Genomic DNA, 57,671 nt, shown 5'->3' on the forward strand with positions numbered 1-57,671 from the left:
CCTTAGATCATCGCCCTTCGAGCAGTCAGACCCAAGACTCCAACCACATGTGCCAGAGCCAGAACGTGTAGGGCACAGTCTTACCAGTCCATATCGGTGACCACAGCAAGGCGAACGTTGCCGCAGTCACTAGGAGGCTGCCAATAAGAGCGACGCCTTCGGAGCGTACCCGCCATGTCGGAACGCCGGTCCAGGTGGACGGCAGGTGAATGCGGCCCGGACGCAAACCGAAACCGAAGAAGGACGCCACCGGGCCCCGGGGCCACGGGCGCCCCGGGCCGACACGCCCCTCGGCCAGCAACTGCGCCTCACGCCGGGCCAGCACCGAGCCGGGCACGGGCCTGAGCAAGCCTGCAACCGAGCCGACGGACAGGACCAGGATCAGCACCACACACGGAACGAAGGCCACGGTGTAGAAGGTGAAGATGGTCCGCTTGGAGTAGATGAACCACGGCAGGTACAGGCCGACGTAGCCGATCAGGGGGACCCAGATGCGCCAGTCTCGATTGCGGGCGCCGAGCACCACGACGGCGAATGGCAGTGCCAGCACCGCGCCCCACCAGATGGGGATGTTGCCGATCGAGGTGATGGCCTGGATGCAACGGTCTGAGCCGCAGTCCGCACCAGACATCTCCTGCTCACTGAGCCAGTAGAACGACGTCGGCCGCAACTGCAAGAGCCAGCCGATCGGTTTGGACATGTATGGATGCTCGCTGTCCAGTTGGACGTGGAAGTTGTACATCGACAGGTGATACTCAAGCAGGCTGTTGAGTGCATCCGGCAACCACCCGCGCGCTACAGACCCCTGCTCGGCCCGCTGCACCTGCGCCCAATCCCGGTAGGCGCCGTCGTGCAGGAACCACGATCCCCAGCCGGCGACCAGGTACACGACGAAGGCCACCGGCACCAGACGAATGAAGTCACCCACGCCCCGCGCGACAAGACCCTCCAGGAACCAGGCCCTAGCCTGCACCCGCCGCAGCGCCTGGGTATCCCACGCGACCACGAGGACTCCAACCGCCGCCAACAGGTAGGCTCCCGACCACTTGATTGAGCAGGTCAGGCCCAACATGAGCCCGGTCGCCAGTAGCCACGGACGCAAATGCGCTCGGGGCGCTCTAAAATCCGGGAGTGTGCCCGCGAGGTCCGCAGCCAGCCGCGCCCGCGACCACTCGCGATCACGAACCAGGCAGTACAGCGCGGCGGTGGCGAACAGGCCGATGAAAATGTCCAGCAGACCGATGCGGGACTCGGTTATCCCGACGCCGTCGATGGCCAGTAGTAGGCCTGCCAAGCCCGCCAGCAGCGGAGAACGAGTCAGTCGCAGCGTCAGGCGCGCCAATATGATTACCGTCAGTATGCCCGCCAGCGCAGGCATGAAACGCCACCCGAAAGGCGAATCCGCCCCGAATATCTGCATTCCCAGGCCGATCAGCCACTTCCCCAGCTGCGGGTGGACCACATAGCTTGGTTCCGTTGTCAATGCGGAGAAGTCTCCGCGGGCGAACAGCTCATTGGCGTCGTCAGACCACGTCGACTCGTACCCGTTGTGCCACAGCGCATAACCGTCCTTGACGTAGTAAATCTCGTCAAACATGAGCTGATGCGGGTGTCCCAGCCCAACCAGCCGGGTGAACGCAGCCACTACACCCGCCACAACCGTGGCTATCCAGCCATTCACTCGCACCTGCCGAGGCAAGGGCGCGCCCTCGACCGGCTCCAGGCCCAGCAGGGAGCGCAGCTGATCCTCGCTGCGCGGTGCTGCCGGATCGGCGTCAATACCCAGGACAGCAGGGGGATAGGCGCTTAGCGGGGCGCCACTGGCGCAGGCGCCCGCGTCGGACGCCGCAGAATCGTCTACCGGGGCGCCGTCGGCTGGCTGGGTCTGCAGCCCCGACTCGGCCGCCTGGGAAGACGCGCCAGGGTGAGCGAGCATGCTGGGATCATCCGGTGAAGCAGCACAGGGTGAAGTCACGTCTGCGAGTCTATGGCGGCCCGTCATACTGAGGCCATGAATAACGACATGAGCGACGCCACCCCGCCCGCCGGGGTTGCGAACGCCGCGCCACCCGCGCAGGCGGACCCAGAACCGCCGGACCGCGCCGCACCGCAGCCGGGAGTCATTACTCTGGCCGCCACCCCGATCGGAAACGTGGCCGACGCCTCTGCCCGCCTGCGCGCCGCCCTGGAGCAGGCCGAGGTGGTGGCCGCAGAGGACACACGCCGCCTATTCGCCCTCGCTCACCGCATGGGAGCACGTGTCACCGGGCGGGTATTGGCATTCCACGAGCACAATGAGGCGGACAGAATCCCGGAACTGCTGGAGGCCGCCCGCGCGGGGCAATCGGTGCTAGTCGTGTCCGACGCTGGCATGCCCGGGATCTCCGACCCGGGTTTCCGGCTCGTTGTGGCTGCCGCCGGTGCCGACGTACCTGTGACCGTGGCGCCAGGGCCGTCCGCAGTGCTCGCCGCCCTGGTGCTGTCCGGTCTTGCCAGCGACCGCTTCACCTTTGAGGGATTCCTTCCGCGCAAGGCCGGTGACAGGCGCCGAGCCCTGGCTGAACTCGCCGATCAGCCGCGCACCATGGTGTTCCTGGAATCGCCTCGCCGAACTCACGAGACGCTGCTCGCCATGGCGGAGGCCTTCGGCGCGGACCGGCGAGCCGCCTTGTGCCGCGAGCTGACCAAGACGCATGAGGAGGTGCGGCGGGCAAGCCTGGGTGAATTGGCGGACGCCACCGCCGCGGGTGTGCTAGGAGAAGTCGTGCTGGTAGTCGCGGGCGCGCCGCCACGCCGGGTTGACGTGGCAACCGCTGCCGCCCAGGCGCTGCGCCTCGCCGCAGGAGGCATGCGGCTCAAGGCAGCGGCCGCCCAGGTGGCCTCCCAGGCGGGCGCTCGCCCGAACGAGGTCTACCGGGCCGCCCTCGCAGCGCGCGCCGCAGGAACGGGCCCCGCGGCCGAAGCCTGATCAGGCGCTTAAGGAGCGACAACTGGGCGGAGGAGGCCGCCCGGAGTGCCAGGTGTCAGGAGCCCTGCTCGCCATCGGGTGGAGTGAGGGGACGGTAAACCACTTGCTGGGGTGCGAAGCCGTAACTGTTGGGCGCCGGCGGGTTCGCGGCAGGCGGCGCCGGCGTAGCTGGAGGCGGCATGGTTGCCGACGGGGCACTAGGCGGCTGTGGCGATGCGTATGCGCCCGGGGCCGGTGCCGTCGCGTCCGGGTGAACGGCGCCGGCGTCCGGGGGAAAGGCCGTGAATGCCGGCGCGCCCGCATGGCCTGGCGCGAAGAGCCGGGAAACGACCATGCGTGAGCGCTTGCGCCTGCGCAGTATCAGCCAGACTGCTCCGCCCGTCGTGATGGCAGCCCCCGCCAAGGCGAAGGGGATGGAGGCGAGTGCGAGCCGGGCGCTGCTATCCCATTCCGGGGAGACGTTGGAGACGTTGATGGTGATTGTGGCATCGCCGTTGCAGGCAACCGTGTAAGTACCGGCGTCGGTGGAGCGGAAACCCAGCACCTGCGGCGGCTGTCCGCTCTTGTGATCGGGCTGATAAACATCCAGGACCGTATCTGCGGGGTCGCTGACCGTACAGGTGGTATTGGCATCTTCCGAATAGAAGCCGTACTCGGTGTCCGCGAGCAGGATCAGCGCGGTCGGTGTGCCGTCATCCTCCACGTCTACCGCGTTCTTCTCCAGCACGCTCGGCGCCGTCTGCACCGCGGTGACGAATAAACCGATCCCCACGAGCAGCGTGACCACGCCCGCGATCGTCAGGATACGCGGCACCTTCAGGGACGGTAGGCCATCTGAGTCCACCCCCCGGGGCGGCTGCGGTGAGCCACCGCCAACCGGGCCGGGCTGATTCCACACCGTCACGTCTGCCACCTCGGATTCATGTTGCGGTCACGGCGCTGCTTCGCCTACGAATTCTACGTTTGACTGCAGCCTACTGCCCCTGGCGACTCAGAATCCGGGACGCCCGGAGAAGGGCGCGGAGGACTGGGCCTGTAGCGCCCGCTTATTGTGCGCGCTGCGGGCAACCAGCCAGATGACCCCGGCGATGGTCAGGGGCAGGCCAGCGACGAGCAGGCCCACAACCAGGAAGATGCTGAACACGCTGTGCATGATGGCCTGAGCGTCGATGAGCTCACCGAAGTAAACGTCCTCTCCGGGGACGTCAGTCGTGCACGTGACCGTGTAGTCGCCGGACACGCCTGCCTCAACAACCCCGAACAGTCGCCGCTCATTGACAGTGACGTTAGACGACGGCCCGCTCACCTCCGCCTCCGTGCCGTCCGCGGCGGTCACGGTGCACTGCGAGTCCCCGTTACCGTACAGGCCGTACACAGCCGTAGGCTCGAGCTGCACCGCGGTCGATCCATTGGCGGAAATCGGCTGCAGGCCGCCCACGGTTCGGGCCGCCATACCCGTGAACACCACGATGAGCACAACTGCGGCCACAATCAGCAGCACGCCGGACAGCAGCAGGATCAGTGGTCCCTTACGTCCCTTCGCGGCCGGTGCGGCAGGGCCGTAAGGGCTGGTAGGGCCTGCGCCCTGGGGCGCGTGCGCGTAGGGGGAGCCGGGAGAAGGGGGATTGGCCATGGGGTACTCCGGTGCGGTAGGGGTTGGTGGCGTCGGTCGCCGTGTCATCACGCTCACGATACGTGCCGTGTCGCCCGCGGGGCCTCCGTGAGCGACGCGAGACGTTGTCGGGAAGCAGGTCGACGTTGGCGCGCCGACTAATCCCGGACGACTTCCCGGGTGGTTGCGGCGGGGCCGCGCCGGTTCAGCCTGACGCGCCTATTGCCGATAAAGTGCCAAAGACCCCCCGAGCGTAGCCAGCGGCAGTCCGATGAGGCCCATACAGGTGGCGGCGATCACTCCCCACCAACCGCAGTCGACGATCCGGAGGTCGGTCAGGCGCCCCACCGATATCCTCCGCCCGGAGCACGTGAAGGTGTGATCGCCGGTCGCCTCGACCTCGATCACTCCGAGAATCCGATGATCGGCCACTGGCGTCTCCTCCGACGGCGGAAGGACCGCGACTTCCTCCCCGTCCGGCCCGGTGACGGTGCAGTCGGCGGTTCCGGTATCCCACAGTCCATATGTTGTCTGGCCGTCAAGGCGCACAGTGGTCTCGCCAGCCGAATCCAGCTCCAGCACCCGCAGGTCCCTGATGGGGTGTTTCATGGGCAGGCAGATGACCAGCGCGGCCAGCGCCACCAGGCACAGGACTACGCCGATGCGCAACAGGACTCGCGGTGCTCCTAACGCGGGCGGTCGGGGCATCGCGATCTCCTCCAAGGTCGATGACGCACACCTGGCGTGCTCGTCGCCGCCACCATAGGGGTGCCGGAGCCGCAAACACAGGGGGAGAACAACCCGGGGCGCCCCCGGCCGCCAGAACGGATAGGCTGCCCCCATGAGCCGTATCCTCTCCGCCGTCGCCTGGCCCTATGCCAACGGTCCCCGCCACATCGGACACGTCGCCGGATTCGGCGTCCCCTCCGACGTCTTCTCCCGCTACATGCGCATGGCCGGCCACGACGTCCTCATGGTTTCCGGCACTGACGAGCACGGCACCCCCATCCTGGTGGCCGCCGACGAGGAGGGCATCAGCCCGCGCGAGCTCGCCGACCGCAACAACCGGCTCATCGTTGAGGACCTGGTGGCCCTGGGCCTGTCCTACGACCTGTTCACCCGCACCACCGCCGGCAACCACTACCGGGTGGTGCAGGACATGTTCCGCACCGTGCGAGACAACGGCTACATGGTCGAGCAGGTCACCCGCTCCGCCATCTCCCCCTCCACCGGCCGCACCCTGCCCGACCGCTACATCGAGGGCACCTGCCCGATCTGTGGCTCGGCCGGAGCCCGCGGCGACCAGTGCGACACCTGCGGCAACCAGCTCGACCCCACCGACCTGATCGACCCCCACTCCCGCATCAACGGGGAGACCCCCGAGTTCGTGGAGTCCTCCCACTGGTTCCTGGACCTGCCCGCCCTGGCCGACGCGCTGGGTGTCTGGCTGGACGAGCGGGAGGCCTCCGGCGCCTGGCGGCCCAACGTCATCCGCTTCTCCAAGAACATCCTGGCGGAGATCCGGCCGCGCGCCATGACCCGCGACATCGACTGGGGCATCCCCATCCCCGGCTGGGAGGACCAGCCCAACAAGCGCCTGTACGTGTGGTTCGACGCCGTCATCGGCTACCTGTCGGCCTCCATCGAGTGGGCGCGCCGCAGCGGCGACCCCGACGCCTGGCGCCAGTGGTGGAACGACCCGCAGGCCCTGTCCTACTACTTCATGGGCAAGGACAACATCGTCTTCCACTCCCAGATCTGGCCCGCCGAACTGCTCGGCTACAACGGCCAGGGCGATCGCGGTGGCGAGAGCGGTGACATGGGCGTGCTGAACCTGCCCACCGAGGTTGTCTCCAGTGAGTTCCTCACCATGGAGGGCCGCAAGTTCTCCTCCTCCCACGGCATCGTCATCTACGTGCGCGACTTCCTGGCCCGCTACCAGGCCGACGCCCTGCGCTACTTCATCTGCGCCGCCGGCCCCGAGACCGCCGACGCTGACTTCACCTGGGCGGAGTTCGTACGCCGCACCAACGGCGAGCTGGTGGCCGGCTGGGGCAACCTGGTCAACCGCACCGCCGCCATGATCCACAAGCGCTTCGGCGCCATCCCCGCGCCCGGCGAGCTGGAGGACGTGGACCGGGCCCTGCTGGACGTCGTCGACGCCGGTTTCGCCACCGTCGGCGACCTGATCCGCCACCACCGGCAGAAGGCCGCGCTCGCGGAGGCCATGCGGCTGGTGGGTGAGGCGAACAAGTACATTGCCGACACCGAGCCCTTCAAGCTCAAGGGGGAGGAGGGCAGCCCCGCCCATCGGCGCCTGGCCACCGTGCTGCACACGCTCGCCCAGGTGGTAACGGACCTGAACCTCATGCTCTCCCCGTTCCTGCCGCACGCCGCCAACGACGTCGACCGCGTCATGGGCGGCGACGGCGACCTCGCCCCCATGCCCCGGATCGAGGAGGTGGACGAGCTCGACCAGCAGGTACTGCCCGAGGCCTTCGCCGGGCGGACCGGCTACCCGATCATCACCGGCGACTACGGCGGCGTGCCCACGTGGGAGCGCCACGCCGTGGTGGTCGGCACTCCGATCGCCAAGCCGAGGCCCGTCTTCGTCAAGCTCGACGAGGGCATCGTGGAGGAGGAGCTGGCCCGCTACGCCAACTCCCAGCCCGACGACGTCACCGGCGCATGAGCCGCAAGCACCGCGACCGCTCCTGGCCGCCCGCCGACGCCGTCACACCCCTGGCGGCACCCGTCACCGATAACCACACCCACCTGCCGGTTCCCGGAGAGGTCGCCGCCGGGCCCGGTGCCGACGCGCCGCTGGACGCCGCCGAACTGGTAGCCCGGGCGGCCGCAGTCGGAGTCACCGGCATCATCACCTCCGCATGCGAAACGCCCACCTGGACGCCGAGCCTCGCCCTGGCGCGCGAGCTTCCCGGCGTACGGGTCGCCCTGGCCGTCCACCCCAACGAGGCCGTCGCCCACGCCGGGGTGCGGGAGATCGGCCCCGACGGCCTGGAGCCCGTGCACCGGCCCCACCACGACGAGCCCCTCGATGAGGCCATGAGCCGACTGGAGGCGTTGGTACGCGGCAACCGGGACGCCGTCGTCGCCGTCGGGGAGACCGGCATGGACCTGTTCCGCACCGGCCCGCGCGGCGCCGCCGTCCAGCGTGACGCCTTCCGCGACCACATCGCCCTGGCGAAGGAGCTGGACCTGCCGCTGCAGATCCACGACCGCGACGCCCACGCCGAATGCGTCGAGATTCTTGAGGCCGACGGCGCCCCCGAGCGCACGGTCTTCCACTGCTTCAGCGGGGGAGTGGCCCTGGCCGAGGCCTGCGCCGAGCACGGCTGGTACGCCTCCGTGGCCGGGCCCATCACCTACCCGGCTAACGACGAGCTGCGTTCGGCCATCGCGGCCGTGCCCGACGAGCTGCTGCTGGTGGAGACCGACGCCCCCTACCTGCCTCCGGGGCGCTGGCGCGGCCGCCCCAACGGCTCCTACCTGATGCCCGACACGGTGCGTTTTCTCGCACAATTGCGCGGCATGAGCGAGGCGGATATGGGCGTGGTGCTGGAGCGCAACACCGCTCAGGTCTACGGCACATGGCTGTGAAATGGGTCAGGTTATGTTGCTGAGGTGACGCGTAGTCGGTTAGCGTGATCAGCAGTTGTCAACCGTTAGGAAGAATTCCCGTGGGTCGTCACTCCCAGAGCAGTTCCTTGAGCACAACCCTGGTTGAGCTCGGAGCCCTAGCCTCGAAGAGCCTCACTAGCACTACTGAAGCGCATGGCCGCCGCCGCGCCGCAGGTCCGGCGAAGACCTCCGTATCCCCGGTGATGTACCGCGCGGGCGGGGTGGCCGCAGCCTTCTCACTGGCGGTTTCAGGCGGCGCCTACGCCGCTACTCAGTTCGGCGAGTCGGACATCGCCCCCCTCACCGAGTCCCAGGCGCGCATGCAGGCGTTCTCAGCCTCGGGCCAGGACGTGGCCGAGGGCCTGGTAGTTGGCGGTGACGTGGCCGAGGTCTCATCGCTCACCGAGGACGTGACCGACGAGTTCGAGCAGGTGGAGAAGGAGACCGACTCCCTCGCCGAGGGTGAGACCGAGGTGGAGACCGAGGGAGTCAACGGGGTCACCCGGGTGGTGTACCGGGTGACAAGCGTGGGCGGCAAGGAGATCGCCCGCGAGGTGGTCTCCCGTGCGGTGGTCAGCGAGCGGGTTGACGAGGTGGTGCTGGTCGGCACCGGCAGCGCCGACACGACCGACTCCTCAAGCTCGGAGGGCACTTCCAGCACCACCACCACCGCAACGGCCTCCGGTGACGGCACCACAGCCGCCTCGGCGCAGTCCATCGCCAAGTCGATGATGTCCTCCTACGGCTGGGACGACTCCCAGTTCAGTTGCCTGGTCAGCCTGTGGAACCGCGAGTCCGGCTGGAACTACCAGGCCCAGAACCCCTCCTCCGGCGCCTACGGCATTCCGCAGTCGCTACCGGGCTCCAAGATGAGCTCGGTGGCCTCCGACTGGGCCACCAACCCCACCACTCAGATCACCTGGGGGCTGGGCTACATCTCCGAGCGCTACGGCAGCCCCTGCTCCGCCTGGGCGCACTCGGAGTCCACCGGCTGGTACTGACCGCCACAGCCGCGGCTGCGTACCGGCCTCGGCGGGTGCACCCGCGGGAACTGCTGCGCGGCGCACGCGCCCCTCACACCCCCTGCCGTGAGCGGCACCATGCAGGAATGCAGGCCACGCCTCACATGCCGCGCGACCCCGCTACACGTCGCCGCGGCGCCCGGCAAGTCCATGCGGTTCCGCCCGGGCCGCCCCGGAGCGGCGTGGGGCATACGCCAACTCGTGACCTATGTCATTGCCGGGCCTTGTGGGCTTCGCTAGCGTGAAGTCCGGTAGGCACCGAGATCACGAGATCAGTGGTTCGGTGGCTGCCGCCACCGAGAAAGGACCCCATGACACCCGTCAAAGATCTGCTCAAACCCGGCCTGCTACGTGCCGGAGGCGTGGCCGCGGCCCTGGCCCTGTCCGTCTCGGGTGGTGCCTACGCCGCAGTGCAGGCCACCGCCCCGGGCGGTGACGTCGAGACCCTGCCGGAGACCGTCGTCGTGGCCTCGGCGGCAAGCGCGGACATCACCGCCGGGGACGTCGCTGCGGGAGAGGGCACGGACCTGGTGGTCGGCGGTGACCAGACCACGGTCTCCGCGGTCGCCGAGGACGTGACGGAGGAGTTCGGACGGGTAGAGCAGCAGACCGACTCCCTGCCCGAGGGCGAGACGAAGGTGGAGACCAAGGGTGTGGCCGGAGTCACGCGAGTGGTCTACCAGGTAACGAGCGTGGACGGCAAGGAGATCGCGCGTGAGGTGGTCTCCCGGGCGGTCGTAACCGAACGGGTCGACGAGGTCGTGCTGGTAGGCACCGGCAGCGTCGCGGATGACGCCGCCACCGCATCCACCGACGCCGCCACGGAATCCACCGGCGGCTCCAGCGGGGGCGGCGCCACGGCATCGGGCTCGGGATCCTCCGGCGGCTCCACCGGAAGCAGTTCCTCCGCGGGCTCCTCCGCCGGTGACGACTCGGTATGGGCGGCCCTGGCCCAGTGCGAGTCCGGCGGTAACCCCACCACCAACACCGGGAACGGCTTCTACGGCCTGTACCAGTTCTCCCTGCCCACCTGGCGGGCCATGGGCGGGACCGGCTACCCGCATGAGGCCGACGCCGCCACCCAGACCGCCATGGCCAAGAAGCTCCAGGCCCAGGCAGGCTGGGGGCAGTGGCCGCACTGCGCCGCCCAGCTCGGCCTACTCTGACCGGAGCCGACGCACCGCGCGGTAGCGCCGCCTGCCACCTGATACATCCCCCGCCGCCGCAGGGTGCTGGTTGGTCGCGGCGTCCCCGCCGCCGCAGGGTGCTGGTTGGTCGCGGCGTCCCCGCCGCCGCAGGGTGCTGGTTGGTCGCGGCGTCCCCGCCGCCGCTCCTGACATAGGCTGGGCCCGTGCCCACGCCCGACACCAGCGAGCCCGCCCCCGGACTGCTCGGCCCCGCCGACATCCGGCGCCTCGCCGCAGCGCTGGAATTACGACCAGCTAAGTCCCGCGGGCAGAACTTCGTTCACGACGCCGGCACAGTGCGCCGCATCGTGCGCCTGGCCGGGGTCCAACCGGGGGAGACCGTACTGGAGGTCGGTCCCGGGCTCGGCTCCCTGACACTGGCACTACTTGAGACGGGTGCGCGAGTAATCGCCGTCGAGGTCGACCCCGTACTGGCCCGCGCCCTGCCGCTCACCGTTGCGAGCCGCTTGCCAGCCGCCGCGGATCGCCTGGTCGTACTCGCCGCCGACGCCCTGACCATCAGCAGCCCCGAGACGCTGCCGCTACCGGATGGCGCCGCCCCACCCACCCGGCTGGTCGCCAATCTGCCCTACAACGTGGCCGTCCCCGTACTGCTCACCGTGCTGGCGGCCCTACCAGGCCTGCGCACCGCCACCGTCATGGTGCAGGCGGAGGTCGCCGACCGGCTCGCCGCCGCCCCGGGCTCACGCACCTACGGGGTGCCCAGCGTCAAGGCCGCCTGGTACGGCACCGTGCGCCGGGACGCCCGCATCGGTCGCAGCGTCTTCTGGCCCGTCCCCAACGTCGACTCCGCGGTCGTCACCCTCACCCGCCGCGAGCCCCCGGCCACCACCGCCACCCGCGCACAGGTATTCGCCGTCATCGACGCTGCCTTCGCCCAGAGGCGCAAAACCCTCCGCAAGGCCCTGGCGCCCCTGGCGGGCGGCCCCGAGCAGGTGGAGGCGGCCGCCCGCGCAGTCGGCATCGACCCGTCTACCCGCGGAGAACAACTCGACGTCACCGCATTCGCCGCCCTCGCCCAGGCCCTCGCCGAAACCGGGATGCCAGCGTCGGACCCAGAGCCCCTAATCGCCCCTCAGCGGCCGCCGCGCGGCACAGCAAACACCGGGAGCCAGACATGAGCCCTGACATGCACCCAGGTACTAACTCAGGCATGAGTTCAGGCATGAGTTCAGGCATGAGTTCAGGCATGAGTTCACTGCATGCCGTCCCCGGAGCCGGCGGGACCCCGCGCCCACCCCGTTCCGGTTCATCCACCCAGGTGCGAGTGGAGGCACCCGGAAAGGTCAACCTGTTCCTGTCCGTCGGCGCACCTGCCGCCGACGGCTACCATCCCCTGACCACCGTCTTCCAGGCCGTACGGCTGATCGAGACCGTCACCGCCCGTCGGCAGGCCGCTGATCTGCACGGCGCCATCACCCTCACCCTGGAAGAGCCCTACGCCGGTGTGCCGACTAACGCCGCCAACCTGGCCGTGCGTGCCGCCACCCTGCTGGCCCAGACCACCGGAGTGGGCGACGGCGTCGACCTGCTGCTGCGCAAGCGCGTCCCCGCGGCCGGCGGCATGGCGGGAGGCTCCGCCGACGCCGCCGCCGCCCTGCTGGCCTGCAACGCGCTGTGGGGCACCGGTCTGAGCCAGGCGGAGCTGGCGGGCCTCGCGGCCGAACTGGGGGCGGACGTGCCCTTCCCGCTGGTGGGTGCCACCGCCGTCGGGCATGGCCGGGGCGACCGGCTAACCCCGCTAATGGCGCGCGGCACCTACCACTGGGTGTTCGCAACGTCCGCGCAGGGCCTGTCCACCCCCGCCGTCTTCCGCCGCTTCGACGAACTCGTCCCGGGCGCCACGGCTCCCGCCGACGTGCCGGCGGCCCTGACCGCGGCTCTGCGCGACGGCGACCCGTTCTCCCTGGCGGACGCACTGCACAACGACTTGCAGGCGGCCGCGCTAGACCTGCGCCCGCAACTGGCGGATATCATCGCGGCGGCCGAGTCCGCCGGCGCCCTGCGCGCCATCGTCTCCGGATCCGGCCCTACGATCGCCGCGCTGGCACCCGATCCTGCCGCGGCCATGCGCGTAGCCAACGCCCTGACCGCGTCCGGACTGGTCGCCCAGGCCCTGCGCGTGGACGCCCCCGTAGCCGGGGCCCGGGTGGTGGGCTGATGGCGCATCTGCTCGGCGTCGAGTCCGTCCGCGTCACAGTCGGTCCCCGCATACTGCTCGACGCAGTCAGCCTGGGGATCGAGGACGGGGAGCGCATCGGCGTGCTCGGCCCCAACGGCGCCGGCAAATCCACCCTGCTAGCGCTCCTGGCGGGCGCCCGCACCCCAGACGCCGGTCGCGTCACGCGCGCAGGGGATATGCGAGCCGTCATGCTCACCCAGGCCGATCGATTCGCGCCCGGCGCCACCGTGCGCAGTGCCGTACACGGTGAGGCTCCCGAGCACCAGTGGGCCTCCGACCCGGCGGTGCGCGACATCCACGCCGGGCTGCTGGCCGACCTCGACCTGGACGCCCCGGTCGCATCCCTCTCCGGCGGGCAGCGCCGCCGCGTGGCCCTGGCGGCAACCCTGACCGCCGACGCCGAGCTGGTCATCCTCGACGAGCCCACCAACCACCTGGATGTGGAGGGCGTGGACTGGCTCGCCCGCCACTTGTCCGCCCGCTTCTCCCGCCGGCGCGACGCAGGCGCCCTGGTTACCGTCACCCACGACCGCTGGTTCCTGGACGCCGTGTGCAACCACGTGTGGGAGGTGGTACCCGGCGTCGACCCCGGCGGCAGCCGCCCCCAGGTACCCGGGCGGGTGGAGACCTACGACGGCGGTTACGCCGCCTACGTGCTGGCCCGTGCCGAGCGCGCCCGCCAGGCCGCGGCCGCCGCGGAGAAGCGGGAGAACCTGCTGCGCAAGGAACTGGCCTGGCTGCGGCGCGGCGCCCCCGCCCGCACCTCTAAGCCGCGTTTCCGTATCGACGCCGCCGAGGCCCTCATCGCCGATGTGCCACCGCCGCGCGATACCGTGGAACTGACCGCGATGGCCACCGCCCGGCTGGGCAAGAAGGTCATCGAGCTGGAGGACGTGAGCGTGGAGTTCACGGATGCCACCGCGCCCGATGGCAGGCGAAAGGTGCTCAGTGGCGTGACCTGGCGGTTGGCCCCGGGTGAGCGCGTCGGCGTCGTCGGTGTAAACGGTGCCGGCAAGACTACGCTGCTACGGCTGCTGGAGGGCACGCAGGCCCCCACCCGGGGCCGGGTGGTGCGGGGCAAGACGGTGGCGGTCGCCACCCTGTCACAGACCACCCATGAGCTCGATCCGCTGGCCGGTGCACGAGTGGTTGACGCCGTCGCCATGGTTGGCGAGCGGGTGACGGTTGGTGGGAAGGAGCTCACCGCCGCCCAGCTGGTAGAGCGCCTGGGATTCACCCGCTCACGGGCCTGGACGCGGGTGGGGGAGATCTCAGGTGGTGAACGGCGCCGCCTGCAGCTGCTGCGGCTGCTGATGGGGCAGCCCAACGTCCTGCTGCTGGATGAGCCCACCAACGACCTGGACACCGACACCCTCACCGCCGTGGAGGACCTGCTGGATACCTTCCCCGGCACCCTCGTGGTGGTGTCCCACGACCGCTACCTGCTGGAACGCGTCACCGACCACCAGATCGCCCTGCTCGGTGACGGGACTATTCGTGACCTGCCCGGGGGAGTGGAGCAGTACCTGCAACTGCGCCGTGAGGCGGAAGCGGATGCTGAAGCGGCAGCCCGGAGCGCCCCTCCGGCCCCGGAGCGCAATGGTGCCGCCGTGCATGCCGCCCGCAAGCAGCTGGCAAGCATCGAACGCCGACTGGACCGGACCACCTCGCACATAGACGACTTGCACCGCCGCATGGAGCAGGCCTCCGCGCAGCTGCAAGTCGACGAGCTGACCGAACTGGGGAGGCAACTGGCGCAGGCCGAGTCCGAGCAGGCCGACCTGGAGGCCCAATGGCTGCAAGCCGCTGAGGCCGCCGAGTACTGAGGCGCCGGAGGCACTCCCGGGCCGCAGCGGGCGCGCGGTCCCGGCACGAGCAGAACGCCGATACCGGCTCGGCGGCTGGAGCAAGCCGTCCGTCCGGGTCGGCTCAGCTCTCCGGTGTTCGCGGCAGGGCCTCCACGGGGGCGACTACGTGGCCAAGAGCGACCATGTCATCCAGCGCGGAGGCGACAATCTCCGGAGTGGCCTTCCAGGCCTTCATGACCAGGTCGACCGGGACCGTCGGCAGGCCCGCCATGCGCAGGACGACGACGGCACTGGGGCGATTGGTCGTGCCTGCCTCGGTGTCTTCAGAGACGGCCTGGAAGCCGGCCATTCGCGGTGCTGGCCGCAGCCGCTGGGGCTCGTGCGGACGCGGCAGCAGCTCGGCGATCAGGGCGCGCTGGGTGGCGCGACGCCCCTCCTTGGAACCGTCGTCCTGAGCGATCACCAGGCTGAGGTCGACAGCGAAGATCTGGTGCCCTCCCTCGCCTACGTGCAGCAGCCGGGCCAGGGCCGTGCCCCGTTCGGTGCGTCGCAGCTCCTCCAGGAGGTTAGCGAAGGCGGCCCGCCACTGCGGGCCGGTCATGTCTAAGAGCAGACTGCGGGTCTGCGCTTCCATACGGGCCCATCCCGGTGGGGGGAACTCAGGGATGACGACCCAGCTCCCCGGATCCGGGGTGACGGCGATCTGCATTGTGCTACTCCTTTAACAGACCTGTGCAATATAGCCGACTCCGCAAGACCTATGCTGTTGCTGTGGCCGCTTCCGCACCCTCTCCGCTTCCAGCCTCCCGGGTTAGGCGCGTGATCGCCGGCGTGGTGGATATCGCGCTCATCGCGGCTGTGGGGGTACTGGTGCCGCTGCCGCCGGCCGCTCGCCTAGCTGCGGGCACTGCCGTGGCCGGGCTGATGATCCTGGTCCAGGCGCGTACGGGCGCAAGCCCCGGGCAGGCGCTGGTCTCCGTGCGCTTGCGGCGGGCGATTCGGCCCACGGACCCGCCGGGGTGGGCCGCGGTCGAGCGCGCCTGGCTGTTCTCCCTGGCGGCGCTGCCTACCTTCGGGGTGCTCCCCGTGGTCATGGTCATGAGTACCGACGACGGCGGCTGGCGGCGCACTTGGTATGACCGCATGGCGGGCACGGTGGTCATCGCCCAGGAGCGCGACCCGAAGCCGGTGCAACTGGTCGCGGCCAACGGGCACCTGCTGACCGTTACGCAGCCGACGGTGCTGGGCCGGGCGCCGGACCCGCTTCCCGGCAGGACCAGCCGCCTACTGCCGAGCTTCCAGGACGACCCCTCGGTCTCCAAGACCCATGCGCTGCTGGAACCCGTGCGCGGCGGTATGCGCGTGACTGACCTGCACTCCACCAACGGCACGCATGCGGAGGACTCCGAGGGCATCCACCGGCTGCACCCCGGGCAGGCGCAGGTCGTGGAACGGGGGCGGCGGGTGTACTTCGGGGACACCGAGTGCGTGATTCGGTGACGGGCCTGTGCCGGGCCGCAGCATTTTCCGCATGGGCTCCGCATGAGAGCGTGGGTTCTTCCGGGTGGCCGGAGGGGCGCCTCTATCCTCCTGCGCATACGATCCTGTACACGCGACCCGGGATGCCTGAATGGGTGGTGATGAATTCCGCTGAGCAAGGCGATTGGCGGCTGCGGCCGTCTATGAGACACTGCCCAAAAGCGCGGCGATTGCTCGGCGCCGTCTAGCCACTTGTTGAAGGAGAAAACGTGACCGACAAGAGCGCCGAACGCGAGACGCTGTGGATGGAAGGGACCTGGAGTGCCGCGGTTACGCCGCGGGGAGCGCTGCTGCTGCCGCAGTCGGTGCCCGAGGAGCTGGTTGCCGGGCTGTGGCGGCTGCTGCGAGATGAAGGTGGGTCCCTAACTGCCATCCTTGACCGTCTTGTGATGGGAACTGGTGGCCACCTCTCACGCATCCCGGACTTCGGCCTGGTCATCCTGGAGAAGTCGGGTACCCACTTGGCGCTACGGGGCGCCCCCAGCCTTGAGATAGACGGTCAGGGCTTTGACGCCGCAGGCGTGGCTACGTGGATGGAGTCCTTCATCCCCGGTGAGGCGAATATCGTGCTAGCGGCACCCGAGGAGCCGGGCACGGTGGGCCGGCCCGTCGTCGACGCCGTGGTGCGGGCCTCCCGCCTGGAGCTGCGATTCCCTACCGATGCTGACACCGCCGATACCGCGGCGGCACACACCGATCACGGCAGCGCGGCACAAGCTCCCGCGGCGGAGGCGCGCGCCGATGCCACGGCGCCTGCAGCCCCACCCCGGGAGCCCGAGGAGCGCGTAGCCGCACCTGCGGCCGGGCAGGAGGCGGCGCCGAAGGCCCCCAACCCCGCCCCGGAGGCCGCGCCGGAGGCGACGGCTGAGGCTCCTGCGGGGACCGCGGCAGAGCCCGACACGGCCGAGCTCGCGCCGGTGCAGTCGGTTGACCGGGCCGACGTCCCTGGGGACCACGACGGCTGGACGGTGGCGGACCTGCCCGAGGAGCTAGTCGATGAGCTGGGCAGCATGCTGCCGGAGCCGGAGCCCCGGGAGGAGGCCCCGGCGGAGGCCGACACCGAGGTTCCCGACACTGAGGTCACACGCATGGCGCTGTCCGTCATCTGCCCCTCGGGACACGCCAACCCCACCAACTACGTGAGCTGCCGCGAGTGCGGTGCCGAGCTGACCCAGCCGGCGCGGATCATCGCCTGCCCGCCGCTGGGGCGGGTACGTGTCTCCTCCGGGGGCGAGGTCGTCCTCGACCGGCCCGTGCTGATCGGTCGCGAGCCCTCCCCGGAGCGGGTAAACGAGCTCAATGGCGCAGCACCGGCCCTGATCACTGTGCCCAGCCCGGAGCAGGTGATCTCCCGCAACCACCTGCTCATCCAGCTGGACGAGTGGTCGGTGCTGGCCCGTAGCCTGTCGTCCAGCAACGGCACGGTGCTGCGGCGCGACGGGGTCTCCCCGATGCGCATGTCCTCCACGGAGCCGGTGCTGCTGCGCAGTGGTGACATACTCGACCTGGGTGACGGGCAGTCGCTCCTGCTGGAGGACCTGCCGTGAGCACGGACCGTGAGAGCTCTCCTCCGCCGATCCCAGGATTCACCTACATGCGGGACCTGGGGGCAGGGGGCTACTCACGGGTCTATCTGTACGAGCAGCACATGCCGCAGCGGGAAGTCGCCGTCAAGATCATGAACTGCGGCGTCAGCGGCGGTCCGGCCTCACGCTTCGAGTCCGAGGCCAACCTAATGGCGCGGGTCTCCTCCCACCCGGCGATCCTCTCGATCTATGGAGCGGGCACCGCGGCGGACGGCCGCCTGTTCCTGGTGATGGAGTACTGCCCCCCGCCGCAGCTGAGCATGGTCCTGCGGCGCGGACCGCTCAGCGTTGCGGACGCCCTGAGCACCACCATTCAGATCGCCGGAGCAGTCGAGTCCGCGCACCGGGTCGGTATCGTGCACCGGGACATTAAGCCCGCCAACATCCTGTTCACCGCCTACCGCCGTCCCGTGCTGTCAGACTTCGGGATCTCCGCCATGAGCGGTCCGCGCGGCGAGGATGACGAGCTACGCGGTATGAGCGTCCCCTGGGCTCCGCCCGAGCAACTGGTCGGCTCGCACCTGGCAGACCCCGCGTCCGACATCTACTCACTGGCGGCAACCGCATACGCCATGCTCACCGGCCGCAGCCCGTTCGAGATTCCCGATGCCTCCGACTCGGTGTACGAGTTGTCCCGCCGCATCATCAAGGACCCGCTGCCGCCGTTGGGCCGCCAGGACGCACCGCCGTCCCTGTACCGCGTGCTCAGCGTCGCCATGGCCAAGGACCCCGCCCGCCGCTACCCGACGGCGCTGGCATTCGCCCGCGCGCTGCAGCAGGTGGAGGCAGAACTGGGACTGCCGATGACAGCGGTGGACCTCTTCCATGCGGCGACGGACTCGGAGGTTCCCCATGATGACGACCTGCTGGATGACACCAATGCCACCCGCCTGGGAGTGTTCGAGCCCGTGGCCGAGGCGGCCACGCACGTACCGGTAGTCGACGTCGACGCTGGGGCCGACGGGGAGCAGGACGCCGGCACCCGGCGCTCGCGGCTGCTTATCGGGGCGACGGCGGTAGCTGTCACCGCCGTCGCGGTGACAGCCGCGGTCCTGGCCTCGCGCATGGCCGAGCACAGTCGGCCGGAGGCCACCTTCGCCACGCTCGCGCCCGTCGCCAGCGCGGATCCGCTCGGGGCATCCGTGTCCCCGCCACGCGGCCTGGTCGGCGCCCTGTCTGAGGACGGGAGCACCGTCACCTTCAGCTGGGAGGCGCCCGAGGACGAGTGGGACGGCAGCTTCCTGTTCCGCGAGGACGTGGCCGGGGGCGCCGACGCCGCCATGCAGTCGACGCAGGCGACGACGGTCCAGCTGCCGGCGCGTCAGGGAAGCACGTGCATAGAGGTTTACTCCGTGCGTGCGGACGGCAGGACCTCTGCGGCCGCGGGGGCCTGCGTGGATACGAGCGCGGCGGGGGCCGCCGAGGCGGGTTAAGGCGGGGCGTCAGCCCTCGATGCGGTACGCGGCCCGACCGAGTAGCAGCACCGACCCTACCGGGGCGGGTGCCGGCACCCCGGGCTGCGTCTGCTTGATAGTGCCCTGCTGGTCTATGCGTGTGCCGTTGGTGGAGTGCAGGTCAGTGACCCACAGGCCACCGGGAACAGGTGCGACGGCGGCATGGGTCTTGGATACGGACCGGCTCGCATCGGCCAGGGACACGCGCGTCGCCTGCGGGTAGTCGGAGATATTCTGCGGATCCCGGCCCACTACCGCGGGGGCGGTCAGCAGGATCGGCGACCCGCCGTCCATGGGCACCAGCCGGATGCCCACTGTCTCCGGCTCGGGCTTGCGGTGATGGGTGTGGCTGCGGCGTCGTGTCCCCGGCGCGCTGCCGGAGGAATCGGGGGAAGAATCAGGTGCCGGGACCGGCTGGGAGGGGCCGGCCGCATGGGAGTTGTGGGCCCCGGCCGTGTCCGCAGCCGCGCCCCCGGGTGCGGTGGGAGCGTCATTGGTGGTGGAGTCCAGCGGCATCGGCACGGCGGACCAGGGCACTGAGTCGATGATTGCGGAGCGGGTGTTCAGCGCGGAGGACGCGGCCCGGGCACTGTCGACAGTGTCAACCACCTCCATGATTGGACTGCCGGAAGGCGCGAATGCCAGGCGGCCGTCGGAGAACGGACCGCGCCGGCCGGCGCGGGCGGTGCGCGAGTCCGGGGGCGTGGCCGCGGTCGGCTGGGGGGCGCGGGACGTGCGCTGCTGAATCAGCCTCACACCCGTGAGCTGGTCATGCCAGCCGCGTCCCTGCGGGTCCGCAGCAGCGGTGCGCATGAGCACGATGGCGCCGAGGCCAAGCGTCGGCACCACGCAGATGAAGGTCAGGTCGGCATGGAGGAACAGCGCCAGGCCCGCGGGGCGCCCGGTACGCTCCGAGACCAGCTGCACGCCCAGCGCGCGTCCGCCCAGGCTCCAGCCCGTCCGTCCCAGCACCACCTCGCGCACCGCCAGCACGATCACGACCGCCAGCAGTAGGGCGGCCACCCAGCCGACGCCGGCCACTAGGCGCACTAGGGCGGCGATCAGCCCGCTCATGGCCGCGCCGGCGGCCAGATCGATCAGGCCGGCCAGAACGCGTGCGCGAACCGGGGCGGGAGCGCCGGCACGGGTGGGCGCAGGCGTGGCCGTGCCGACACGACCGTAGGGGCTCCTGGTGGCGCCGGTGCCCGGCGGGGCGGGTGCCGCCGAGCCACTCCTGGCACGACGTGATGCTGAAGTAGTCGTCATCACGAGCCTGTCCTCCTCGAAGTACGTGCCCGCCGCCCACGTCCGGCGGGCCGAAACAGCGACCGCGGCGAGAGCCGGGCCAGCAGGCGGCGCCACCGGGGACGGTCGGATGCCATCACCGGAACGATGGCGTCGGCTGATTCCCAGATCTGGTTCAGATCGTACGATGATGGGTCCCCGGCGGCGAATACCTGGGCGTCGATCGCACGCGCGAAGCGGGGCAGGTCTGCCCGGGGAAAACCGGCCGCCAGCCGCGCCGCGGCCTCCCTGCGTGTCAGTCCGGCCGGGGTGCGCCTACCGAGATCAAGCGCCCGGTCAACCACCTCGTCCCAGGCCCCCAGTGCCCGCTCCACGCCGTCGCGGCGCCGGCGCCTGGCCCGTCGCAGCGCCTTGGCGGCAAGAATTGCCGCTAGTAGCAGGACGGTGCCCGCGGCGGCCCCAATAGCCGCCACGACTGCGGTGGGCAGGCCCGCGGGCCGGTCCTCCTCCGACCCGTCCCGGTTGTCGTCCTCATAGACGGGAGGCAGTTCGGCCGGGTCCTGCTGGGGCAGCGGCGGCTGCAGCACCTGCGGCTCGGGATTGGAGACCTTGCGGGCGTTTTGCTGCTGCGGCACCTGGTCGCGCTCGGGAGTGACGTCGAAGCTCACCCAGCCGACCTGCTCGAAGGCCACCTCCACCCAGGCACTGACATCCTCCCCGGTGACGTCGGTGGCGTCCCCGTCGGTAGTCGGGTCGAAGCCCATAACCACCCGGGCCGGGATGCCCAGTGAACGGCACATGAGCATCATGAGCACCGCGTACTGCTCGTCGTCGCCCACCAGGGAGTCGGCGGCGACCATGCCGGCTAGGCGGGCCGCACCGTGGCCGGGCTCTGAGGGGGTCTTGGTGCCGTCGGAGTAGTAGCCGGTGCGCAGCGCCCGCTGCAGGGCGCGGATCTGGTTGAGCGGCTCCGACTCCGAGCCGACCAGCGAGCGTGCCAGCGCCTGAACCGAGGCCGGTACGTCCTCCACGGAGCCAAGACTGACGTCCGCCAGCGACAGCTGGGTCAGGTCGGCGTCCGACGGCGTGGCGGGAACCTTGACGTCCTCAGTCAAGACGTCCTCGGCGGCCAGCCTGGCGGTGACCAGACCGGTGGAGGAGAAGGTGTCGTAGAAGAGGGAATCGCTGATAGCCTCTGCCCGTGCTCCCGCGGGCGTGATGGACAGCGTGTCCGTAACAGTAGGTACCCACGGGTAGGTGTAGCCGTCCAGGACGAATGTGACGGTTGTGGGGCCAGGCCCGCTCCCGGAAGCGGTTGTAGCAGCGCCGGAATCGGGCTCCGGCACCAGTGGCGTGCCCCGACCGATGCGCTGGAAATGGGCGCCGCGCCCAGAGGCCTGGCTGATGCGCGCAGACAGGCCGTCGTAGGAGTCGAGTGCGGCAATACGGATCCGGGCGCCGTCGGGCAGGTCGGAGACCGTCATCAGCGTGGTGGAGGCGAGTTGCGTCTCCAGGGTGCGTACCAGGGAGAGAGGAGTGGCGTATTCGGTCAGGTCTAGCGGCGGGCTGAAGGCGTCGCGTAGGACCGCGCGGGCGTGCGGGGCGGCGGGCGCGGAAATGGCGACCACGAGCGTGATGGCCGCCAGCAGCGCCCCTGCACGGGCGGCACCGCGGCGCGCCCCTGTGGTCACGCCCGCATCGGTTTCCTCCAAGACCTCGGCTACCTGGTCGTGCCGGCCCCACTGCGCCGCCAGCGCCCACAGTCCCAGCACGCCAGCAGCCAGTACCGCGCCGACCACGGCAGGCAGCGGCGTGGCCGTATCACCCCAGGCGATGGCGACCGCCGCCTCCGCCAGGACCGTGAACCCGGCCAGGTGGAGCCGTCCCGCGTAGACGGCACGGGTCGCCAGCACGCCGCAGGCCAAGCCCGTCAGCCACGGCAGGGTAGTCATCGCGGAGAAAGCAGTCAGCGGCAGGGGCAGGGTCAGCGCATCACGCCACACCGTCACCGTGGCCGCCAGGACCTCGTAAACGCCACTCAGATCGTGGGCGACATCCGGCAGCAGCCAGGGAGCCAGCAGCACGTGCACGGCCGCCGTAATGGCGAGCGTGGGCAGGGCGGACAGCCGGGCGCGGGCGCTGACCAGGCCGATCAACACGCCCAGGGCCACGGCACAGGCACCGACCGCGACACCGATTATGGAGCCGAAGGGGACGATGAAGGGGATCGTGCCGATCAGCAGGAGCACGGTGATCAGTGCCTGGTAGAGGCCTTTCTTAGCCCGCGAGGTACTCATACAGCCTCCCGCATCACCAGGGGCAGTGCCTCCAGGCGGTCGATGTCGAACGCGGTCAGCCCGCTCAGGGCATGGCGCCCCAGCGGCCGGGAGCCGCAGCGCAGTGCAATCGCCACCGTGTCCACCGGGGTGGCGGTGCGCACGCGCCCCAGCACTGAGTCATCACAACGCTGGCCGGTTACGAGCACCAGTACGGAGGCCTCGGAGTGGCGGGTGGTGGCGTGGCGGGCCAGTTCGTCGCAGCCGTACGCGCCCGGCGTCTCCTCCAGCAGGCAAGAGGCGTCTAGCATGCGCAGGCCGGTGATAGTGGGCAGTGCCCCGGCCTGGGTGAGCAGGGAGACCTCCCGGCCGTCGGCAATTGCGTTCAACGCTAGCGAGCAGGCCACGGATACGGCCGTCTCGAAGTCCTCATCGGTCTCGTAGACGTCCGGGAGCGTGTCCAGGAGCACCAGCAGGCTCGCCCGGTGCGTCTCCTCGAACTGACGGACCATTAGCCTGCCGGTGCGGGCGGTGGTGCGCCAGTGGACGTTGCGCCGGTCGTCTCCGGGCACGTAGTCGCGCAGGGCGTGGAAGGAGACGTCCGAGCTTGACAGCTCCTGGGTGACGGCACCCTCGACGTCGCGCATGATGCCGCGCAGCGTGACTCCCAGCCGGATGGTGCGGGGGTGGATGTGCACCAGCTGCGCCTCGGTGTGGTTGCGCTCGCGGCGCAGCAGCCCCACCGGGTCCGAGCGCACGGAGACGACCGGTCCTACGGTGACGACACTGCGGCGGGCCGTGGGCAGGATGAAGCCACGCTCATGCTCCGCACCCGGGCGCAGCGTGGGCACCGCGAACACCGCTCCAGCGGTGCCCACGGGCATCTCCATGCGGGTGGGCAGTAGGAGGCGTCCGGTTGGATTACGCACCGACAGGTGAACAATCGCGTTGTCACCCACGGTGACGCGCCGTTCCAGCAGGTCGTGGGAGACGGTGTGGCCCCCGCGTGGCAGCAGCCAGAGCCAGGCGGTGGCGACGACGGAGCCAAGCACCGCGGCGGCCGCCCACGCCTCCTGCCAGCCCAGCCGGAACCCGCCGGCGGCGGCCAGGACCAGCAGCATCACGCAGGCCCAGCCCGTGCGCGTCACCACCCCCGCGCCGCGAGTCACTGCCACAACTGCTTGGTGACCGGGCAGTTCAGCGGTTACGGAACGCAGGCGCGTAGCTGCACGGCGGCAGGCCCGCAGCGCGGTCTGGAGGACGGACACGGCGGGTGATGCCTGCGAGGTCGGGGCCGAGCTGGTCATGGGGTCTCGTTCGCGGGCTCAGCGGGTAGTGGGGGCGGAGACGTCGGTCAGGGCGCGGGTGATCACCCCGGCTGCGGTGGCACCGGAGAACTCGGCGTCGGGGTCCATGACCAGTCGGTGCGCCCACACCACCTCCGCCAGCTCCTTGACGTCATCGGGCAGCACGTAGGGGCGCCCCTGGGCGGCGGCCCATACGCGCGTGACGCGTGCCATGGCGATGGCGCCGCGGGTGGACACACCCAGCAGTGTGTCGGGGGACTCGCGGGTGGCCTCCACCAGGGCGCCGATGTAGTCCAAGATCGAGTCCTCCACGTGGTTCTGGGCAGCGATGTCAGCCATGGAGGCGATCGCGCCGGAGGTGATCACGGTGTCCAGGCCGCGGGACCGGTCGGGTTTGTCTGATCCAGCCAAGATGCGGGTCAGGGCCTCGCGGCTGGGGTAGCCGATGGACGTCTTCATCAGGAAGCGGTCCAACTGCGCCTCGGGGAGGCGGTAGGTGCCGGCCTGCTCCACCGGGTTCTGGGTGGCGATGACCATGAAGGGTCGTCCGGTCTCGTGGCGGACGCCGTCGACGGTGACCGTGGACTCCTCCATCACCTCAAGCAGGGCCGACTGGGTCTTGGGGGAGGCCCGGTTGATCTCGTCGGCCAGGACCACGGAGGCGAAGATCGGACCCGGGTGGAACTCCCAGGCGGTGGTCTTCTGGTTGAAGATGGTCACGCCGGTGATATCGGACGGCAGGAGGTCCGGGGTGAACTGGATACGCGAGTGGCTGCCCTGCACGCTGGCCGCCAGGGCTCGCGCCAGGGCTGTCTTGCCGGTGCCGGGCGCGTCCTCCAGCAGGAGGTGTCCCTCGGAGAGCATGGTGGTCAGCGCCAGTCGGATTACGTCTTTTTTGCCGAGCAGCGCCTCGCCGACATTGTCTACTACCTTGTTAAAGGTCTCGGCGAACCAGGTCGCGTTCTCCTGGGTCATGGACATGTGGTGGGGTTCTCCTTAATGAGGTTCGGTCCGTGTCATGGTAATTTGCACGGAGACCACAGGCTGCGTCTGTGACGCAACCGAGTTGGATAGATGAATGACTCATGATCTACTGCTGCGTGCAGGTGATCTGTCGATCAGCGTTCGGGCTGCGGTGGGGGAACACGTGGCGGCCGCCGCCCTGGGAGTCAACCGTGAAGGACCCGGTGTAGTTCTTGGTCTGTCCGTCTGCGGTATCGCGGTAGTCGTAGTTGCAAGAAACTGTGCTGTCAGGATTGAAGCCCGACACGTCTACCACGATCTTCCAGCAGCGATTCGCCGCGAAGCCGGTCTCATTGAGATCCTGCTGCGTGCAAGTGGACTCGGGGACGGAGGTGTTGATCATGAACGTTTTCTGGGTGCCGACTGCAACAGACGGCTTGGGCAGGGTGACCGCGTTTGAACGCACCGTGGCCGAGGCGATGGACTCCTGGTCATCGACAACCACACGCGCCTCCACGTAGTAGGTGGCGCCGGGAGTCAGGCCGGAGAAGGAGGTGTTGTCATCGTCCCAGCCCTTTACCTGGTTCCCGGCGGAGTCGACGAGCCGGTACTCGATCTCCAGCTCGCCTGCACGCCAGCCGTTGTTATCGGCGGCGAGAGTGGAGGGCGTGGTCACCCTGATCTGGCTGGTGCCATTGGCCGCAGCCACCGGCGCCGACGGTGCCTTGGGCTTGCCGGTGATGCGGAAGCTCGTTGAGCCGGTTGCGGAGGTGGATGAGCCCGCCTGGTTCTCGGCCTTCACCGTGACTGAAACGCTGTGCGTGCCGGTGCCCAGGGATACCGGTACGGTCACTGAGGTACTGGAACCGGCCTGAACGGTCTGTACCACTGATCCGGTAATTGACACGGTGTATGTGACTGCGTTTCCGTTTGCTGCAGCGCTGCCCCAACTGATGCTCAGCTTGCTTCCGCTTCCGTCCCAGCTCACACTGGGCCTGCCCGGGGTACCTGGGGCGCTGTAGGCGGTGGCCGTTGCGCCGGATGAGACCCAAGCGGACTGGCCGGAGCCGGAAACTACCGCACGCACGCGGGCGGTGTAACTGCCCGGCTTCAATGAGCGGAACGCCGCCGAGGTCCCGGACACCGCCTGGCTGGAAACCACACTGCCGTCCTGCAGCAGCTGTACCTCGTAGGTGATGACAACCCCGCTGATGGGGGCGGCGGCGCCCCAGGAGACCGTCACGGAGGCGTTCCCGCCACTGAGGTTAACGCCGGTGGGTGCATCCGGGGTGACGGTCAGCGTCACCGGGGCCGAGGCGGCCGAGGGGGCGGAGGCGCCCACCGCGTTGGTGGCCACCACCTGGAAGGAGTAGGTGCCGCCGGGCGTCAGGCCGGTGGCGGCGCAGGGGGATCCGGCGCAGCTCCAGGAGCCTGCCCCGCCGGTCTCGGTGAGCGTATACCCGGTGATCGGCGAGCCGTTATCCGCTCCCGGTGTCCATGACACGTTCATGGCACTGATGCCGGATGGGCTGGCGGACACGCCGGTGGGGGCGTCCGGCACCGCGGTGACTGTAACCGTGACCGTGCCGGTTACCGCGCGCGCGGCGGAGCCGGTGGCGTCCAGTGCCTCGTAGACCACCACCAGGCGGCCGACGAAGCCGGCTCCGGGGGTAATCGTGAGGGTGGTTCCGGAGGCGGTCACTTCTCCCGTGCCGGAGGTGACCTGCGGCGAGCCGGACAAGGTGATCGGCTGATCAGGGAACGGGTTGGTTACCAGCGTGGCGACGTCGATGCTCACGGGGGAGCCGTCGGAGGAGAGAGTGGCCGGCGCGGTCGTCATGAGTGGCCGGCTGGACTCGGTGACCTGCAGCGGCAGCTCGCCGGTGACCGGCTCATTGTTCCCGTCGTCCACCGTCACCGGCAGCGCGGCGGTGGTTCCCACGGCCGTGCCGGCGTCGGCGGCTACCGTGATCGTGGAGCCGGAAAGCGACGTCGTGAAGCCAACGGGGGCGGAGCCGATCGAGAAGGACAGTTCGTCGCCGTCGGCGTCCTGCGTCATGGTGGACAGCTCCGCGGTGACCGCATCCTCGCCTGCGGCCACCGAGATCCCGGTGGGAGTGAATACGGGAGGCGTGTTGGAGGTTGCCTCCACCACCACCGGCAGGGTGAGGGTGGAGGACAGGGCGGCGTCCCCCGCGGAGTCGGTCACCGTCAGGGTCACGGACGTCTGCCCGGAGAAGCCTTCAGCCGGTGTCAGGTCCAGGCCCTCACCGCCATTGGTGACCGCGGCCGTGTCCAGGCCGGTGCCGGTGCGCACCGTGGAGGCGTCGGTGATAGTGGGGGTGGTATTAGCGTGGGTAAGGATGTAGTCGGCCAAGTTCACGGCTGTGGTGGTATCCGCCGGAATGCGCACCGGGATTGCGGTCGAGTCCAGTCGTGGGCGCAGGTCCTGCCGCGATGGCACCACGATAACGGCATTGCCGGTCAACCCGTCCTGGTCGGTGATCGTGTACAGCACCAGGTGCTGCTCGCTTCCGACGCTGACCTGGATCGAGGAGTCGATCACCTCGGCCTGCGCGTCCGCGGTGGTCACGGTTAGGTCCCAGGGGGAGCCGTCGGCATCCTGGTCATTGTCCAGCACGGAGACAAGCGCCATACCGTCCGCGTTCACCTGGTCCACCGTGACGTAGTCGTCCACGCCGATCGGGCTGAGCAGGGGGGCGTCGACGAGCACCTGGAAAGTGATGGTGCCCACGTCGATACCTCCCTCCCCGTCGGAGACCCGGTAGTGAGCCGTGTAGACCCCCTCCTCGCGGGGCAGCTCGGCCACCACGCGCCCGGAGCGCACGGACAGGGTGAGCGCCGGGTCATCACTGACGGGGGTGTCATCCAGGGTGAGCGGATCGCCGTCGGCGTCGAAGTCATTGGAGACGACATCCGTGACGACGGTACGGTCGGGCTGGGCCACCACCAGGTCGTCGGTGGCTACGGGGGCGGTGTTCGTGGTTGGCGCCGCGGCCACGCCCACGCGCACGGTCCCGGTGGAGCGGGCCTCGAAGCGGTCCTTCACCGTGTAGGTGAAGGTGTCGGTGCCGCTGGTGCCCTCGTGCGGGGTGTAGGTCAGGTAGGTGGAGGAGGCCTCGACGGTTCCCGACGTCGGGGCCTGGTCCAGCCCGACCAGGCTCACCGAGTCGCCGTCGGGATCAATGCCGTCCAGCGGCACGGTGATCGTCACCGCGGAGCCGGCCACCGTGCTCGCCTCCAGGTTCTGCGGGCTGGGGGCGGCGTTGGCGGCGTCGTCACGCGCGCGAACCTCAATGTCTATCTGGCCGGAGGCGGTCTGCCCGGCCGTGTCCGCAATGGTGTAGGACAGAGTGGTGCGGCCCGGAGTATCCGCGGCCTTGAAGCGCACCACGTCTCCGCTGGTCCAGGCGGTGCCCAGATCCGCGCCGGCCACGCCGAGCTCATCGGCCACGCTCAGCGCCAGGCCCGAGGGGGAGGTGTCATTGTCCAGCACCGAGATGGTAACCACGTCCCCCACGCGTACAATGGCGGAGTCGGCGCCGGCGATGGGTATCTGCAGCGCGGCGGTGGTAACCGGCACGACGGTCATGTGACCGGTGGCGGAGGCGGTCCCGTTGGAGACGGTGTACTCCACCTCCACGCTCTGCCCGATCGTTCCGGCCGCGGACACCTGCAGCAGCGAGTGGTCCACGACGGTCACGGTGACGCCCGAGTCGTAGGGTGCGCTCGCTGACTGCAGCACCAGGATCCCGCCGGCCGGATCGAAGTCATTACTCAGCGGCGCCACCGTGGTGGAGCCGCCTTCGCGCAGCAGGGCGGTGTCATTCTCGGTCACCGGGGGCACATCCGGGTCCGCCGGCTCGACGACGTCGATCCTCACGATCCCGTGGGAGATGGCTGAGCCGGAGGTGACGTCGTAAGTGATGTAGTAGGTGTCCGCGTGCTCGGCCGTGAAGGTGAAGGTGCCGGCCTGCTGGTTCACCTCCAGGCTCGTCCCGGCGGGCGCCTCCTGCAAGCCCGCCAGGATCAGCGGGTCGCCTGTGGGGGAGACGTCGTTATCCAGCGGGGAGACCACGGTGGAGGCTCCGGAGACCACGCGCACGTGATCGGCGTTGGCCACCGGTGCGACGGACTCCGCTGCCTGCACGTCCACGTTGATGGTCCCGGATGCGGCCTGCTGGCCGTCGGAAACCACCACGGTGAGCGTGCGGGTACCCGGCGTGCTGATCGTGTCCCGCACGTTGACCGTGCCCTCGTTGGTGGTGCGCACGTCGAAGCCCTCGCCCTGGGCGGATACCAGGTAGAGGGTGTCGCCGTCGGGATCGAGCCAGTTGCCGAGCACGTCCAGGGAGCCGGAGGCGTCCGCGGCGATCACCAGTGTGGGGGTGGAGGTCTGCTCGGGCGCCGCGTTGACGCTCCAGTCGTGGACCTCCACCGTGGCGACGGCGGAATCGGCGCCACCGCGTCCGTCCGACGCGGTATAGGGGATCGTGTAGGTGCCCGTGGCGTCCGGCGGGGTGTCGATGCGCAGCGCCAGCCCGGACTGGGCGGAGGCGACCTGAGCCGTGCCCGTGTCACCGGCCTCGGCGGTCAGTACGTCCCCGTCCGGGTCGGAGTCGTTGGCGAGCACCGGCAGCACCGTGGAGCGGCCCGGACGCACCCCGAAGGAATCGTCATTGGCCTGCGGCGGGTGATTCTCCTCGGTGCGCTCGGGCTGGGACTGGGAGTCGGAGGTCTCCGCCGAGTCGTCCTTGTCGTCTGCCTGGTCATCCGTCTGGGAGGTGATGTCGGTCCAGTCCTCCACCAGCACCAGGTTCTCATCGGGAAGCCATACCGTGCCGTGGGTGATGTCGTTCAGAACGATCGCATCCCGGTTGACGCGGAAGACGGGCCGGGAGGAGGAGGCCAGGGCGGCGTCACTGACGGACTCGGTGTCGCCTCCGCACTGCCGCAGGAAGTGCCCCGAACCGGACCAGGCGCCGTAGAGGCAGTCACCCAGGCGCACCGGCTGGGCGGGTACGCCGACGGCGGCCTCGTCGTCTCCGGAGGCGGGGACGGTGGTGATCGGCGAGCCGTCCAGGGGAACGGACATCAGGGCGGTGCGAGAGGCGACCAGGACCGCGTCCGCGTCGGGGCCGGGTTGCTGAAGTACCAGTCCCGAGGCCCCCAGGTCCGTGGTGGAGCCTCCGGGCAGGTGCAGGATGCCGGTGCCGCGCTCCAGGACCACGGCGCGGCTCCCGACGGCGGTTATGGTCAGGTCCGTGGCATCGGTCAGGTTCAGTGTGCGCGTGGAGGACTTGCCCCAGCCGGAGGCCTCGACGGGAACGGTAGTCAGGGTGCCGGTCTTGGCGGAGACCGCGTGCAGCGACCCGTCGGTGCCCGCCACGGCCACCGCTCCGGGGGCGTCCTCGATCAGGGTGGGCGCGGCCGTCAGTAGGTCAACGGCGCCGACGGTGGTGCCGGTGACCGTGCCGGCGCCAGAGTCTACGGCGAAGACTCGATCGGCGCCCTGGAGCACGCTCACGCTGCTGGGCAGCTGTGTACCGGCGGACAGCGCCACCGCGGTCGGATCCACTGAGGCGACCGTGCCCGCGGCCAGGTCGGGCACCAGCACGTTCTCGCCGCTCTGGGTGACGTCGAAGTCCGCCGATGCGGTGCGGATGGATCCGTCGATCTGCTTTGACGGGTAGTTGAGCCTGGCTACCAGATGCTCGGTGGTGCTGGTGACCCATATGCCGCCGTCGTTCAGGGAGACGTCCGCTTGCGGGACGCCGTCATGCATCCAGGCGGCTGTTCCCAGGGTGAGTGTTGCCAGGACGGCCAGGGCGGCGGAAAGGCGTCTGCGCCGCTGCCGGGACAGGTCCCGGCGTCCCAGGCGGCGTGGCTTCATCAGTGCGGGTAGGCCCTTCATCTTGTCGTGGCTCCGGAGCGGGAGGCTACCTCTTGCGCGAGCATGCGGCGCAGCATGCTGGAGGAGGTCGTGGGCGTGTAGGGCAGGTAGACGACGGTGGCGCCTACCTCTGCCATCTGCTGCTCCAGCAGGTCGCCCTTCTCGGTGCCCTGCCAGTCAGTACCCTTGAACAGGATGTCGAAGGGCTCACGCTGCCAGGCCAGGCGCTTGTCCTGGTCGAAGTCCGGCACCACGGCGTCCACGACCCGCAGCGCGGCAACCAGCGCCATGCGCTCGTCGTGGGGGACGATCGGGGCGCGGCCCTTCATGCGCTCCAGGGACTCGTCGGTTGCCACGCCGGCGATCAGGCGGTCGCAGCGGGTGGCGGCCGCGCTGAGGATGTTGAGATGCCCGATGTGCAGCATGTCAAAGCCGCCGGGTACGTATCCGGTGATCATCAGTACGCTCCCTTGCCGCCGACGACGGCCTTGAAGGTTGACAGGAAAATGCTGGCGTCCAGGCGGGCGCCCCGGTTCTCGACGTAGTGCCGGTCCAGCGCGACCGTGGTGTCCCATGAAAGGTCCGAGCGTCCCGATACCTGCCACAGGCCAGTAAGACCGGGCTTGACCAGAAGGCGGCGGCGGGCCTCGGCGTCGTACTCGGCCACCTCGCTGGGAAGCGCCGGGCGCGGGCCCACCAGGCTCATCTCGCCACGCACCACATTGATCAGCTGTGGCAGCTCGTCGATGGAGGTGCGGCGGATGAAGCGGCCCACGCGGGTGATACGCGGATCGGTTCGATTCTTGAACAGAACCTCGTTGCCCGCGTCACCGCCGGCCTTGACCACGGCCTCGCGACGGGCGTCCGAGTCGGTTCGCATCGAGCGCAGCTTCCAGAGCGTGAAGGGCGCGCCGTCCTGGCCCACTCGGGTCTGGCGGTAGAAGGCAGGGCCGGGGGAGTCCAGGCGGACGGCGATGGCGGCCGCAGCCAAGAGCGGGGAGAAGAGTACGAGCAGCACGGTGCCTGCGGTCCGGTCGAAGATCTCCTTGGCGAGCAGGCGGGTGCGGCGCAGGCTCACGTCGATCAGGCCGGTCCAGCCGTGCGTAACCGGCAGTCCCCGCATGCGCCCCGGAACCACGTCCTGCAGGCCGGGGGCGACCACGAGCCGAGCACCGGTTGAGGTCAGGCCGCGCATGAGGGTTACGAGGTCGTCCGGGCTCACGCCCCCGAGCGTCATAACGACGTCGATGCGCTCGGAGGTGATCATCGCGCTGGTCTCCTCCACGCTGCCGAGGCGGGCGGCGGCATGGGAGCGATTGGTGCTGGAGGAGACGTAGCCCACGATGAGGAAGCCGTCCGCGGGGTGGGAGCGCAGGTCGCGCAGGATGGGCTCGGCGCCGGGGCCCATGACGATGAGGGTGCGCCGTAGGCCGCGCCCCTCCGTGCGCCGTGCCCGCAGCCACCGACTCTCGGTGTATCTGCCGAGGAGGGACAGGGTCAGCTGGGCGCACAGCGGCACGAGCACAGACAGCGCCGAAAGCTGCGGAGTGAGCAGTTGGGCCAGTAGGAGTGCCACCGGAGCGGTTACCGCAGCGGCCAGGGTGACGCGGCCGGCGCCCGAGCGGGCCTGGTCCACGACGTCGACCCCCAGCGCCCCTGCCATCCAGGCGATCGCCACCATCAGTGCGCCGACGATGAAGGCGTGCAGCAGCCGCAGGGGCTCCCAGGGCAGGCAGATGGCGGCGACCCAGATCGGCAGCACTACGGCAGTGAGGTCACCGAGGAACACCCATGACAGCAGGTCCTGACGCATGGTGGGCCAGGCCGTGAACAGTGGGGACTCCAGTGGCGGCAGAAATCGAGCCTTGCCGCCGGACCGCTCCCGCTGCCCAGCGGGCTGCGGGGTGGGGGCTGCGCTGAGCGGGCTGGTCAAGACGACTCCAATGACTTTACTGCCGTAGCTGGAAGGAACTTGTGACGGGAGCGCCGAGGGCTGCTAAAAGTCCCGACATAGTCCGCCGTCGTGCTGTGGTTGGCGCTGAGCGCGGGCTTTTTCGTCGAGCTCCCCGACCAATCTACTACCTAGTTTCCGTCGGTGGGGGAGAACGTGAACAGGTACACAGGAATTGGTTCTTGAATGTGTATCCGTGACGGCTCCGCTGTCGCGGTTGTCGCGGGCGGGGTGGCGCGTCGACAGGTCCGTGATCCGCACGATAGTGCGGATGAGCCTGGCGTCGCCAGTAGGAGATAGGGGGTGCAGAATGTAAAGAACTGGGCATGTGCACGCGGTTGATGTGATAATTCTGAGACGATTATTGGTGGTCGGCATCGCTGAGCGGCAGCATATGAGGGTCGTGCGTCACATTGGGCAACATTTCCGTTACAATCGACAGTGATTCGTAATCCTTCGGCGTTCAGGGTACCGCCGCCTGCGCAGTGCTCCCAGAGTGCTTCCCCGGCCCGCCTACTTGGACGGCGTCCGTCCACTTGGACCGCGTACCCGCCGCTTGTGCTAGGCGGCGGATTGGGAGGCAATGGGCCTGTCGACTGCGTCCCCGTGTGCCAGCGGTAGTGCTTCTTTGCGCGTGCTCGTTCTCCCGCTGCCAGCTTCAGCCTGGCTCGCCCAGCCGCTTACTTGGACCGTGTCTCTTCGCTTGGACCGCGTTTGTCTAGTTGGATCGTCGCGACTGCCTCTGCGGCGGTCCGGGTAGAGGTCTGCGATCCCGAAGGCGGCTGCCGACTGGTTCGTTTGCTAGCTCATCTGGCTTGCGGGTGTCGTGCGTCGCCGGGTGCTGGTTCGTATGCGTGTCTGAGCCTGGGTGGGTTGGCCTGCGGGGAGCGGCGCTTGCGGCGTGCGGGGAGCGGTGGTTGGTGCTTGGGTCTGTGCTGGTGCGGCTGATTGCGTGTTCTGGTCGACGGTTCGTACCTCGTGGCGACGGTTCGTACGTTCTGGCCGACGATTCGTACCCTGTGGTGACGGTTGTACCGTAGGGGTACGTAGCGTCGCCGAAAGGTACGAAGCGTCGGTGCAAAGGTACGAACCGTCGCGCGGGGGCCGTGCCGTCACGCTGGGGCTGTGCCGCCGCGCGGGAAGTGCCGATGTGTCACCCCCGGGGGTCACCCCCGGGGGTGCGCGAGCGAGTCTGACATCGGCGATCAGGGGCCAGATCAACGTCCGTCACCCCCGGGGGTGCGCGAGCGAGTCGGCTCGGTTCGCGGCCCCTCGCAGCAGCGCGTGGCTCGCACGTCGCCTTGGGCGTGGTCCGTACGTGGTTGTCTGTAGCGGCCGACGCCGACGCCGCCCGCACGGCGCCGTGGGGGTGGCGCTCAGGCTCCGCCTCGCCCTCAAAGCGGAACTGCCCAGGGGTCGGCTTGCTAAACGCAAGCAGGGAGCGCGAGCGGCAGCGAGCGGTGGATCGGATTCATGGAGCGTCCCTTCTGAGCGTGGGGCGTCGGGAAGGTGGGAGTGCTCTCGTGGGTGCGGTGGGGATGCCCCGGAGGGGGGTGGTGACGGTGTTCTTGCGGGTGCGGTGGGGATGCCCCGGAGGGGGCGGTGGTGGTTTCTTGCGGGTGCGGTGGGGATGCCCCGGAGGGGGCGGTGGTGGTTTCTTGCGGGTGCGGTGGAACCCCTTGTGAAGCGCGGAGCACCAGGCGCTGATCCCGGTACAAGCTGCGGGGTGGCGTCTCCGGATCGGAGTCGGCAGGACCTGGAATGCTTTGGCGGGGCGGGTGGGTCTGGTCCGTGCGGGGTTATGCGCCGGTTTCGGGGGTACCGCGCAGCGTTGGATTGGGGGTCATAGCCCGCAGCCCGTTCCACGCGAGATTGACCATGTGAGCGGCGACCTCCTCCTTGCTCATCGCCGGGTTGTCCAGCCACCACTGTGAGGGCATCGCCACGATTCCAACCAGCATCTGCGCATACAGCGGAGCGGTGCGCGGATTGATTCCGTGGGCGGAGAAGTGCGTGGCCAGCAGGCCGGAGACCTGGATGGCGACGTCGGCCAGCAGGGTGGAGTAGGTGTCCGAGCCGTGGTTGTCGGCCGTGGCGTGGAAACTGTTGGAGGACAGGATGCGGAACCCGTCGGAGGATTCCTCGATGTAGGTCAACAGGGCCAGCGCGGCGCGCTCAACGATCACCGAGGCAGAGGAGGAGGACTCCAGGGCTCGGGTGATGGTGGTGTAAATGGCCGTGAGCTCGCGGTCCACGATGACCGCGTAGAGGCCTTCCTTTCCGCCGAAGTGCTCGTAGACCACCGGTTTGGAGACCTTTGCCCGATTGGCGATCTCCTCGATGCTGGTAGCCTCGAAGCCCTTCTTGGCGAACAGGGAGCGGGCGACGGTGATCAGTTGTTCGCGCCGCTCGGACGCGCTCATCCGGGTGCGCTTGGAGGCCATACTGCTCATCACTGCTTATATGTGCTCACCCGGTGCGGACCGGGCTTGGGTCGGGGTGGCGGCTACGCCGACGGAAACGCTGGTAACAACCTGCAAACAGTCAGGTTAGGCTTCCGCGTGTAGCAGTCGGAGTCTAGCATGCGACGTCGGTCCTGGCCGGGGTGGGGCGGGACTGCGAGCTTTATGCAACACGCTAGCCATGACCTGCGGAGATGGCGTGGTCGTGGCCGGTTCGGCGGCCGGAGGGTGTCAGACGGCGAGGCCTTCAGGCGCGTGGCGGCAAGGCCGGTCGGTGCGGGGGCTGCGCCCGGCCGTGTCGATGTGAGTCCCGGGCGCAATCCTGCTAGGGTGACAACCTAGTAACGCATCGGCAGTGTTAGCGTAACGACATTCCTGGGTCGTAGCGGCGCCGCCATGGCTTCCGAGAGGAGACGATGTGCACGCACTCAGTCGGAGGCGCCTCATCGCGCGCGAGATTGCGGAGCGCCTGAACCGCGGCCTGGGCTCATTGTGCCTGGTTGCGGCGCCGTCAGTCCCCGGTGTCTGGTCACTCGGTCCCACGCTTGCGGCTGACGTGACTGGACTCCAGCAAGATGTACACGTCATTGAGGTGGACGTGGCCGTGGCCGCCGCGCTCTTGCTCACTCGTCCTGAGCTCGGCCTCGCGGATGCCCTGCTGATCGCCTCCGTCAACCAAGTGTTTGAGGACCTGTGCTCGGACCCCGAGGATACCCACCTGCGTGGACAGCTGGAACGCCTGCGCAATGCGGTCCAGGACGCGTCGAGCTTCCCCGCGCGGGCAGAGGCTGCAGGCGCTTTCGCCGCCGCATGCCGGCGTCCGACGCTGATAACCATTGTGGCCGACCGGGTGTGCGAGGACCTCCCCGCGGGGTACCTGCGGCAGGTAACGGCGGCGATTGCCGCCACCCCGGTGGCGATCGTGGTGCTGGTCCCGCAAGGCGTCAGCGTGGCCCCTGCGGTCCCGCCCTGCTTCTCCATGTCAATAAGCAGGCTGGAGCCCGACGACGCCAGGGCGCTCCTGGTCGCCGAGACCGGGGTCTACGTGGACCCCGCGGTGGCGGGCCGGATTTGCCTCAGTGCGGAAGGCCGGATCGCGGATATCCGCGCGCTGGGAGTCAGCCTGACCGGGGAGCAGCTGGCGGGACGCGAACTTCCCCAGCGTATGCCGGCAGCATCGGCGCAGACACTCCGCACAGTCGCCGAGCAGATCAACGCCCTGCCCCAGGAGCAGCGCGATGCGCTGGTCGCCCTGCACCTGCAGCTGGTTCCTGACGCAGACGTGGTCCGCAGTATCGCCGGCACGGAGCCACCGCAGGGTCCGACGGACCTGCTGCCCGGCACGGATCCCGCCCGTGAGCTCCCAACTGTGACTACGAGCGCCGTCGTCGAGACGGCGACGCGCGAGGCAGTGCGTGACCTGCACGCCGCGCTGGCGGACGCCTATGCCGCTGGCAGCCCCGAGCGCTCCTGGCACCGCGTCAACGCTGGGACGGCCGACGCGGATGACCGGGACCGCCTGCTCGCCCTCGCCGACTCCGAGCTGCAGCGGGGCAGCCTCAGCCTCGCCGGGCGGATCATCCAGGCCCTGGGCCGAAAGCCCGCGGGACACAGTGCGCCGCCCGCTCATGCGGCCGCTCTGGGCCGGTTGCAGGGGCAGCTGGCCCTACAGCTGGGTTGCACACTGACCGCGGCCTCCCGCCTGTACGAGGCGATGGGACGGCCCGGGATGTCTCCCGAGGAGGAGACGGATGTCATCGCAGGCTATATCGCTGCGCGCGGCTGTGAGGGCCTGAGCGTGGGCGAGGACGGCAGGCTGGTTGCGCGTCTCCAGGAACTCGGAGCCACGGCCCCCGCGCATGCCGCGCGCTGCCTGGTCCTGCTTGTCGCCCAGGAGTACATCGCGGGTGAGGTGGAGGGCCCCGGGCACTATCTGCGCGCGGCGGCCCAGCTGCTTCAAGCCGCTGGGGCCGGGACCGCCGACCCGGCCGCCGCGGATGTGCTCGTCCTGGCCCGCGCGCTCCTGGCCCGGGTAGAGGGACGACCCGATGAGGCTGCGCAGCTGTTGGGCGAAGGGACGTCCGCGGTTATTCCCGCTGACACGCCTCGGGGAGACGTCGCCAAATGGGCGCAGGCCGTCATATGCGCGCTGATGGTCGCGGCGCAGGCGCCGGACGAACGCCCCGCAGTGGTGGACTCGGCCCTGGCACTGCTCGACGGCGTCAGCCCGTTCTACGACTCCCAGGCGGTGGCTGTCCGGGCGGTACTGGCCGCCAGGCGGGGCTGGACTCGCCCGGAGCAGGAGGAGCTGGAGGGCGATTGCTACCGAGTCCCGTTACGGGTCGGACTCGCCGGCATGGGAATGACAATGGTTGCGCACAGCGCCATGCTGTTCGGCGGCAGTGCCACCGTATCCACCTGGCGCTCCGCCATGGCACACGCACTGCCCAGATCGAGTGCCTCACCGCAGCAGTTGTGGGTGAGCGTGCTTGAGGCTGCCTCACGCCTGGCCGACGGCGACGGGACTCTGGCCGGGCTCCTGCTCGGCCCTGTAGTCGCGGCGCGCGTGCCGCGGGAACGGCTGCGCGCGGTTTGGTCGAGCATCATCGACATGGTGCTGATCGAACCCGCGCTGCTGCAGCGCGTGCCCGGCCTGACGGACTGGCTCAGCGCGCGGACCGGACAACCCCTGCAGGCCGACCCCGATGACCGGCTGCTCGCTGTGCTGCTGGCCGACGACGCCCAGGCGGTGCCGCTGATCTCCGGCCTGGTCCTGGACACGGTTTGGTCCGGCAACGCGGTCCAGCAGGTGCGCGCCCACATGGCCTGCGCTGCACGGCTTAGGCGCAGCCCCGGGCTGGATGTCACCGAACTGGCAGTCGCCACCGATGCCTCTTCGTCGGCAGCTGTCCTGGAGGGCCGCGCCGCGGAGCTCGCTGACGTAAATGGCATCGTGTTCTGGCGGCGCGTCGCCCGTCGCACGGCGGAGGACGCGCACGCCTGGGCGGTGCCGGGGCCGACTCCTCTCGCCCCGGTGCTGACTGACACGGAGCTACGCGTCGCGCGACTGGCGGCCCAAGGCAAACGCAATAAGGAGATCGCCGCCGAACTGTACATGGCGGTGCGCACCGTCGAGCTGCGCCTGACCGGTGTTTACCGCGCGCTGGGGATTGCCGGGCGCCGGGAACTGCCCAAGGCGCTTGCCGCACACGGCCTCGTCGACGGCTGAGCGTGCTAGCTTGTTACGCTGTTGCACTACTGATTGGAGCTCTTGTATGAGTGCTTCGGCGCCTCAGGCCGGCACCCGTCCCACGATCCGGGAGAACCTCCGCTCCCTGGCCTCGGCGCAGAAGGCGAAGGCGGGGGCACCGCTGTACTCGCGCCTGGTCAACCGGCCGGTGGGACGGTTGCTGGCGGCAATAGCGCACCGCCTGGGCATGACTCCGGACCAGGTGACGGCGATCTCCGCCTGCTGCACCTATGCCGGCATTGTGCTGCTGGCCACTTGGAGTCCGTCCCTGCTCGCGTGCGTGGCCACATCCCTGCTGCTGATGCTCGGCTACGCGCTGGACTCCGCCGACGGCCAGCTGGCGCGGCTGCGCCACGGCGGCTCGAAGGCGGGGGAGTGGCTGGACCACGTGGCCGACGTGATCAAGCTGTCCACGATTCACGGTGCCATCGCCATTGGGCTGTTCCGCTTCGGCGAATTGCCGACGCCGGCGCTGCTACTGGTGCCGCTGGCCTTCGGCGCGGTACAGAACATCCACTTCTTCAGCTACATCCTCACTTACCAGCTGCGCTACGCCGGCGGCACGCCGCTGGCCAAGGACGAGGGCCGCGCGGGTGTGCTGAAGTCACTGCTTTCCGTGCCCACCGACTACGGACTGCTGTGCCTGGTACTGGCGCTGCGCTTCGTGCCGACGGCGTTCCTGTGGGTGTACGGGCTCATGCTCATCGGCTACGCGGGCTATGTGCTCCTGGCACTGCCCAAATGGTACCTGGAACTGCGAGGCCAACGGTGACTTCTTTACTGTCCCCTCTCCGCCTGGTTGCCGGCCCCAAGGCGCTGCTGGTCTACACCGGCCGCCAGGACGGCCTCGGCAACCGGGTGCGGGCGCTGCTGTCGGCGCAGGTCCTGGCCGAGCGAGAAGGGCGCGAACTTCTCTACGTGTGGGGGACGGACCGCTACTTCGGCCCGGCCATGGATGAGCTCTGGCACTTCAGTGCCGGGCGCCGCGTTCCCCGCTGGGCGTCTCGGGCCGTCTCGCCGATCCACCGCTTCTACGGTCCCGGTGCCACGACGATCACAGGGGCCATGCGCGGGGAGCGCCTGTGGCAGATCCGCTCCGGCGGGCAGCCGATCACCTGGGACGCCGATATGCGCCCGTGGACCGAGGAGTTCCGTGCCCTCACGCCGGTTGACGCGATCGCCGAGCGGGTCGGGCGAGTCTTTGACGACTCGCTGCGCGGGCGGCGCTACGTGGGGGTGCAGGTACGCTCCCACGCAGTTTCCCACGCCAAGACCCTGCAGTCCTCCCCGGTGGAGTGGTTCGAGCAGCGTATGCGCGCAGTGCGCGAGCGCTTCCCCGACGTCGGCTTCTACCTGTCATGTGACACCACCGAGGCGCAGGAACACCTTATGAGCCGGTTCGGCGGCTGCGTCGCCCTTAGTGACAAGGGCGGCTACAACACCACTGCGGGCGTGCGCTCGGCAATCGTCGACCTGTACCTGCTGGCCTCCTCCCAGCACTTCATCGCCCCGGCGTACTCGAGCTTCCCGGAGCTGGCGATACACCTGGCGGATCAAGCCATGACTTTCGAGCGCCCCGACCAGCCGCTGGTGGAGGAGCTGCGCCTGGGCTCCGGACTGGTACGTGACCCACTCAGGCCCGCGCTACGCAGCTGACCGGCGGGCTCATGGCCGACGCTGGGAGAGTGCAGCCGCCGCGCCGAAGCGGCAGCCGACTGCGTCCAGGGCTTACGCGGTTATCAGGCCTGCGACCTCCGCGGTCATGGCGGCACGGTAGCCGACGACACTGAAGCGGGACTGCGCCTCCTGCGCCGCCCGGAGGGCCAGACGCGCGGCGAGCTCGGGACTAGCGGCCAGGTCTGCCAGCGCAGTCGCGAGCGCCTGAGGATCGTCCGGGGGCACGAGCAGGCCGGTGACGCCGTCGTCGACCACCTCATTCAGGCCCTGCACCCCGCAGGCCACCAACGGGCGGGCGGCGTGCATCGCCTCCACGGCCGTGTTGCCGAAGGGCTCCTGCCGCGAGGGGACGACGACCACATCCGCCCGGTCGAGTACCGGCCACGTCGGGTGGACGTAACCGAGGAAGTCGGCGTGCCCGGCCAGGTCTGGCGCGGCGGCCCGCTCGCGCAGCTGCGCCTCATACCACTCGTAGCCGGGGAAGATCGAGCCGGCCACCTCCAGGGAGGCGTCCGTTCCGCGTGCCCGCAGCAGCGCGACCGCCTCCAGGAGCACGTCCACGCCCTTACGCGGGGACAGCCTGCCCACCATGGCGATGCGCAGGGGCGCAAGGGGGTCGCGTACCCGCAGCGGGGTCGGCGGCTGCGGCGGGCCCGCCACGCCGTTGTGCACCACCCGGGTGCGTCCGGCCAGCAGCGGCTGCGCGGACAGCAGTGCGCGCCGGGCCGCCTCGGAGTTGGCCACGATCCGGGTGGAGGCGAGCAGCGGCGCGTTCAGTCCCGCACGGATGAGCAGGTGCTGGGTGTCCTCGGCCTCGTGCACGTGGCAGAGCACGGGGATGCCGGCTGCGCGTCCCGCCAGCGGCCACCACGGGATCGTCACCGTATTGGCCAGCAGCAGGTCGGCGCCACAGGCCTTGACCAGGCCGCGCAGCCGGGCGAGTTCGCCGGGCGCCCGCGCCGCCAGGCCCGCCAGGCCGCGGGGACTCAGCAGTGCCTTGCGCAGTACGGTGAAGGGGACGACGGCGACGCGCGCTCCTACACCCTTGAGCACCGGGACGAGCGGGCCGTCGGCGGGCAGGGCGACGTTGACGCGGTAGCCGGACTCGATCAGCCCGGTGATGGTCTCCACCAGCTGCCAGTCCGAGCCGTACAGGTCCGGGGATGGGTGGGCAACCAGCACCAGGGGAGAGGCGGGTGAGCCGGCGCGGGACGAGGCGGGAGCACTCATGCGGGGAACGCCCCCGTCCTGCGGCCGGAGGGACGCCGATGTAGCGGCCCCTGCTCGGCCAGGCGTCGGCACAGCGCCTCGTAGCGATCGGTTACCTGCTCCCAGTCGTACAGGGCGGCCCGGCCGCGGGATAGCTCCCCGCGGTGTGCCTGCGCATCCGGATCGGCCTCCGCGGAGCCGACCAGGGCGGTGACGTCAGCGGCCGTGCCCCAGTAGCGTCCGGCGTCGCCGAGGACCTCCCGGTTGAAGGACACGTCGAAGGCGTCCACGGCGGCCCCCGCGCCGATGGCCCGCAGCAGTGAGGGGTTGGTGCCTCCCACGGAGTGCCCGTGGTAGTAGACGAGGGCTCCCGCGTACAGCTGGTCCAGCAGCTCCTGGTCCCAGACGCCGCCGAGCAGGCGGACACGGGTATCGGCCAGCTGCTCGATCCGGGCGGTGTACTCATTGGCGTAGGGGGCCGAGCCGACGACTACGAGCGGCAGGCGCGCCTGCGAGCGGACGTAGCCGTCCACGATCACGTCCACGTGGTTCTCGATCTCGAAGCGGGCCACTACTAGGTGGAACCCTCCGGCTTGCAGCCCCAGCTCGGCCAGGCGGTCGGTGCCGACGGCGATCTGCGGCGCCCCGTAGACGATCAGGTCCGTATCCGCCTTGAACTCATCGGCGTAGTAGTCGGCGATGCCCTGGGCGTCGGCGATCAACGCGTCCGAGTAGCGCACGGCCAGGGACTCGGCCGCCCGGTAGTAGCGCCTGCCCGTGGGCCCCCACTTGCCGCGCCGCCACTCCAGGCCGTCCACGTGGGTGGCCACGGGGATGCGGGCGGCGCGCAGGACGGGCAGGAAGGGGGAGTTGGCTGCGTTGAAGACGATGGCGACGTCCGGGTGCACGCGCTCCAGCAGGTGCCGCACCGACAGCGCCGTGTGGGAGAGCGTCTCCAGGGAGCGCTTCCTCAGGGCCGGCAGTTCCACCACCCGCATGCCCTGGTGCATGCGGGGCAGCGACGTGTCCGGGTCGGGGTTGCGGGAGTAGACGAGTACCTGGTGGCCCCGCTCGGCCAGGCGCCGCCCGACCTCCTCGATGGCGGTCTCGAAGCCCCCGTAGCGTGCGGGCACGCCGCGGGTGCCGAGCATGGCGATGCGCAGTCGGTCGGGCCGCGCCGCGGAGGCGGTGGAATCAGCGGTCATTAGGCCTCTCTCGTTGGGTGAAGCGTTCCCGGTGGACGAGCCGCAGCCCGTCAATCGCCCCGCGCACGGCGGGCACCAGAGTGGTGGTGGGGTGGGTGAGTAGCTGGCGGCGGCCGCCGCGCAGGAGGATCCGCCAGGACTCCTGGGGGGTGCGCCGCACCCAGCGGGCGAGCTCCCCGCGGCGCGCCCAGCGGGTGCCCAGCAGCAGCCGGTTGCGGACATTCCAGTAGTAATAGGCGGCCGAGTGGCGCTTCCCACCTGCGCGTCCACCCGAATCGGTGCCGGCCGCGCCGTCAGGGGCCGTCGGCTCGCGGCTGGGGCGCTGCGTGCCGCCCTCCACATGGCGGGCGACGATATCGGTGTCGTTGAGCAGGCGCCCGCCGGCGGCCAGCACGCGCAGGGAGAAGTCGACGTCCTCCCAGTACAGGAAGTAGTCCTCCGCCAAGCCGCCGGCTGCCTCCCACAGCCGACGGGAGACCGCGAGGCAGGCGCCGGTCAGCCACTCTGCGTGCCGGTGCCCCGCGACCAGGGCGGCCCGCGGGGAACGAGTGGCGCCGTCGGTCAGGTCCACGCGATACCCGTAGAAGACCGGCTCATCGGCGGCGTCGACGATCAGGGGGGCCACGAGCGTCATCGGATCCGCCTGCACATGCGCCACAAGCGCGGCGAGCTGATCGGGGGCGATGGTCGCGTCCGGGTTGAGGATGACGAATGTATCGGCGCCGGCGTCGAGCGCGGCCCGGATTCCCCGGTTCACCCCGGCGCCGAAGCCCAGGTTGGCGTCGGGCAGTACTGTCAGCCAGCCGTGGGTACGCGCCTGGGAGATGACGGCGGCGCGCTCGGCGGGCGTCGTCGTGTTGTCCACGACCACTACCCTGGGCGCCCCACCCCTGGCGAAAGCGCCGGGGGAGAGGGGGACGAGGTTGGTCTCCAAAAGCTCGTGCGATCCGTAGTTGACGACTATGACTGCCGTGGAGGAGAGGTCTGTCATGCCAGCCGTGTCTTCTTGAGCGAGTCCAGTTGGGGGTGCGACGGCCGGTACAAAGATGGTGTCTCAGCCGGACCATGTACTTAGGGCGATGGTACTATGCCGAGACCGTGCACGAGTGGTCTGCGCGCAGGTGGACTACTCCCGTGATTCGTTGGGAGTTCGCATGCCCGCACAGCCGATCAGCCTAGACGTGGCGGTGTGTACCTATAGGCGGCCCGAGGGCGTGGAGGAGCTGGTGCCGCAGCTGCTGGCACAGCTGGATGACGCGGAGAAGCTCCTGGGCGGCGGCAGTGCCCGGGTGGTGATTGTGGACAACGATGCCGCAGGAACCGCCCGTGACCGTCTTGCCGGTCAGGCTCAGGCCGGAGAGCGGCTGCACGTGGTGGTGGAACCCGAGCCGGGACTGTCCGCGGCACGCAACCGCGCCCTGCGCGAGGCCTCCGGCCGGGATCTGCTGGTCTTCATTGACGACGACGAGCGGCCGTGCGAGGGGTGGCTGGCCTCCCTGGTGGCGGCGTACCTGCAGACGGGGGCGGCCGCGGTGGCGGGTCCGGTGGAGCCGGTTTTTGAGCAGCGCCCGGATCCGTGGGTGGCATCCGCGCCCGTATTCCGCAGCGTGCGGCGCCCCAGCGGGACCCCCGTTCGTAGTGCGGCCACCGGCAACCTGCTGCTGGACCTGGCGGTGGTGCGTCGGCTGGGGCTCGAATTCGATCCGCGCTTTGCCTTCACCGGCGGCGAGGACACTTTCTTCACCCGAGCGCTGGCCGCGCGCGCCGGTGCACTGATTTGGTGCGACGAGGCTGTGGTGACCGAGTCGATTCCCTCCGAGCGGGCCCGGCGCGAGTGGGTTCTCAACCGGGCCCGGCGCAACGCCGAGACCTGGGCGTGGGTGCGGCTGCTGGAGGCCAGTGGTCCGCGGCGCGCCGGGCGCCGCCTGGAGTTCACCGCCCGGGGCGCACTGCTGTGGCTGGTCGGCTCGGCTCGCGCCCTAGCGTCCCTGGGCGCGAGCAGTGACCGCCAGGCGCGCCGGGCGCAGCATGAGCACCGCGCCGCGGGTGGCCGTGGCATCCTGCGGGCGACGCTGCGCGGGCCGACGACGGCGCCGTACTCGCGCACTCGCTGAGTCGTGCTCAGCCCAGCCGGGTGCTGCCGATGCCGTCCCGGATAATGGTGGTGTCCTCGGCCGTAACTGGCCCCTCGCCGTCCGCTTCTTCAGACTTACGGCGCGAGTAGTTGATCGCCAGCGCCACGGCCAGCCCGGTGGCCCCGCCGAGGATACCGCCGTAGAGCGTGTTTCGCTTTCGTGAAGGTGCGGACGGCGACGCGGGAAGGGAGGCAGTGTCGACATCCGTGAGATTGAGGGAGGCCTCTTCCTGGACCCGTACTGAGAGCGTGCCTATGATCTTGCGAATCGCCTCGATCTCGGCGGCGGCTATTCGCTGTGCCCTCTCGGGGGATGAGGCCTTGGCTGACACTTCAATTATCAGGCTATTCTCCGTGTTTGACACGGAGACCGACTGCTCAATCTCGGCCTTGTCGATGCCGGTGGACTCGGAGACCTCGGTAAGCACCGAGTTGGAGGTGCCGATCTTTACCAGGGTGGGCATGACGGCGGTGATGATCGTGTTTGCGGACGTCACGCTGCTCGCGCCGCTGTTGCCCTCCGCGGCTACGAGGCCGCTGGCCGTGGAGACGTACACGGGTGACCCCAGCGCGGCGAGGCCCAGCCCGATAAGGGCCCCGATGACGGTGTGAATAAGAATTAGGGGGGCGTGTTTCCACAGTAGAGTAAGGATGTCGTCCGTGTACATGGTGCCCCTTAACGTCTGATTATTGGATCTGCCGCCCGGCGGATTCCCAAGCATCTGGATGGATAGTGTGTACAGGCGCGGCGAGAGGCGATGGCGGCTCTGACGCGCTCGTGGTTGCGTGCCGAGCAGGAGTTGGCCGTTGAGCGAGCCCGCTGTCCGGGGCGATGCTACAACGTGGACCGGCACGATCGGGGCCGGTTCGGGGAATCTCACCTCCGTGATCTCGTTTACCTCAATGCCTGTGCACTTCAGTGCCCGTGAAGGCTGTGGGCGCAGTATACAGGATTGTTGCCGAACCTGTGTCGGTTTGCTGGAGGCTGATCTGCGAGGGGCACAAGATGGTCGCGGCTGAGTGTCAATAGCCGATTCGTCTCAGCGATATCGCCGGTTGGTGCCATGGATCGGCGTTGTTACGCGGTGCGTGCGGCGTGCACTCGGCCACGGCGGCGCCGGTGGCAGTACCTGTGCGACTGGCTGCGGGTGACCGCCTCGTGCGGGCGGCGTCGGCGGGCGCGGGGCCAAGGGCGGGCTGGGACGGGGCGGTCATGGGAACTCCGGGCGGCGCCGGCGGGCGCGGGGCCAAGCCTGCGTCAGAGTATGAGAAACTATCCCGGCGCCCGGCCGCTTGTCCGGTCGGCAGCGCTCTTCCGCCCTGGTGTAGAGGCAGCACGCAGGCCTTTGGAGCCTTGAGGCCCGGGTTCGAATCCTGGGGGCGGAGCGGGAGGCCGCCTTGAGGCGAGCGCTTGTGGCACAGGGGGCGCGCAAGTCGGGTTGGGACCTGGTGCGGGGCGACGTAGGATGAGGCCGCCGGGCCGCCAGCGGCCTTGGACCCACCTTGAGTTCCACTGAGAAGAGGACCCGTGGCTTCCACCTCCCCCGCCGCCGTTATCGTCATGGCTGCCGGCAAGGGCACCCGTATGCGCTCCAACCTGCCCAAGGTGCTGCACCGCATCGGAGGGCGCAGCTTGCTGGAGCACGCAGTAGTCGCCGCTCGCGGGATCGCACCGCAGCACCTGGTGGTCGTGGTGCGCCACCAGCGTGATGCCGTAGTGGCCCAGCTTGCAGAGTTCGCCCCGGATGCGCTGCCCGCAGACCAGGACGAGATCCCGGGTACGGGCCGCGCCGTCGCCTGTGGGCTGGCAGCTCTGCCGGATGGCCTGGCTGGCCCGGTTGTGGTTACCAGCGGTGACGTGCCGCTCCTGGACACCGCCACTGTGCGTGCCCTCGTGCGTCAGCACGCCGAGCACGGCGATGCCGTAACCGTCCTCACCACTGTGCTGGATGACCCCACCGGGTACGGGCGCATCCTGCGTGATGACGCCGGCGCCGTGACCGGAATCGTCGAGCAGCGCGATGCCACGCCGGCGCAGCTCGCGGTTAGCGAGGTCAACGCTGGCGTGTACGTGTTCGACGCGGCCCACCTGCGCCACGCCCTGACCACCCTGGGTACGGACAACGATCAGGGGGAGGTCTACCTCACCGACGTGGTAGCCCACGCCTACCGTGAGGGACGCGCCACTTCCGCACTGCCCGTCACCGACCACTGGCTGGTCGAGGGCTGCAACGATCGCGCTCAGCTCGCAGCCCTCGGCGCAGAGCTGAATCGGCGTGTGCTTGCGAACTGGATGGAACAGGGCGTCAGCGTGGTCGACCCGGCCGGAACCTGGGTGGACGTCACCGTCGAGCTGGCCCGGGACGTCCGCCTGGAGCCGGGCGCCATACTGCGCGGCTCCACCCGGGTGGGCGAGGGCGCCGTCGTCGGCCCCTACTCGGTGCTGACCGACGCCGACATCCCGGCGGGAGCCGTTGTGGCCCCCTTCACCCTGCTAGGCGGAGAGCCGGCGCCCGCCGGGGCGACCGCCTGAGTGTCCCGCCGCCTCGCGCAAGAACCACGAGCCCAGAAACCGGACTGTACCGGCCACGAGAGAGGAACCACGTCATGACCGGCATCATCACCAAGGGCGAGAAGCGGCTCGTCATCGTCTCGGGGCGGGCCCACCCGCAGCTCGCCCAGGACGTGGCCGCGGAGCTCGGCACCGAGGTACTGTCCTCCACGGCCTACGACTTCGCCAACGGTGAGACCTACGTGCGCTTCAACGAGTCCGTGCGCGGCTGCGACGTGTTCGTCATGCAGTCCCACGGAGACCGCGTCAATGACTGGCTCATGGAGCAGCTGATCATGGTGGATGCGCTCAAGCGCGCCTCCGCCAAGCGCATCACCGTGGTCGCCCCCTTCTACCCCTACGCCCGGCAGGACAAGAAGCACCTGGGGCGCGAGCCCATTTCCGCCCGGCTGGTAGCCGACCTGTGCAAGACCGCCGGCGCAGACCGCATCATGAGCGTGGACCTGCACTCCAGCCAGGAGCAGGGCTTCTTCGACGGGCCCTGGGACCACTTGTGGGCCCAGCCGGTGCTCGTGGACTACATCCGCAGGCGCGTCGACCTGTCCGCCACCGCCGTGGTCTCCCCGGACGCCGGTCGTATCCGCGTCGCCGAGCGCTGGGCGAACGCCCTGGGCGGGGCGCCGCTGGCATTCGTCCACAAGACCCGCGACGTCACCCGCCCCAACGAGTCCGTGGCCAACCGCGTGGTCGGTGACGTGGAGGGGCGCTCGTGCGTGCTCGTGGATGACATGATCGACACCGGCGGGACCATAGCCAAGGCGGTGCAGGTGCTGCTCGCCTCCGGCGCCAAGGACGTGATCGTAGCCGCCACGCACGGAGTGCTCTCCGGTCCCGCCGTTGAGCGCCTGTCCGGCTGCGGCGCCCGTGAGGTAGTGGTTACCGACACCCTCCCCATTGCGCCCGGCAAGCGCTTCGACTCCCTGACGGTGCTGCCGATCGCGCCGCTGCTGGCGCGAGCCATCAAGGCCGTCTTCGACGACGGCTCGGTGACCAGCCTGTTCGAGTCGTAGGAATACGCGCAGCCCGGCGAGCCGCGGCTCGCGCCGCGGTCGGCTGCGCCCGGACGGCGGTCACGAACTGGGGCTTGGCGCAGGGCTCCGACATGCCGACCGTTATTAGACAGTGCTGAATGATGCTTATTTGCAACGTGATGTTGTCGGCAGGGCCCGGATCCGGCGCCGCACCGCGCCCTCCCTCCCGATATCCTCCGAGTGGCCGTCTGGCCATTTCTTTCCCAGTTAATAATCGGAGGAATCGTGAACGTGTCTCGGGTCACCCGTGGGCTCGCTGCCGTCGTGACCACCTTGTGCCTAGCCCTCACGCCGGCGCTGGTTTCTAATGAGGCCCTAGCTGCGGTTGACCAAGCATCGGGGCGGATCCAGTCGAATTTCACGGCCCAGCCGCTGCCCACCGTTCAGGTTGACGGTGTGGTCTGGGATCAGCTCGTCGTGGGTGATGTCGTCTATGTTGTGGGGCAGTTCAACAATGCGCGCCCCGCTGGGGCCGCTGCCGGTCGGAATGAGACGCCGCGCCGTAACATTCTTGCCTATGATCTGAACAGCGGGGAGCTCATCGAGGATTTTGCTCCCGAGCTCAACAATGCGGGGCGATCCCTGGCGCTGTCCCCCGATAGGACGACGCTCTACGTGGCGGGATCATTTGACAAGGTCAACGGTGAATGGCATGGCCGCGTCGCCGCGTTCGACCTGACGGCCGGGCACGGCACCCTGATCTCAACGTTCCGGCCCATGTTCTCCACCACCGTTAATGACATTGCCGTCACGGAGACGACCGTCTACGCCGGCGGGGCGTTCAAGACCGTGAACGGCGTCGCCCGTACCAAGCTGGCCGCCGTCGATGCCGGCACCGGCGGGACACTGGACTGGGCGCCGAGCGCCGAGGGGGACAACTCCCAGGTCTATGCCGTCGCGGTGTCGCCGGACGGCAGCAAGGTGGTGGCGGCCGGGTCGTTCCAGACGCTGAACGGCTCCTCCAATCCTGGCTACGGGCTGGCGCTGCTGAGCTCCGCCGACGGCTCGCTGCTGCCAGCCCCGGTCAACGACCACATCCGCAACGGCGGACGCAATGCCGCGCTCAATGACATCGCAGTCGACGAGACCGGGTTCTACGGCGTGGGCTGGTCTCAGCGGCAGACCGAGGGTAGGCTCGAAGGCGCATTCAAGGCGGACTGGGAAGGCAACCTGAGCTGGGTGGAACCCTGCCACGGGGACTCCTACGGAATCGTCCCCGACGGCGATCAGGTCTACGTCACCAACCACGCGCACTCCTGCGAGACCATCTACGGCTTCCCGGACGTCACCTGGCAGCAGAACGGGACGACTCTCACGAAGTACTACCGCGCCATGGCCTTCACCAACAGCGGCGAGGTCCAGGTGCGCTACCAGGGTACCGGCGGTTATTACAACTGGACCGGCTACACCAGCCCGGACATCATCGACTGGTACCCGGACCTCACCGCCGGAACCTTCACCGGCATGGGACAGGCCGCCTACGACGTCACGATCAGCGAGGACGGCCAGTACCTGCTGATGGGGGGAGAATTCGTGCGGGCCAATGGGGCCGCGCAGCAGGGCCTAGTGCGCTACGCCAGACGCGATGCCGCGAATGGCAACCCGCCCGAGGGAAGCGGCGCGGACCTGGCCTTCCAGGCGCGGGCCACAGCCACCGGGGTGTCATTCACCTTCACCCCCACCTGGGACCGCGACGACTCCACGCTGACCTACTCCGTATATCGTGACGCAGAATCCTCCCCGGTCGCGTCCACGACGGTATCCGACCGGCACTGGAACATCTCGGGGCGCAGCCTCCTCGATAGCGGCGCACCCGCCGGAGAGCACAGCTACCGGCTGGTTGTCACCGATCCGGCGGGCAACAGCCTGAGCTCCGATCCGGTTACCGTTACGGTAGGAGGCGCGCAAGAAGTCTCGGCCTACGATCAGCGCAGCCTGGACCTCGGGGCGATTCACCTGTGGACCTTCGATGAGACTGAGGGGAACACGCTTGCGGACATCGCGGGGAACGCGGACCTTACGATCTCCAGCGGCGTCGCCCTGGGCGCTACGGGCGCCAGGACCGGATCTGCAGCAGTCTCCCTGTCCGGCTACTACTCGGGCGTGGCCACCTCCAGCGTGACGGACCGTGACATACAGACCTTCACGGTGGAGACCTGGGTGCGCACGAGCTCCCGCTGGGGCGGCGGAATCTTCGGATACACGTCTGGAAGCATGCGCGACCGGATTGTGTACATGGATACGAGCGGCCGCATCCGCTTCGGCGTATACCCCGGCGCCGTAAAGGTAATCACGTCCCCCCGCAGCTACAACGACAACAAGTGGCACCACGTGGTGGCGAGCCTTGGCCCGCAGGGCCAGCGCCTGTACATCGACGGCGAGGAAGTCGCTGCGGACGCGAGCGTGACCAGTGCCCAGTCATTCTTTGGGAACTGGACCCTGGGAGTGGGCTCGCTGTCCGGATGGCCCGGAGGCTCGGTCAGTGGGGTGCTCGCGGCGGCAGTCGACGGCGCCGCCGTGTACCCCAGCCAGCTCTCTGCGGAAGAGGTCTCCGCCCACTACGGCCTCAACGAGGCGACAGTCCCCACGGCGGCCTTCACAGCGGATACGCAAGACTTCGTCGTAACCGTCGACGGGTCCGGCTCAACCGTGGCGGGCGGCTCGATCGCGTCCTGGAGCTGGGACTTCGGTGATGGCGCCACCGGCGAGGGCGTCACTGCCGCGCACACCTACGCCGAGACCGGCACCTACACGATTCGGCTCACGGTCACCAGCGACACCGGAGCGACTGCTGCCAGCGCGCAACCGGTGCTGATAGGTCCGGCAGATCCGACGATCGCTGCCGACGACTTCGACCGGACAGCCCCCAACGGTTGGGCAGACGCGGCAGCCGGAGGTACCTGGACCGTGAACCCGGCAAGCCGCTTCTCCGTGGCCGACGGGACCGCCACGATCGCGCTCAACCGCGCCGGCTCCACGGCAACGGCCGCACTCGCTGAGGTCTCCTCCGACTCCACCGAACTGACCGCGTCCTACACGCTCAGCGAGCAGCCGACGGGCGGTGGGGTCTACACGGCCTTCGCGGCGAGGACCAGCGGGTCGAGCAGCTACAACCTGCGGATCCACTCCAGCGCGAAGGGAGTGCACGTGGCGAGCATAACTGCGGTTACCGGGGCCGGCGAGCGCACCCTGGACAGCGTGCGCGTGGTCGGCGACTGGAGCCCCGGGGAGCCGATCCATATTCGGATGCGTGCTAACGGGACGGGGGAGACGCAGCTCAGCGCCAAGGTATGGACCGGCGATGTCGAGCCTGAGGGATGGTCCCTGAACGCCCTGGACAGCAGTGAGGAGCTACAGGCTGCGGGTGCGATCGGCATACGCGTGTACACCTCCGCCTCCGCTACCTCGACAACCGGGACGTTCCAGCTCAGTGAGTTCAACGCCCGCCGCGCGGATGTGCGGGGCTGAGCCATGACAGCTCACGGCAACTCCCTCAGCCGCACGGCCCTAGGTACGGCGCTCGCCCTGTCGCTGCTGCTGTCCGCCTGCAGCATCGGCGGGACTGCCCCGGAGAGCGCTTCTGCGACGCCGTCGAGCCCCGCAACCGGGGCGCCGACCGGCGCCACCACCGCCCCGCTGCCGTCCCCTGGCGCATCCTCAGGCCCGGCGCCGAGCCAGCCCAGTCAGGCTCAGACCGACGCGCCCGGCGCCGGCCCTGCGCAGCCGGGGGACGCCGGATACGTGCTTCCGGAGGCTGATCCGGTCGAGCTGGACGGCACCGCCGAGTCAGCCGGGACCCAGGTATCCCTGTCCTCCATGCAGGCGGTGGACGCGGTCGCTGGCGGCGTCGGGGAGGTTTCCGGGCCGGCACTCGAGGTTGAGGTCTCCGTCACTGCGGGCGAGGAGGAAGTGGACTTGTCGGTTGCCTCCGTTGAGCTGACCTACGGAGACGACCAGACGCCGGCGGTGTCCTTCACATCCGCCGAGCAGGCGCACGACCTGCCGGCGAAGGTGGGCGCGGGACAAACGGTCACCGGCACCTACGTCTTCGCGGTTCCGACCGATGCGCGCGACCGCGTAGACGTAAAAGTCACGGTCTCGACGGGCGAGCCCGTTGTGGTGTTCAGGGGAGCGGTAGGGTAGGTCGCCCTGGCTCCGCGGGGAGCGTGGCATGAACCCGCGGAGCAGGGCCGTCCGCCCCACCACGTACCCGGACAAGGAGTAGCGGTGCCGCGAAATCTGCTTCTACTGGGGCTGCTCGTCCTCGCCGCAGTCGTGGTGGCGCTACTCATGCGCTGGGTAGGCCGGAGGCCGCAGGTCGGGGCACTGGTGTTCCTAGCGGCCACCGCATTCGTGCCGGTATGGGTATACCTGCCGGTGCAGCCCTATGTGCCGCCGGCCAGTGTCGTCGCGATGTGCGTGGCACTAGCGCTGCTGCCCGCGTTCTCCTTCAGGATGACGCCGGGGGACATGGTGGTCCTGGGGGCGCTCGCGCTCCAGGTCCTGTCGGTGGTTGTGGGCGGCTCCGTGGGCTATGTTCTTGGTGACGTCGTATTCGGCGCGCTGCCCGCATACATGGTTGGTCGGCTCCTCTCCGAGAGGCTCGGGGAGCGCAGTCTGTGCGGGATATTTGGCTTGGTCTGGGTGGTAGTCGCGGTGCTGGCTCTTGCGGAGGCGGCTTTGCACTGGAATCCGTTCCAGGCCGTGCATTTCTCCAATGGGCTCTACGACCAGTGGGCCATTGACCAGATCCGCGGTCAAATGGTGCGCGTCGAAGGGGCGTTCGGGCACTCGATTGCGCTCGGGTCGTCGCTCGCGGCGGGTATTCCATTCGTGGCGCGGGCCAGCTGGAAGCCCGGATGGCGTCTGGCGGGCATGACTGTGCTGCTGGGAGCAAGCCTGCCAACCCTGTCGCGTACGGGAATAGTCTGCTGCGTGACTGCCTTCGTGCTGTCGTTGACCCTGTTGCGCACCGACATCCCCCTGCGCGCCCGGCTACTCACCCTGGCAGGCGCCGTAGTAGCGATGCTCCTGCTGCTTCCGCGGATCCTGGCGGTCTTTGCGAGTGCAGGAAACGAGCAGGAGCGGTCTGCGGACTACCGGAGTGCGCTGCTCGTGCTGGTTCGTGAGCTCGTCCCGCTGGGGCAGTCGCCGGTGGGCGCCCGGATCCAGGGCGAGGTCATGTGGGCCGGCTTCAAGTCGATTGACAATCAGGCACTGCTGATGGCGCTGCGCTTCGGATGGATGCCGGTGGGCTTACTGATGCTGGGGCTGGCGGTGGTTCTGGTCAGGGTAGTTATGCGTCGCGGCACTCCTGCCGATATTGCTGTGGTCGCATTCTTGCCCGCGTATTTCACGGTGGCGTTCATTACCCAATTAGGTACGGTGGTGTGGTTCGTCGTAGGAGTCGGCGTGGCGCTGCGGGCGCGCGACGGCGTCGGCAGGCGCTCCCGACGGGGCTCCCGGGGATACCCGCAGGTTGCGCCAGCGCCCGGCTCCGGGAGGGCCAGGAAAGGCGGTCACGTGCAGCGGCCGCTGACCAAACCGGGTGCCTACTCGTTCTTCAAGGGGGTCTGATATGGGCGTGCCAGGGCAGGGGGCTGCGGCCCGGCCCAAGTCGGTGGCGATCGCCGTCTTGACCTATAAGCGGCCCGAACACGCAGCCAGTGTGGTACCAGCACTGGACGCTGCGCTTTCGGAGCTTGACGACGGCAGGGCGCTCAGGCTGATCGTGGTGGACAACGATCCCGACGCCAGCGCCCGCCCGGTGGTGGCGGCCGGCGCCGCGGGTGCCCTGCACCGTGTCAGCTACGTGCATGAACCGGCGCCCGGGATAGCCGCAGCCCGCAACCGGGCGCTGGCGGAATGCGATGAAGACGCGATCGTCTTCATCGACGACGACGAGCGGCCTCGCTCCGGATGGCTGCCGGCCCTGGTATCCCAGTGGGAGCGAGCGGGGGCGGAGGCAGTGGCCGGGCCCGTGGTTCCGGATTTCTCGCGGCAGCCGGACTCGTGGATCCTGGCGGGCGGCTGGTTCAATCACGGGCGCCGGGCCTCCGGCACGCCGATGCCCGCGGCGGCAACCAACAATCTACTGCTGGATATGGCCTTTTTACGCAGTAATGGCCTGCGGTTCGACTTGGACTTCGGCATGTCCGGGGGCGAGGACACCTTGCTTACGCGCCAGCTCGTGCAGGCGGGCGGCAGGATCGTCTGGTGCGACGAGGCCGTCGTCGCCGATCAGCTGCCGGCCGAGCGGCTTACGCGCGAGTGGGTGCGCAGACGCGCGTTCTGGTCGGGAAACTCGTGGGCCGCGGTGGATATTCGCCTCGCGGCCCCGGGCGGACCGCGGCTTACGGCTCGAATGCGGCAATTGGCCAGGGGCGGTGTGCGGGTAGCCGGGGGCATGGCGAAGATGCTCGCGGCGGGCGCTAAGCGGGATGAGGCGGCACAATCGCGCGCCGTTCGGGTTTATGAGCGCGGCCGCGGGATGTGCGCGGGCGCACTGGGGCGGCGTTGGATGCCCTACCGCCGTGACTGAAGAGATAGCATCGTTAAGCACGCTGCGAGACAGGCGCCCGGCCCTGCGGATGCCTGGACTCCTTCATCCGGGTACCGCCGTATTCAAGCGGTATTGAAACTGACTAAGGAACCCATGCGCATTCTGATCCTCTGGGCCTCGCTCGATCAGCCCAACCTTGGCGTCAGGGCGCTGGCCGTTGGGACCAGGGCGCTCGCCGCACAGGTGTTTCCAGGCGCGGAGGTACAGATCCAGGGCACCGGCCACGGCGACGCCCCCACCTCCCTGTTCATGAGCCGACGGGGGCTGCTCAAGGAGCGGGTGACCGGTGCGCGGGGCATGTTCGACTGGCTCGCCTCCTTCGACCTGGTGCTTGATACCCGCTCCGGCGACTCCTTCGCCGACATCTACGGGCTGGAGCGACTGCGCAATATGTCCCGGGTGCCCGAGGTCCTGCACCACCTGGGGGTGCCGTTGGCGCTCACCCCGCAGACCATCGGCCCCTTCAACACGCGCCGGGGCAGGGTGCTGGCACGCCGCGCGCTGCAGCAGGCGCGGCTGGTAGCCAGCCGGGACAGGCGCTCAGCCGCCTGCGCGGCGCAGCTGGGGCGCCCGGTAGATGTGGAGTCCACGGATGTGGTCTTCGCAATCGACCACCCGCCGGTGGCGACCACCAGGGATGTAGTGCTCAACGTCTCCGGGCTCCTGTGGAATGACAACCCGCACGTGGACGCCACGCGCTACCGCCGCGACATACTTGCGCTCGCGCGCAGGCTCCAGGCCGAGGGGCGTACCGTCACGCTGCTGGCACACGTCGTCGGCCCCGACGATTCCGCCGGCGACAATGACCGCTACCCGCTTGCCGAACTGCGGCGGGAGCTCGGGGACGTGGAGGCCATCGTGCCGCAGGGGCCCGATGCCCTGGACCAGGTGCGCGCCGCCGTGGGCTCGGCCCGGGTGGTACTGGGCTCGCGCATGCATGCCTGCCTGAACGCCCTGTCCATGGGAACCCCTGCCGTCCCCCTGGCGTACTCCCGCAAATTCGCGCCACTGCTAGCCGGAATCGGCTGGGACCACGTGGTGGAGCTGCAGGCCGACGACGTCGTCGACCGCGCCCTGGCCGCGGTTGCCTCGCCGCGGCTGTCCGAGGACGTGCACGAGGTCAGACACCGCGCCGACCGGGACCTCAGCCGCTTCACGCGGGCCCTGGGAGAGCTGCTGTGACCGGCGCGGACTCGGAACGTACTGAACGTACCGGGGCCCTCCAGCCCCCCGAGCCCCCGCGGTCCGTGCCGCCTCGGGAGCCCCTACCCGCCTCGCCGCCCGGGATCGGCCCGCACTCGCCGGGCGGGGACCGTGCCGGTCTGGGTAAGCGAGCCGCCAAGGCGGCCGGACAGACGGTGTGGACGCAGGGCCTGCGCATTCTGCTCCAGCTCGGCAACGTCGTGGTGCTGGCGCGCCTGCTCGACGACCGCGCCTACGGCGTGGTCGGCATGGTCACGGCCGTGGTTGGTGTGGCCGCTATCTTCCAGGACTTCGGCCTGTCCACCGCAGCCATCCAGGGGCGCACGCTCAGCCACGGCCAGCGCTCCAACCTGTGGTGGATCAACACGGCCGCCGGGCTCGTCCTCACCGGGCTCGGGGTGGCGATTGCACCGCTACTGGCGGGCTTCTACCACGAGCCCGCAGTGGCCGGGGTCTGCGCCGCCATCGCCCCCACATTCCTCATGGCCGGGATGGTCAACCAGTACCGTGCCGACCTGAATCGCAAGCTCCTGGTGGGGCGGGCACTGACAGTTGACCTGACCGCCGCGGCCGCAGCCCTGGCCCTCGGGGCGCTGACCGCAACCTGGGGATGGAGCTACTGGGCACTGGTGGTCCAGCGCATTGTCACCGCGCTGGTCCCGTTCATCTGCCTGCCCATAATCGCGGGCTGGCTGCCGCGCTGGTACGACCGGCGCGAGCCCATGCGCGCACTGCTCGGTTTTGGTGTGCAGATGGCAGGCACCCAGATGGTCTCCTACCTCGCCTCCAACCTGGACTCCATCCTCATGGGGCGCCTATTCGGCGCCGGCACCCTGGGGCTGTACAACCGCGCAGTGCAGACGCTGCGCACCCCGCTGAATCAGTTCCGCCCCCAAGTCACCACGCTTGGGCTGTCCGTTGTAGCCAAGCTTCAGGACGACGACGAGCGCACCCTGGCCTACCTGCGGCGCGGACAGCTTGCGCTGGGCTACCCGGTCTTCCTCACCATGGGGATCGTGGTGGCCGCAGCCCCGGCGGTGGTCTCGGTGGTGCTCGGGGACCACTGGCTGAGCGTAGTCCCGTACATGAGACTGGTTGCGGTGGGCGAGGGCCTGACCACGCTGTCAATGGTTGGGGGCTGGATCTACACCTCGCGGGCGCTGGGGCGCGCATATCTGCGCTACACGCTGTTCTCCGCAATGATCCGGCTGGCCGCGATCATCGCGGGGGCGCAGTTCGGTGCGCTTGGTGTCGCATACGCCTACGTGGCCAGCCCGCTGATCCTCTGGCCCGTCTCCCTGCTGTGGTCCGGACGCGCCTCCGGGCTCGACACCGCGCCGCTGGTGTGGAACGGGATGCGGATTCTTGCCGTGTCCGCCGCGGCCACGGCCGCCGCGTGGGGGCTGTGCGCAGTGGTCCCCGTAGCCTCCGCCGTCCTGGCCTGCCTGGTTGCGGTGGCCGGCATGTGCCTGGCCATGGCGCTGCTGTGGCTGGTGCTGCCGGTTGTACGGTCCGACATGCGCGACCTAGCCACAATGGGGCGGATGATGCTCAGGCGCTGACACTCCTGCGCACCCCGATTCGGATGAGAGACTCGGAAGAGAAGATGACCAGAAGCACCTTGCGTTCCGTGAGCATTGCTACGGAGATTAACCGCGTGGTCGACTCGCTCAACTGCTCGGGGTGCGG

The 57,671-nt window shown here is 69.3% G+C and carries 41 protein-coding genes and 1 tRNA gene (1 of these 42 cut by a window edge); 25 read left to right on the forward strand and 17 right to left on the reverse strand.

Annotated elements, in window-relative coordinates:
* Positions 1–25 precede the first annotated feature (25 nt).
* The gene (locus GZ998_RS07860; RefSeq protein ID WP_162679313.1) at positions 26–1,936 is read right to left on the reverse strand and encodes a dolichyl-phosphate-mannose--protein mannosyltransferase; all 1,911 of its coding nucleotides are present in this window, start codon (positions 1,934–1,936) and stop codon (positions 26–28) included.
* 75 nt (positions 1,937–2,011) lie between these two features.
* Here GZ998_RS07860 and rsmI point away from each other — a divergent pair, with 75 nt between their 5' ends.
* Positions 2,012–2,968, forward strand: coding sequence for a 16S rRNA (cytidine(1402)-2'-O)-methyltransferase (gene rsmI / locus GZ998_RS07865; RefSeq protein ID WP_237564267.1), 957 nt, complete (start codon positions 2,012–2,014; stop codon positions 2,966–2,968).
* 55 nt (positions 2,969–3,023) lie between these two features.
* On the opposite strand, the gene GZ998_RS07870 is transcribed toward rsmI, so the two are convergent.
* The 3 genes from GZ998_RS07870 to GZ998_RS07880 all read right to left on the reverse strand — a co-directional run bounded on the left by GZ998_RS07870 (position 3,024) and on the right by GZ998_RS07880 (position 5,288).
* A complete protein-coding gene (locus GZ998_RS07870; protein ID WP_219109527.1) occupies positions 3,024–3,872 on the reverse strand; it encodes a hypothetical protein in 849 nt (282 codons plus the stop codon).
* Between the two features lie 87 nt (positions 3,873–3,959).
* On the reverse strand, positions 3,960–4,601 hold the full coding sequence (locus GZ998_RS07875) for a hypothetical protein (RefSeq protein WP_219109528.1): 642 nt from the start codon (positions 4,599–4,601) through the stop codon (positions 3,960–3,962).
* A gap of 198 nt (positions 4,602–4,799) precedes the next feature.
* On the reverse strand, positions 4,800–5,288 hold the full coding sequence (locus GZ998_RS07880) for a hypothetical protein (protein WP_219109529.1): 489 nt from the start codon (positions 5,286–5,288) through the stop codon (positions 4,800–4,802).
* Positions 5,289–5,421: 133 nt separating this feature from the next.
* Here GZ998_RS07880 and metG point away from each other — a divergent pair, with 133 nt between their 5' ends.
* From metG to GZ998_RS07915, 7 genes are all read left to right on the forward strand, one after another.
* Complete coding sequence (gene metG / locus GZ998_RS07885) at positions 5,422–7,272, forward strand: methionine--tRNA ligase (protein WP_162679309.1); 1,851 nt, start codon at positions 5,422–5,424, stop codon at positions 7,270–7,272.
* A complete protein-coding gene (locus GZ998_RS07890; RefSeq protein WP_162679308.1) occupies positions 7,269–8,201 on the forward strand; it encodes a TatD family hydrolase in 933 nt (310 codons plus the stop codon). Before metG ends, GZ998_RS07890 begins: the two co-directional genes overlap by 4 nt.
* Before the next feature lie 80 nt (positions 8,202–8,281).
* On the forward strand, positions 8,282–9,223 hold the full coding sequence (locus GZ998_RS07895; protein ID WP_162679307.1) for a G5 domain-containing protein: 942 nt from the start codon (positions 8,282–8,284) through the stop codon (positions 9,221–9,223).
* 332 nt (positions 9,224–9,555) lie between these two features.
* Positions 9,556–10,410, forward strand: a complete 855-nt coding sequence (locus tag GZ998_RS13330) for a resuscitation-promoting factor (RefSeq protein WP_162679306.1) — start codon at positions 9,556–9,558, stop codon at positions 10,408–10,410.
* Between the two features lie 185 nt (positions 10,411–10,595).
* On the forward strand, positions 10,596–11,573 hold the full coding sequence (rsmA, locus tag GZ998_RS07905; protein WP_308807187.1) for a 16S rRNA (adenine(1518)-N(6)/adenine(1519)-N(6))-dimethyltransferase RsmA: 978 nt from the start codon (positions 10,596–10,598) through the stop codon (positions 11,571–11,573).
* 68 nt (positions 11,574–11,641) lie between these two features.
* On the forward strand, positions 11,642–12,613 hold the full coding sequence (locus GZ998_RS07910) for a 4-(cytidine 5'-diphospho)-2-C-methyl-D-erythritol kinase (RefSeq protein WP_219109530.1): 972 nt from the start codon (positions 11,642–11,644) through the stop codon (positions 12,611–12,613).
* On the forward strand, positions 12,613–14,460 hold the full coding sequence (locus GZ998_RS07915) for an ABC-F family ATP-binding cassette domain-containing protein (protein WP_219109531.1): 1,848 nt from the start codon (positions 12,613–12,615) through the stop codon (positions 14,458–14,460). The genes GZ998_RS07910 and GZ998_RS07915 overlap by 1 nt, the downstream gene beginning before the upstream one ends.
* A 103-nt stretch (positions 14,461–14,563) precedes the next feature.
* On the opposite strand, the gene GZ998_RS07920 is transcribed toward GZ998_RS07915, so the two are convergent.
* Positions 14,564–15,151 carry a hypothetical protein gene (locus tag GZ998_RS07920; RefSeq protein WP_219109532.1) on the reverse strand — a complete coding sequence of 196 codons (588 nt, stop codon included), beginning with the start codon at positions 15,149–15,151 and terminating at the stop codon, positions 14,564–14,566.
* A gap of 62 nt (positions 15,152–15,213) precedes the next feature.
* On the opposite strand from GZ998_RS07920, the gene GZ998_RS13395 reads away from it, so the two are divergent.
* From GZ998_RS13395 to GZ998_RS07935, 3 genes are all read left to right on the forward strand, one after another.
* Positions 15,214–15,942, forward strand: a complete 729-nt coding sequence (locus tag GZ998_RS13395; RefSeq protein ID WP_162679212.1) for an FHA domain-containing protein — start codon at positions 15,214–15,216, stop codon at positions 15,940–15,942.
* Positions 15,943–16,190: 248 nt separating this feature from the next.
* Positions 16,191–17,528: an FHA domain-containing protein gene (locus GZ998_RS07930; RefSeq protein WP_308807188.1), complete on the forward strand. Its 1,338-nt coding sequence runs from the start codon at positions 16,191–16,193 to the stop codon at positions 17,526–17,528.
* Positions 17,525–19,000: a serine/threonine-protein kinase gene (locus GZ998_RS07935; RefSeq protein WP_374939184.1), complete on the forward strand. Its 1,476-nt coding sequence runs from the start codon at positions 17,525–17,527 to the stop codon at positions 18,998–19,000. Before GZ998_RS07930 ends, GZ998_RS07935 begins: the two co-directional genes overlap by 4 nt.
* Positions 19,001–19,009: 9 nt before the next feature.
* On the opposite strand, the gene GZ998_RS07940 is transcribed toward GZ998_RS07935, so the two are convergent.
* The 8 genes from GZ998_RS07940 to GZ998_RS07975 form a co-directional block, all read right to left on the reverse strand.
* Positions 19,010–20,287 (reverse strand): RDD family protein, encoded by a 1,278-nt coding sequence (locus GZ998_RS07940; RefSeq protein ID WP_219109533.1) that lies wholly within the window; start codon positions 20,285–20,287, stop codon positions 19,010–19,012.
* Positions 20,287–22,563 carry a transglutaminase domain-containing protein gene (locus GZ998_RS07945; protein WP_219109534.1) on the reverse strand — a complete coding sequence of 759 codons (2,277 nt, stop codon included), beginning with the start codon at positions 22,561–22,563 and terminating at the stop codon, positions 20,287–20,289. Before GZ998_RS07945 ends, GZ998_RS07940 begins: the two co-directional genes overlap by 1 nt.
* On the reverse strand, positions 22,560–23,849 hold the full coding sequence (locus GZ998_RS07950) for a DUF58 domain-containing protein (protein WP_219109535.1): 1,290 nt from the start codon (positions 23,847–23,849) through the stop codon (positions 22,560–22,562). Before GZ998_RS07950 ends, GZ998_RS07945 begins: the two co-directional genes overlap by 4 nt.
* Before the next feature lie 18 nt (positions 23,850–23,867).
* Positions 23,868–24,830 (reverse strand): MoxR family ATPase, encoded by a 963-nt coding sequence (locus GZ998_RS07955; protein ID WP_161923573.1) that lies wholly within the window; start codon positions 24,828–24,830, stop codon positions 23,868–23,870.
* Positions 24,831–24,939: 109 nt separating this feature from the next.
* Complete coding sequence (locus tag GZ998_RS07960; RefSeq protein ID WP_219109536.1) at positions 24,940–30,747, reverse strand: fibronectin type III domain-containing protein; 5,808 nt, start codon at positions 30,745–30,747, stop codon at positions 24,940–24,942.
* Positions 30,744–31,184, reverse strand: a complete 441-nt coding sequence (locus GZ998_RS07965) for an adenylyltransferase/cytidyltransferase family protein (protein WP_219109537.1) — start codon at positions 31,182–31,184, stop codon at positions 30,744–30,746. Before GZ998_RS07965 ends, GZ998_RS07960 begins: the two co-directional genes overlap by 4 nt.
* Positions 31,184–32,659, reverse strand: coding sequence for a sugar transferase (locus tag GZ998_RS07970; protein ID WP_257505601.1), 1,476 nt, complete (start codon positions 32,657–32,659; stop codon positions 31,184–31,186). The genes GZ998_RS07965 and GZ998_RS07970 overlap by 1 nt, the downstream gene beginning before the upstream one ends.
* A 1,817-nt stretch (positions 32,660–34,476) precedes the next feature.
* Positions 34,477–35,121 (reverse strand): TetR/AcrR family transcriptional regulator, encoded by a 645-nt coding sequence (locus GZ998_RS07975; protein ID WP_202616301.1) that lies wholly within the window; start codon positions 35,119–35,121, stop codon positions 34,477–34,479.
* Between the two features lie 436 nt (positions 35,122–35,557).
* Here GZ998_RS07975 and GZ998_RS13335 point away from each other — a divergent pair, with 436 nt between their 5' ends.
* Genes GZ998_RS13335 through GZ998_RS07990 form a run of 3 tightly spaced genes read left to right on the forward strand, consistent with a single transcriptional unit; the run spans position 35,558 to position 40,045 of the window.
* Positions 35,558–38,368, forward strand: a complete 2,811-nt coding sequence (locus GZ998_RS13335) for a LuxR C-terminal-related transcriptional regulator (RefSeq protein WP_219109538.1) — start codon at positions 35,558–35,560, stop codon at positions 38,366–38,368.
* A gap of 46 nt (positions 38,369–38,414) precedes the next feature.
* Positions 38,415–39,161, forward strand: a complete 747-nt coding sequence (locus GZ998_RS07985; protein ID WP_161923577.1) for a CDP-alcohol phosphatidyltransferase family protein — start codon at positions 38,415–38,417, stop codon at positions 39,159–39,161.
* A complete protein-coding gene (locus tag GZ998_RS07990; protein ID WP_308807189.1) occupies positions 39,158–40,045 on the forward strand; it encodes a hypothetical protein in 888 nt (295 codons plus the stop codon). Before GZ998_RS07985 ends, GZ998_RS07990 begins: the two co-directional genes overlap by 4 nt.
* 72 nt (positions 40,046–40,117) lie before the next feature.
* On the opposite strand, the gene GZ998_RS07995 is transcribed toward GZ998_RS07990, so the two are convergent.
* The 3 genes from GZ998_RS07995 to GZ998_RS08005 are packed head-to-tail and all read right to left on the reverse strand — an operon-like array spanning position 40,118 to position 43,471.
* Positions 40,118–41,296, reverse strand: a complete 1,179-nt coding sequence (locus tag GZ998_RS07995) for a glycosyltransferase family 4 protein (protein ID WP_161923579.1) — start codon at positions 41,294–41,296, stop codon at positions 40,118–40,120.
* On the reverse strand, positions 41,293–42,480 hold the full coding sequence (locus GZ998_RS08000; RefSeq protein ID WP_257505605.1) for a DUF1972 domain-containing protein: 1,188 nt from the start codon (positions 42,478–42,480) through the stop codon (positions 41,293–41,295). Before GZ998_RS08000 ends, GZ998_RS07995 begins: the two co-directional genes overlap by 4 nt.
* Positions 42,470–43,471: a glycosyltransferase family 2 protein gene (locus GZ998_RS08005; RefSeq protein WP_219109540.1), complete on the reverse strand. Its 1,002-nt coding sequence runs from the start codon at positions 43,469–43,471 to the stop codon at positions 42,470–42,472. The genes GZ998_RS08000 and GZ998_RS08005 overlap by 11 nt, the downstream gene beginning before the upstream one ends.
* Positions 43,472–43,634: 163 nt before the next feature.
* Here GZ998_RS08005 and GZ998_RS08010 point away from each other — a divergent pair, with 163 nt between their 5' ends.
* Entirely contained in the window at positions 43,635–44,594 is a 960-nt protein-coding gene (locus GZ998_RS08010; RefSeq protein WP_162678745.1) for a glycosyltransferase family 2 protein, read from the forward strand.
* A 7-nt stretch (positions 44,595–44,601) separates the two neighbouring features.
* Here the strand turns inward: GZ998_RS08010 and GZ998_RS08015 are convergent, their stop codons facing one another.
* Positions 44,602–45,282, reverse strand: coding sequence for a YveK family protein (locus tag GZ998_RS08015; protein WP_162678744.1), 681 nt, complete (start codon positions 45,280–45,282; stop codon positions 44,602–44,604).
* Positions 45,283–45,928: 646 nt separating this feature from the next.
* Between GZ998_RS08015 and GZ998_RS08020 the strand changes: the two genes are divergently transcribed.
* From GZ998_RS08020 to GZ998_RS08065, 10 genes are all read left to right on the forward strand, one after another.
* A tRNA-Gln gene (locus tag GZ998_RS08020) sits at positions 45,929–46,000 on the forward strand.
* Between the two features lie 142 nt (positions 46,001–46,142).
* On the forward strand, positions 46,143–47,147 hold the full coding sequence (locus tag GZ998_RS08025; protein ID WP_162678743.1) for a bifunctional N-acetylglucosamine-1-phosphate uridyltransferase/glucosamine-1-phosphate acetyltransferase: 1,005 nt from the start codon (positions 46,143–46,145) through the stop codon (positions 47,145–47,147).
* 74 nt (positions 47,148–47,221) lie between these two features.
* Positions 47,222–48,196 (forward strand): ribose-phosphate diphosphokinase, encoded by a 975-nt coding sequence (locus tag GZ998_RS08030; RefSeq protein WP_162678742.1) that lies wholly within the window; start codon positions 47,222–47,224, stop codon positions 48,194–48,196.
* 246 nt (positions 48,197–48,442) lie between these two features.
* Positions 48,443–51,685, forward strand: coding sequence for a LamG-like jellyroll fold domain-containing protein (locus GZ998_RS13400; protein ID WP_219109541.1), 3,243 nt, complete (start codon positions 48,443–48,445; stop codon positions 51,683–51,685).
* 3 nt (positions 51,686–51,688) lie between these two features.
* Complete coding sequence (locus GZ998_RS08040) at positions 51,689–52,360, forward strand: hypothetical protein (RefSeq protein WP_219109542.1); 672 nt, start codon at positions 51,689–51,691, stop codon at positions 52,358–52,360.
* Positions 52,361–52,444: 84 nt separating this feature from the next.
* Positions 52,445–53,794, forward strand: coding sequence for a hypothetical protein (locus tag GZ998_RS08045; RefSeq protein WP_162678739.1), 1,350 nt, complete (start codon positions 52,445–52,447; stop codon positions 53,792–53,794).
* A 1-nt stretch (position 53,795) separates the two neighbouring features.
* Positions 53,796–54,758, forward strand: a complete 963-nt coding sequence (locus tag GZ998_RS08050; protein ID WP_161923589.1) for a glycosyltransferase family 2 protein — start codon at positions 53,796–53,798, stop codon at positions 54,756–54,758.
* A 114-nt stretch (positions 54,759–54,872) separates the two neighbouring features.
* On the forward strand, positions 54,873–55,961 hold the full coding sequence (locus GZ998_RS08055) for a polysaccharide pyruvyl transferase family protein (RefSeq protein ID WP_219109543.1): 1,089 nt from the start codon (positions 54,873–54,875) through the stop codon (positions 55,959–55,961).
* Positions 55,962–56,026: 65 nt separating this feature from the next.
* A complete protein-coding gene (locus GZ998_RS08060; protein ID WP_219109544.1) occupies positions 56,027–57,544 on the forward strand; it encodes a lipopolysaccharide biosynthesis protein in 1,518 nt (505 codons plus the stop codon).
* A 68-nt stretch (positions 57,545–57,612) separates the two neighbouring features.
* A protein-coding gene (locus GZ998_RS08065; protein WP_219109545.1) for a Coenzyme F420 hydrogenase/dehydrogenase, beta subunit C-terminal domain crosses the window boundary here: on the forward strand, positions 57,613–57,671 show its start. The gene runs 1,231 nt beyond the window's last position; the window shows 59 of its 1,290 coding nt (coding positions 1–59); its start codon is at positions 57,613–57,615; its stop codon lies off the right edge, out of view.

It is taken from the genome of Actinomyces sp. 594 (genome assembly GCF_019325145.1).
In the GTDB taxonomy this organism is placed as follows: Bacteria; Actinomycetota; Actinomycetes; order Actinomycetales; family Actinomycetaceae; genus Actinomyces.

Excerpts from the sequence above, each read along its gene's own strand:
- GZ998_RS07860 (WP_162679313.1), bottom strand. The coding sequence starts at position 1,936 with ATGCTCGCTCACCCTGGCGCGTCTTCCCAGGCGGCCGAGTCGGGGCTG.
- rsmI (WP_237564267.1), top strand. The coding sequence starts at position 2,012 with ATGAATAACGACATGAGCGACGCCACCCCGCCCGCCGGGGTTGCGAAC.
- GZ998_RS07875 (WP_219109528.1), bottom strand. The coding sequence starts at position 4,601 with ATGGCCAATCCCCCTTCTCCCGGCTCCCCCTACGCGCACGCGCCCCAG.
- GZ998_RS07880 (WP_219109529.1), bottom strand. The coding sequence starts at position 5,288 with ATGCCCCGACCGCCCGCGTTAGGAGCACCGCGAGTCCTGTTGCGCATC.
- metG (WP_162679309.1), top strand. The coding sequence starts at position 5,422 with ATGAGCCGTATCCTCTCCGCCGTCGCCTGGCCCTATGCCAACGGTCCC.
- GZ998_RS07890 (WP_162679308.1), top strand. The coding sequence starts at position 7,269 with ATGAGCCGCAAGCACCGCGACCGCTCCTGGCCGCCCGCCGACGCCGTC.
- GZ998_RS13330 (WP_162679306.1), top strand. The coding sequence starts at position 9,556 with ATGACACCCGTCAAAGATCTGCTCAAACCCGGCCTGCTACGTGCCGGA.
- GZ998_RS07910 (WP_219109530.1), top strand. The coding sequence starts at position 11,642 with ATGAGTTCACTGCATGCCGTCCCCGGAGCCGGCGGGACCCCGCGCCCA.
- GZ998_RS07915 (WP_219109531.1), top strand. The coding sequence starts at position 12,613 with ATGGCGCATCTGCTCGGCGTCGAGTCCGTCCGCGTCACAGTCGGTCCC.
- GZ998_RS07920 (WP_219109532.1), bottom strand. The coding sequence starts at position 15,151 with ATGCAGATCGCCGTCACCCCGGATCCGGGGAGCTGGGTCGTCATCCCT.
- GZ998_RS07940 (WP_219109533.1), bottom strand. The coding sequence starts at position 20,287 with ATGACGACTACTTCAGCATCACGTCGTGCCAGGAGTGGCTCGGCGGCA.
- GZ998_RS07945 (WP_219109534.1), bottom strand. The coding sequence starts at position 22,563 with ATGAGTACCTCGCGGGCTAAGAAAGGCCTCTACCAGGCACTGATCACC.
- GZ998_RS07950 (WP_219109535.1), bottom strand. The coding sequence starts at position 23,849 with ATGACCAGCTCGGCCCCGACCTCGCAGGCATCACCCGCCGTGTCCGTC.
- GZ998_RS07955 (WP_161923573.1), bottom strand. The coding sequence starts at position 24,830 with ATGTCCATGACCCAGGAGAACGCGACCTGGTTCGCCGAGACCTTTAAC.
- GZ998_RS07960 (WP_219109536.1), bottom strand. The coding sequence starts at position 30,747 with ATGAAGGGCCTACCCGCACTGATGAAGCCACGCCGCCTGGGACGCCGG.
- GZ998_RS07965 (WP_219109537.1), bottom strand. The coding sequence starts at position 31,184 with ATGATCACCGGATACGTACCCGGCGGCTTTGACATGCTGCACATCGGG.
- GZ998_RS07975 (WP_202616301.1), bottom strand. The coding sequence starts at position 35,121 with ATGGCCTCCAAGCGCACCCGGATGAGCGCGTCCGAGCGGCGCGAACAA.
- GZ998_RS07985 (WP_161923577.1), top strand. The coding sequence starts at position 38,415 with ATGAGTGCTTCGGCGCCTCAGGCCGGCACCCGTCCCACGATCCGGGAG.
- GZ998_RS07995 (WP_161923579.1), bottom strand. The coding sequence starts at position 41,296 with ATGAGTGCTCCCGCCTCGTCCCGCGCCGGCTCACCCGCCTCTCCCCTG.
- GZ998_RS08000 (WP_257505605.1), bottom strand. The coding sequence starts at position 42,480 with ATGACCGCTGATTCCACCGCCTCCGCGGCGCGGCCCGACCGACTGCGC.
- GZ998_RS08005 (WP_219109540.1), bottom strand. The coding sequence starts at position 43,471 with ATGACAGACCTCTCCTCCACGGCAGTCATAGTCGTCAACTACGGATCG.
- GZ998_RS08010 (WP_162678745.1), top strand. The coding sequence starts at position 43,635 with ATGCCCGCACAGCCGATCAGCCTAGACGTGGCGGTGTGTACCTATAGG.
- GZ998_RS08015 (WP_162678744.1), bottom strand. The coding sequence starts at position 45,282 with ATGTACACGGACGACATCCTTACTCTACTGTGGAAACACGCCCCCCTA.
- GZ998_RS08030 (WP_162678742.1), top strand. The coding sequence starts at position 47,222 with ATGACCGGCATCATCACCAAGGGCGAGAAGCGGCTCGTCATCGTCTCG.
- GZ998_RS08040 (WP_219109542.1), top strand. The coding sequence starts at position 51,689 with ATGACAGCTCACGGCAACTCCCTCAGCCGCACGGCCCTAGGTACGGCG.
- GZ998_RS08050 (WP_161923589.1), top strand. The coding sequence starts at position 53,796 with ATGGGCGTGCCAGGGCAGGGGGCTGCGGCCCGGCCCAAGTCGGTGGCG.
- GZ998_RS08055 (WP_219109543.1), top strand. The coding sequence starts at position 54,873 with ATGCGCATTCTGATCCTCTGGGCCTCGCTCGATCAGCCCAACCTTGGC.